The sequence below is a fragment of the Streptomyces sp. P5F9 genome, assembly GCF_057961495.1.
This window is the reverse complement of sequence record NZ_JBXVPZ010000004.1, coordinates 1-54,348: the sequence shown is the minus strand read 5'-3', so window position 1 is coordinate 54,348 and position 54,348 is coordinate 1. Positions and strand designations below refer to the sequence as shown.

Genomic DNA, 54,348 nt, shown 5'->3' with positions numbered 1-54,348 from the left:
GGCATCATGCTCGGCGGCAGCGAGGGCAGCCACCGCCTCCACTTCCTCCTGGAGAACGCCTTCGTCCGCACCCCGAGCGGCCACGAACTCTCCGACGCGTTCCAGGAAGAGGTCCAGAACTCCCTCTCCTACGCCGGCCACCCCCTGTACGCCCTCGTCCACGAGTCGGTCTACGGCCAGGACGACCGGCCCACCGCCTGGTCCGCGGAGCGCGTCCGCGCCGAGTTCCCGCAGTTCGACGCCGCCAAGACCCTTGCGGGCGACAGCCCCCTCCTCTTCACCGGCGAGTCCATCCACCCCTGGATGTTCGACTGCGACCCCGCCCTGCGCCCGCTCCGCGAGACCGCCGAACTCCTCGCCGCCCACCCTGGCTGGCAGCCCCTCTACGACCCCGCGCGCCTCGCCGTCAACGAGGTCCCGGTCGCCGCGGCCGTCTACCACGACGACATGTACGTCGACGCGGCCCACTCGCTCCAGACCGCCCGCACGATCCGCGGCCTGCGCACCTGGGTCACCGACGAGTTCGAGCACGACGGGGTGCGGGCGGGCGGCCCGCGCGTCCTGGACCGGCTGCTCGCCCTCACGCGGGACGAGGCGTAGAGCCCCCCGCTCCGGGAACGCGAGCAGCGGGCCAGTGCGGCGGTCGTGGGCGTGAGCGAGGTGGAGTTCCTCGACCACCGGGACGGCGTCATCGAGTACGGCATCGCCTGGAACACCCCCGACCACGTCGCCGTGGGCCGGGCCACCCTCGACGCGGCCGGCGACGCGGGCAACCGATGGATCTTCCCGGAATTCCGGGACCAGGGCCTGGAGCCGTGGACGCGGCCTCCGGCCTGGAACGCGGGGTGCGCTCCCTGCTCGAACACCGCACGTACATCGAGGCGTTGACGGACGAGGACCCGGAGACGTACGCCCGCGAGCTCCTGACCAAGTGGGCGACGATCACCGGGGAGAGGTCGGCGGAAAGCCGGCGGTGTCGTTCGAGCTGTTCGCGAGGTAACGCCCGCGAGGCAGGCGGGGCGGGCCCGTCACCCGGTGGCCCTCGGTGATGTGCCGCATCGAAAGTTCCGACATAAGGTTCATTTCGATGAATACCAAGCCACTGAACAGCAAGTCGCTCCGCCGGGCCCGCCCGGCCGCCCTGGTCCTCGCCGTCGTCGCGGCGAGCACGGTCGCGCTGGTGTCGTGCGGCGACGACAACGACACCTCCGGCAGCAGCTCGCAGGTATCGACCCCGGACACGGCCTCCTTCTCGGGGATGACACCGTCGCCCCTGAAGTCGGCCGCGTCGTCGGCGGTCGCGTCGGCCCGTGCGGCGGCCTCGGCCGTGGCGTCCTCCGCGTCGGCGGCCGCGTCCTCATTCGAGGCCTCCGTGTCGTCGGAAGTGGCCCGCGCGAGCAAGGACGCCCAGAACGAACTCAAGGACGTCGAGGGCCAGGGCAACGCGATGTCGGACGTGGCCATGACCGGAAAACCGCGCGCTCAGACCAGCGGCCTGCTCGCCGTCGTCGTCACCATCACCAACAAGACCGACAAGAAGGCGTCCTACGCCGTCCAGGTCGACTTCCTCGACTCCTCGGGGAAGGTGGTGGAGACCCGTTACGTCGGCGCCGAGAACCTGGCCCCCGGCGCGAAGGCCCAGCCGGTCGCCATCAGCGCCAAGCCGCCGGAGCCGGTGCTGACCCCCAAGTTGGCGAAGGCGCAACGCTATTGAGCGGCCTGCCGGGCAAGAGGTTGCCCAACGGGCCGCTCAACACCGGGAGTTAGAAGGCCGCTGTCCGGTCCTCGCTGCGCGGGTCGGTCACGTGGTGCTCGGTGTAGACGCCCGCCCGCGCCTCACGACGCCAGGGACGTGCGTAGTTCACCGCGTCGGCGGCGGCCTCCGAACTGTCGTCGAGGTTCACCACGGCCACCGACGGCGAGTCGTCCGAAGGGCACCGCGCGAGCCAGTCGCCGTTGGGGGCGACGATCCCGGACGGCGCGGTGCCGCTGTGCTGCGTGGGCACCGACAGGCTGACCCAGTAGCTGTTGACCGCGGCGTGGCCCTGGGCCTGGGCGGCGGTGTTGCCCGGGGTGCCACTGGTGGAGAACAGGACGCAGTCGACGTCCAGTTTCTCGTACTCCGCGAACAGCTCCGGGTAGTGGATCTCCATGCCGAGCAGGCAGCCGAAGCGCACCCCGTCGACGTCGAAGGTCACCGGTGAGACGCCCGGCGAGTACATGTACGAGACCTTCGTCCTCGACAGCAGGCGCTCGTCGTAGCGTGTGACGACCTCGCCGCGATCGGAGATGACGTAGAGGCTGTTGTGCGGACGGTTCGGGCCCGTCAGACGGTGCGCCGCCGCGACCACCGTCCACAACCGCAGCTCACGGGCCAGCTCGGCGATCGCGGCCAACTCGGCCTGGAGCACCGGCCATTGGCACCGGTCCCAGTCCGCGGGGCCGACCGCGTCCGGGCCGTCGACGGACATGACGTACTTGTTGGGGAAGCAGATCGCGCCTTCCGGGAAGTGCACGATCCGCGCTCCCTGAGCACCGGCCTCGCGCATCAGCGCACGGACCTCACGCCCGCTCTCGCGGAGCGCTTCGACGTCTCGGGGGTCTTCGCGTACGGGGGTCTGCGCCACGGCGAGCCGCACGCGCTTGGGGTTCCTTGCTTCCGGCATGACGTCTCCTGATGGAGTCGGACGGAAGTGCCGGAGGGCGGTCGTGTAGGACTCGCCGGTCTTGGCGGCGCGGGCGCGCACCTGGCGCTTGAAGTTCCTACGGGCTGTCATCGCGGCCTTCCACGCCTTGAGCGACGGCTCCCCGGCAACCTCGCCCGAGGCGATCGGGCTGCGACAACGACCTGAGACACTGGTCCCTTTGCCTCCGCTGGGAGACCGTGCCGGGGACGGTCGTGGGAGGTTCGGCGTAGGCCACGCAGTCGGTCATCATGCCGTCGCGCGCAGGCTCCGTCAATATCCTTCAGTACGTCCAGCGCGCCGTCGAACGACCGGCCGCGGGCGAGAATCGATCACGGGGACGGTATGAACGACGAGGACCTTCTGGCGGACCGCTTCGAGGCACACCGGGGTCGGCTGCGCGCGGTCGCCTACCGCATGCTGGGCTCCGTGCCGGAGGCGGAGGACGCCGTCCAGGAGACGTGGCTGAAGCTCAGCCGGACCGACGCGGACGACATCAGGAACCTCGGCGGCTGGCTGACCACGGTCGTCGGCCGGGTCTGCCTCGACCTGCTGCGCTCCCGTTCGTCACGCCGCGAGGACCCCATGGACGAGACCTTCACCGAGACCTTCGTCCCTGACCCCTTGATCAGACCCCTCACGGAACTCGATCCGGAGGCGGAAGTACTCCACGCCGACTCCGTGGGCCTCGCCCTCCTCGTCGTCCTGGAGACCCTGGAACCCGCCGAACGGCTCGCGTTCGTCCTGCACGACATGTTCGCGGTGCCCTTCGACGACATCGCCCCGATCGTGGAACGCGGCTCGGCCGCGACCCGCCAACTGGTCAGCAGAGCCCGCCGCCGGGTCCAGGGCGCGAGCCCGTCGACCGACCCCGACCTCGCCCGCCAGCGCGAGATCGTCGAGGCATTCCTCGCCGCCGCCCGCGAGGGCGACTTCGACGCCCTCGTCGCCCTCCTCCACCCGGACGTGGCCCTGCGCGCCGACTCCGGAGCCCTCGTACGGGGCGCGGCCGCGTCCAAGGCGATGCGCGGCGCACGCGCGGTCGCCGAACAGGCGCTCCTGTTCGCCCCGTTCGCCCGCCACGCCCGACTCGCCCTGGTCAACGGCTCGGTGGGCGTCGTCAACGCCTCCGAGGGGCAGGTCCTCTCGGTCATGGGCGTCACCGTCGCCGACGGGCGGATCACCGAGATGTACATCCTGTCCGATCCGGATCGGCTGGCCCGCCTCGATGCGACCGGGTCAGTACGCTGAACGGCATGGAAGATCACATAGCGGCCCTCTCCGACCTCCGCGGAGACTGCGAGCGCTGCTTCGGGCTGTGCTGTGTGGCACTGCCCTTCGCCGCCTCGGCCGACTTCGCGCTCGACAAGGCCGCCGGGACGCCGTGCCCGAATCTTCAGGGCGATCACCGCTGCGGTATCCACGCGAAGCTCCGGACCAGCGGCTTCACCGGCTGCACGGTCTACGACTGCTTCGGCGCCGGGCAGCAGGTCTCCCAGGTCACCTTCGGCGGACAGGACTGGCGTACGGCTCCCCGGGAGCAGGCCCGGCGGATGTTCGACGTGTTTCCCGTCGTACGGCAGCTTCATGAACTGCTCCGGTACCTGACCGAGGCGCTGACCCTGCCCGCCGCCGGCCCGGTCCACCCCGACCTGCGCCGGGCCCTCGGCCGTACCGAGGAACTCACGCGCGGGACCCCCGAAGAGCTCGCCGCACTGGACGTGGGCGCGCATCGGCAGGAGGTCAACGTGCTGCTGCTGAGGACCAGTGAGCTGGTGCGGGCCGGGGCGCGGGGCAAGAAGAAGGAGCGGCGGGGTGCCGACCTCATGGGTGCCCGGCTCAGGGGCGCCGATCTGAGCGGGGCCACTCTGCGCGGTGCCTGTCTCATCGCTGCCGATCTCACCGGGGCCGACCTGCGCGGTGCGGATCTGATCGGTGCGGATCTGCGGGACGCCGATCTCACGGACGCGGATCTGACCGGCGCCTTCTTCCTCACCCAGCCTCAGGTCAACGCGGCCCGGGGAAGCGCCGGGACCAGGTTGCCGGAGTCAGTCGTCCGTCCCGTGCACTGGACAGCGGGGCTCTGACCGCACCTCGTCGGGAACCGTGACCGGTGCGGGGGCCGCTGCCGCGTGGCGGCGGTCGAGGTGCAGGCGCAGGCCCTCCGGCATCAGCGTCAGACGCTCGGTCACGCGCAGCCGGTACGCCGGGTCGGGGCGCAGTTCGTAGCGGCGCAGCAGCAGGCCGAGGACCAACGTCGCCTCGTGCAGGGCGAATTGGCGGCCGATGCACGCCCGCGCTCCCGTCCCGAACGGCTTGAAGGTGTGCGGGGCGCGGGAGCGTACGGCCTTGGCGTCGAAGCGGTCCGGGTCGAACTCCTCGGCATCCGCGCCCCACACCTCGGGGTCGCGGTGCAGCATCGGCGTGAGGATCAGCGCCCAGGCGCCTCGGCGCATCGGGTGGACCCCGGTCAGTTCGGTGTCCCGGGTGGCCTCGCGGGCGTACGCGGGCGCCGTCGGCCACAGCCGTAGCGACTCGTCGAGCACCCGGCGGACGTAGCGCAGCTTGGCGACCTGGTCGTAGCCGGGGGCCTCGGTGTCGCCCCACACCTGGTCCACCTCGGCGCGGGCGCGGGCCGCGATCTCCGGGTGACGGGCGAGGTAGTGCAGCGCGAAGGACAGGGAGCCCGAGGTCGTCTCGTGGCCGGCGACGAGGAAGGTGATGACCTGGCGGCGGACGTTCTCGGGGGAGAGGCGCTCGCCGGTCTCCGGGTGGGCCGTGTCGAGCATTCGGTCGAGGAGGTCGCCGTCGCCGGTCCCGCTCGCCTGGCGGCGGGCCTGCACCATCTCGTCCACCGTGCGGTTGAGGTAGGCGATGTCCGCCTCGTTGCGGCGGGTCGCGGTCCGCAGCAGGAGCGGGGCCAGCGGCGACGGTACGGAGTTGAGGCGTTGCGCGTAGCTGAGCGTGCCCACCATCGACGTCACGAAGGGGTGCGGGCGGTCGCGTTCGAAGGAACCGAAGTCGTGGCCGAAGCCGGTGCGCGAGATCGTCTCCAGGGTCAGCTTGGTCATGTCGCCGGGCACGTCCACCGGTCGTCCGGCGGTGAGTTCGCGGTCCCAGTGGTCGGTGAGCCGCTCGGCCACGGACAGCATCATCGGGTGGTAGCCGGCCATCGCCTCGCGGCTGAAGCCGGGGGCCAACACATCATGTGCCAACTGCCAGTTGGGCTCGTGGTTGTACGCCGTGAACAGGCCGTCCCCGGCTACGGGCCGCAGGTTCGCGACCCCCAGGCCGACATGCTTGGCGAACCGTGACTCGTCCGCCATGTCGGCGACCAGGTCGGCGCCCCACACGAACACGAACTCCTTGCCGAAGGCCTTCCGCCGGAAGACCGGGCCCAGTTGGCGGGCGTAGCGGAGCGTGTCCTGGAGGGGAGTGCGGCGGTCGGCGCCCAGGACGTCACCGAGCAGCGGGACCCGGCGCGGGGGATGCGGGATGCGGTCGAGGTGGGGCCAGCCCTGCTCGGCGCTCCGGAATCCCTTCGGCAGCGCGGTCGGCGTCGCCGTGGTCGTCTCCGCCATGACGCGATCTCCCTTGATCCTGCGGCAGATTGAGCCTGTTGTACGTGGGTTCAATAACAGGTTTCAGTTTGATCCCGTTGTTGAACCGACGTCAAGTAAAGTGCGGGAATGGCCGCCAATCAGGGTGAGCGCACGCGCCGCCGGCTGAGCACCGAGGAGCGCCGGGAGCAACTCCTCACGGTGGGCGCGCGGTTGTTCTCCGAGGATCCCTACGACGACGTGTGGATCGAGCAGGTCGCCGAGATCGCCGGCGTCTCCCGCGGGCTGCTTTACCACTACTTCCCGACCAAGCGGGACTTCTTCGCGGCCGTCGTCGAGCGCGAGAGCGAGCGGATGCTGCGGATGACGGCGGCCGTGCCGGGCGTACCGGCCCGTGAGCAACTGGCCGCCGCCCTCGACACGTATCTGGAGTACGTGCACAGCCACGCGCACGGCTATCGCGCCTTCCACCGCGCCGACGCGGCGGGGGACCAGACCGTACGGCGGGTCTATCAGCGGGCGTTGGCGGCGCAGGAGCGGCAGATCCTGGCCGCGCTGGCCGCGGATCCCGAGTTCGGGCCGGCCGTGGCGGAGCGGCCCGACGCGAAGCTCGCGGTGCGCGGCTGGCTGGCCTTCACCACCGCCGTCTGTCTGGAGTGGCTGCGGGGGCCGGAGTTGAGCCGGGAACAGGTGCGCGATCTGTGTGCGCGGGCCCTGTTGGGCGTCATCTCGCCCTGAACGCGTCCTGGAGTCGCTCGGAACTCGTCCTGGACGACTTGGTGGAGAGATTGCGTGGCGTGGTTGGCGTGCGCTCCGATCTTCGATAGGTTAGGCAAGGCTTACCTAAGGAGGTTCAGGGATGGGTGACAGCCAGACGTGGACGGCCGTGCCTGCCGCGGCCGAGCGGGCCCGCTCGGTGCTCGCCGCCGCATGGTCCTGCGCGGTGACCGCGGAGGGCGGTCGTGAGGAGTTCGTCGGTGCGCACAGTGTGGACGACGACGGCCGGGTAGTCCTGCAAGTGCCCGAGGACAGCGCCCTGTTGGCGGCCGCGATCTGCGCGCCCCGCGGAGAGCCGTCCGCCGTCCTGGAGTTCGCGGACGTCGCGCCCGTCCCCGTGCGCAACCGAATCCGGGCCCGGCTGTGGCTGGCCGGGTGGTTCGTGCCCGATGAGGGTCAACTCGCCTTCCGGGCAACGCGCGTGGTGCTGCGCCCGGCGACCGGCGCGGTCGTCATCGACCTCGACGAGTTCGCCGCCGCCGAACCCGACCCGCTGGCCCTGGCCGAGGCTCAGCTGCTGACCCATCTCGCCGACTGCCACTCCGACGCGGTCGAGCGGCTCACCCGGCTCGTCGAACCCGACAGCCTGCACGGCGCGGTTCGCGTCCAGCCCCTCGCCGTCGACCGGCACGGACTGACCCTGCGCATCGAGCGCGCCCGCGCCCACGGCGACGTACGCCTGCCGTTCCACGCGCCCGCCGACACGGTCGCCCACCTCACCGAGCGCATGCATGTGCTGCTCACCCAGGCCAGCGCCGCGTCCTGCCCGCGCCCCCTACAGCGGCAGCGCACAGACGGCGACCGGTGACGCGAACGGCTCGCCCGCGAGCCGCAGTCGACCCGTGCTGTCGTCCACGTGGAACACACTGACCGTGCTCGACTTCTGGTTCGCGGCGAACAGCAGTGTCCCGTCCGGCGAGAGAGCGATCTGCCGCGGGAAGTCACCGGACACCGGCACCGTGCCCAGCAGCCTGAGCCGGGCGCCGTCCGCCTCGACGGCGTACCGGGCCAGGGAGTTGTCACCGCGGTTGGCGAGAAAGGCGTACGCGCCGTTCGACGTCACCAGGATCTGCGCCGGGTAGTTGGTGGCGCTGCCCGTGCTGCCGCTGGACTGCGGGTCGCCGATCGAGAGGGCGCCCGTGGCCGGGTTGTAGGCGCAGACCGCGACGGTGTCGTCGACCTCGTTGGCCAGGTAGGCGTACCGGCCGCCGGGGTGGAACGTGAGGCTGCGTGGGCCCGCGCCCGCGCGGGTGTGCGCCTGCGAGACCTCGGTGAGCGTGCCCTTCGTGGTGTCCAGGCGGTAGGTGTAGACCGTGTCGGTGCCCAGGTCGACGGCGAGGACATGACCGCCGTCGGGACTCGTCACGAACTGGTGCGCGTGAGGGCCGTCCTGCCCCGGACCCGGCTGCGGACTGGAGTGCTTGGCCAGCGCCGTGCGCTCGCCGAGCGCGCCCGAGGCGTCGATCGGGTGCACGGCCACACTGCCGGACGTGTAGTTGGCGCTGAGCAGCCAGCGGCCGGTGGGGTGCACGGACAGATGGCAGGGGCCCGCGCCGCCGGTGTTCCGGGCGCCGAGGATCGTACGGTCCGCCAGGCCTACGGCGGTCACCGCGCCGGCCGTCTGCTCGTCGACCGCGTACAGCGTGCGGCCGTCGGGGTGCACGGTGAGGTACGACGGATCGGAGACCCCGGTGAGGGTGCCCGCGCCGGTGATCTGCCCGGTCGACGTGTCGTAGGTGGCGAGGCCGATGCCTTTGCCGCCGCCGTCGACCGAGGTGTACGTGCCGATGTAGAGGGGGCGGGGGCCGGAGCCCTTGCCCTTACGGCGTGCGTCGGGTGCCGGTGCCTTCGCGGCCGACGGTTCCGGCGTGGTCGTACGGGACGAATCGGGGTCCGCCGGCGCCGCGGCCGGTGCGGGGACCGCGATGACCGCCGCGGTTCCGCCCAGGGCGCCGATGAAACGGCGCCTGCTCCAGCCCTCGCGTGACGCCTCCGCACCACTCGTCATGCCCACACCCTCAGGTCGTCGCTCGCCTCGGTCGTCACAGCAACCTTGGCGTGCGGGGGCCGTTGAGCGCAAGAACGGCAACGGGCGTTGCATCCAGTGCAACGAGCGTCGGGTGGGTGACCTGCCCAGTCGGCTGCCCGGTGATGGACTACCAGTCGCCGTCCTCCACCGGCTTGCCCTGCGCGTCCTTGAGGGGCTGCACCTGGTCGGCCGCGGGCTCCTGCCAGGGTTCGTGGTCGTCGCCCAGCCAGTCGCCGACCGGCTGCACCGCGCCCAGGGTGTCGGCGGGGGCGAGATCCTCGGCGTCCTGGTCGTAGTAGTCGAACCAGGGGAGCCCCGCCCGGGTGTACGCGGCACGGTCCACCGGCGACGGCGGTGGGGCCTCGCCGGTGATGCGGCGCCACTCCGGGGGCGTGACCAGGTGCACGAAGACCCGTCCGGCGGGCTCCTCGGCCCAGGACGTCAGCGGGCGGTCGTCCTCGTAGACCTCCTGGCGCATCGAACCGCCGACTCCGAGTCCCATGGCGGTGGCTCGGGGGCTCGGTGCCGGCGGAGCGCCGGGCGCGGCCATCATCGGCATGGCGGGCACGCTGCCGTAGCCACCGGTCGGCAGGGCCGTCGTACGCGCGCGGGACCGCTGCGACCGGCGTCGCTCCGCCTCGCGCCACGTGGCCAACTCCCGTTCGTCGAGCGGGAAGGCCTGGAGCTGGACGCCGCCCCACACCTCCTCGCCCGTGACCTGCCCCTCGACGGTCGCGCCGAGGCCGAGCGGGACCGCGACGAACTGGCGGACCGTGCCCTTGCCGGAGTTGATGCCGTCGAGCCACGGCTGGCGGGGCAGCACCACGTAGTTCTGCGGGTCCCGGGACAGCCGGTCGCTCCACGGCTCGCCCGACACCGCGCACACCTTGCCGACCCCGACCTGCAGCGCGGCCGGCTCCCGTGTGCCCGCGAAGCTCAGCCACATCGCCTCGCGCAGATACACCGGCAGCATCACCCCGCCCCGCGCCCGCCACTCCGCGGGCACGGTGTCCGGGAAGTCCGCGACCCGCCGGACCGGGAACTCGCCGAGCCCCGGTGGCAACGGATGCGTGCCCGTCTCCGGCAGCCGTAGCGTGCGGACGAACCGCACCGCCACACCACCGGGCAGCCGCAAGGTGTTCCCGTCGATCCGTACGGTGCTGTCGGTCATGCGCCCGCCCCCTGTTCGGTCGCCGAGGTCTCCGGTGACTTCGTCACCTAGAACGATCGGCGCCCTCTCCCCGGTTCCTGCGCAGCCGATCCGGCACGCCCACCCGCTCGCGCAGCCAGGTCAGCCACGGCAGGCGTTCCCGCTGTTCAGCGGCGCATCGGTCGAGTTCCTCAAGGAGCCGGCGCGAGCGGTGCTCGGTGTCCAGCTCGTCCAGCATGCGGTTGACCTCGGTCAGCATGGCACCCAGCAGCTGCCACTGGGCCGCGTCGCGCTGGACCTCCTCCAGGAGCAGCTGGGCCAGCTTGTCGCGGGTCGCGGCGGCCGTGTGCAGCTCGGCGGTGAGCCGTGACTCCGCGGACTCGGCGCTCACCGTCACATCGGTGGTCACCAGCACCGCGAAACTGACCACGGCGTCACCGATCTCGGACAGCAACTGTTCTACGGCGGCGCCCGTCGGCGGTGCGAACAGCGGCTCGGGGTCGCGTTGTTTCGCGAGGTCGGTGAAGGTGCGCGCGAGGACACGGAGCACGACCGTGCAGATCTCCAGGGTGTCCAGGCCGGTCCGCAGCACGACCCGGTGCAGCAGCCCCTCCCGTACGCGCGGATTGAGCCGCAGGCTGTCCTCGGCCTGCCGCAGGGCCGCGTCCACCTCGACGATGTCGTGGTCGAGCCGGCGCGCCTCGTGCAGCCGGGCGGTGGCGTGGTCGACGGGTGTGCGGCCCGCCGCCTCCTCGCCCATGCGCCGCATCAGCCGCCGCAGCCGACGGGCCAGCCCCTCGATCGACTCGCCGGCCTCGTCCACCCACACCGGGGGAGCCAGCAGCAGATTGCAGCCGAGTCCGACGACCGCGCCGATGAGTGTCTCCACCACCCGCGCCCAGGCCGTGTTCCCGACCGTGGTGACCCCGAGGACCAGCATCGCGCTGATCGCCACTTCGGGCACGTACTCGTCGACCCGCACCAGCCGCCCCACCACCAGCGCGGCCACGATCAGCAGGGCCAGGCTCCACCAGGTCAGACCGACCAGCAGGCTGAAGGCGATGGCGACGAGGACGCCCGCGACCACGGCGTTCACGCGGCGGATGCCGTTGGTGAGGGTGGCGTAGAGCGTGACCTGGACGACGAGGAGTGCGGTCAGTGGAGCGGTCAGCGGGGCGGGCTCGGGGCTCAGGCGCAGTGCGACGACGTACGCGACCGTCGCCGCGGCCGCCGACCGCAGCGTCTGGACGGCCACCGGGTCCCGGTGCCGCCCCACGAACCGCACCAGTGGCGCCGACCACTCCCGGACATCTCGCATCCTTGGCCTATTCCCTCTCACCAGATGCGCCGAACGTTTCTCTTGAGGACAGTAACTGTCCGCAAGCCGTCCTGGACTGTCGGCACCGGACAGAGTGACGGGGAGGGGAACGTTCATGACGAACATCCAGGGCATCGAGGTACTGACCCGCTCGCACGACTATCTGCGCGAGGTGGTCGCCGCCGCGCCCGAGGCGGCTTGGTCGGCACCGACGCCGTGCACCGAGTGGACGGTACGGCAGGTCCTGGACGGGGACCAGGTCACCGAACTCGACAAGGTGCTCCGCGCGGTGGCGGACGGCTATGCGCACCTGCTCGCCGGCGCCGACCAGGTGCCGACGCCGTTGGGCCCGCTGCCCCTCCCGCTCGCCGCGGCCACGGCCGCCATGGACGCGGCCGTGCACGCCTGGGACATCGCGGCGGCCACCGGCCGGAACCGGCCGCTGGGCGCGGACCTGGCCGAGGGCATCTGGCCGGCCGCGGACCGGCTTGCCGACCAACTCCAGGACTCCTACCAGGTGTTCGCGCCCGCGCTGGCGGTGACGGACGCGTACGACAGGGCCGAATCACTCCTCGCCTTCCTCGGCTGTGACCCGCACTGGACACCCGCCGGTTCCTGAGGGAATCCCCACCCCGATACGCAGGACCACCGCATGGTGCGACTTCACTCGGTCACGGCGGCCCGACTGCGCGATCGATAGCCCGCGATCTTCGCGAGGTTGCCGCAGCGGTCCATCGAGCACCAACGGCGGCGGCGGGCCTGGGAGTCGTCGAGGAACAGCAGCGAACACTCCGGGTTCTCGCACTCCTTCACCCGCTCCAGCAGCGAACTGCCCACCAGCAGCACGCCGTCCCGGGCCACCGTCGCCAGCGCCGCGCGCGCCGGATGCGCCGACTTCCAGCGCTGGTCGCCCAGTTGGGGCGCGAGATCCGGCCGCGCGGCGGCCTCGTTGACCCGCTCGACATCGGCCGCCGCCGGTTCCCGACCGGCCATCGCGTCCCGTACGACACGGTAGAGCGCCTCGCGCAGGGTGCGGGCGTCCGCCAGCTCCCGGGCCGTGACCCGCACCGGCTCGGCACCCACCGACAGCTCCGCCTCCGTGATCCAGCCGGCCAGGGCCGCCGGGTCGGGAAGCCGCTCCACGGGCGTGCCGTGCCGCTTGCCGAGGGTCGCCACGAAGTTCAGGCACGGGCGTCCGCCGATGAACGGGAAGGTGAGCGGGAGGGTCATGACGGCGAGCTTACCTCGCGTACACCGGTTCATGCGGTGTACGCAAGGGGTGGCTGGTAGCGACCGACGGCACCGGACGCGCCTTGACACCGGTTCGTCCGGTGTCGCATGGTGACACCAGTTCAACTGGTGTCCGTCGGATCGGCCCGAGTTCGGTGGCCGTGACAGGGAGCAGGTGCGGTATGCGTGCGGTACGGATCGACGAGTTCGGCGGGCCCGAGGTGCTGGTACCGGTCGAGGTGCCCGACCCGGTCGCGGGTCCCGGGCAGGTCCTGGTGCGGGTCGCCGCGGCGGGCGTGAACCGAGCGGACGCCCTGATCAGGTCCGGGAACTACCACCGGGCCGGGAAGCCGCCGCTGATCCCCGGAGTGGAGGGAGCCGGGACGGTCGCCGCACTGGGGGAGGGCGTCACCGGCTTCACGGTCGGGCAGCGGGTCGTGGCTCTCGACGGCGTCAACTCTCCGGGTTTCTATGCCGAGTTGGCGGCCGTCCCTGCCACCCGGGTCGCCGCCCTGCCCGACGGAATCGACCTCGCGCACGCGGCCGCGCTGCCCGTCGCCTGGCTGTCGGCCTGGTACTGCCTGCGGCACCTCGCCCGCGTCACCAAGGAGGACACGGTGGTCGTGAAGGCCGCCGCGAGCGGGGTCGGCAGCGCGGCCGTACAGATCGCGGCCGAGACCGGCGCCCGGGTCATCGCTCTCGCCGGATCACCCGAAAAGGCAGCCTGGGCAGAGGAGTTCGGCGCCCACGCCACCCTCGACACGTCCTCCTGCCCCGACGACGCGGAGGTCGACGAGGTGCTGCGGCTCACCGGCGGGCGGGGCGCGGACGTCATCCTCGACACCGTCGGAGGCCCGGCGTTCGGGCGCAGCCTGCGCGAGATCGGGCACGGCGGCCGGGTCGTCGCCCTCGCCAATGTCGCCCTGGAGCCGAGCACTGTCGACACCCGCGACTTCTACCCGAAGAACGCGTCGATCCTCGGCTTCCAGCTCACCAACCTCCAGATCCACGGCGGTTACGATCCCCGAGGGGACCTGCGGGAACTCGCGGAGCGGGTGGCCGCGGGCACCTACCGGGTGCCGATCGAGACCGTCGTACCGCTCGCCGAGGCGCGGGCCGCCCATGAGCGGCTGGAGCGGCGGGACAACCGGGGGAAGATCGTGATCGCCGTAGGGCAGGAGTGATCCCGGGCGGGCGGCGGGGCTGACGTCAGACGTACAGCTTGTCCAGGAACGCGGTCAGATTGCCCACCGTCCGGTCGATCTGCTGCTCCACGGTGAGGCTCTCCTCGATGCGGATGCCCGACTCTGGGATCTTCCTGCCGCGCACATAGAGGGAGCAGGCGAGGTCGGTGCACATGTACAGGCCGACCGAGTTGCCCTCGCGGCCCGCCGGGCCTGCCTTGCGCGCGGTCATCAGGGAGACGCCGCCGCCCGGATGGGTCGTCACGCACAGCGAACACATGCTCCGGTGCAGAAAGCCGCGCCGCGCGGACGGGAAGCGGAGCGTGACGCCGATCAGGTCGTCCGAGCGCTCGGCGACGAGGTAGCTGCGGTCGGGTGCCCCGGGATCTCGCCAGCCCAGGAAGTCCAGGTCGGCCCAGGGGCGGGTGTCGAGATCGCGGGGGATCGTGAGCCGCTTGGCCTCGCCCTTCGAGCAGTTGATGAACGAGTTGCGGATGTCCTGCTCGGTGAGTGATCTCATGGGAGAGTCTCCTGAAGCGGTGCCCGTGGGGGCGATGTCTGCTGGGGTGGTGCCTGTTTCCGAAACCTAGGGGGTCTAGGTTTTGGTCCAGGGTAGTGACGCGAGCGGTGGAGGAGCCAATGGATTTCGGGGGCGTTGGTGCGCGGCAGGAACGGGCACTGCGGCACGTGGCCGAGGGCTCCTCGGGTCCGCCCGTCGACCCGCGCCTCCGCATCACGCTCAACTTCCACCCCGACCGTACGGCGACAGCGACCGGCCGCCCCATCCTCGACGCGCTGGCCCAAGACGGCACGTATCACTCGCAGTTCGTCACCGGCACCAGCAACGGCGGCCTCACCGCCCGCCCAGGCGGGGACCGTTGGCGCTGGGAGAGCCGGATCTTCGCCGGTGCGTACGACGAGGCGCCCGCACCCGAGCGACCGGTGTACGGCGCGCTGAACTTCCGGCGCCAAGTGGTCGGCGCCGCCCCGCGGTTCGGCTCCTCGCACTTCCGGCTGAGCGGTTCGACCCTCGCCCGCGCGACCTTCTGCTACCCGGACAGCGCGGCCGAACCGACCGACTTCGGCGTCGCCTCCGGCATGAACCTGATCGCGCTCGCCGAGGCCGACGAAGACGAACAGGACGCCCTGAACGACTACATCGAGACACAGGTGCACGGCGGTGTCGTCCTCGCCCGGGACATGGAGGCCCTCGTCCTGGACGCGAGCTATCGAGGCACCCCGGTCGAGACCGCCGCCCGGCGCCTGCCGTGCCCCGTCGAATGGCACCCCGGATACCGGCTCACCGTGCGGGAGCTGCACCATCACGCGGACTACCGGGGTCAGGAGTACGCCGATCTAGGTGCCCTCATCGCCGAGCGCGGTGTCATCGACCCGAGGGTCATCGGCGACGCGGCCCGCACCGGTCGCTACGAACTCCAGGACCTGAAGATGGTGTGGCACACCCTCGCCCGCTTCGGTGCGCCGGAGGGAGCGGGGACGGCCTGCCGTTCGTCGGCGTCCGTTACAGGCACCGGCGGCCACACCCCCGGCGTCAGCACCCCAAGTGCGTAGGCGCAGGCGACCAGTTCGGTCCGGTTCGCGGCGTCCCACCGGGCCGACAGGCGCCGTAGATGATAGGTCACGCCGTCCGTCGTGAGGCCAGTCTCGCGGGCCGCGCGGGCGGTGGTGGCGCCGCCGGCGAGCAGCGCCAGGACGCGGGCCTCGATCGGGGTGCCCTGCGGGGGGGGGGCTCGTCGGGGCTGCCGTCGCCGGGTCCGCCCTGGCCCCGCACGCGGAGCATCACCAGCAGCGCGGGTGTCTCCTCGACCGTGTCGCTGACCGGGTCGGCCGTCAACTCCCCATGGCGATCGGTGCCGTTGGGGGCCCGCCACCGTACCGCCACCTGGTAGCGCGACCGGTGCCGCAGCCGCCCCGGCTCGTACCGCACTCCGCCGCCATCGCGGGATTGGCGACCTGCACCGAGCCGTACACGTCTCACACCGCGACCGGCACCGCCACCCGGTCGAAGAGCATGAGGGCACGGTTGCGCCACACCACGCCCTCCCTGCGGGTCCAGTCCACCCGTACCTCCTGCCACGTCCTTGCGCTCTACATCATCATGCGGCTCAGTGACACTTCCCACTGCCGCTGAGACACGGCGTGTAGTGGACGGTCGGGGTGGGCGTGGGGTCTGGATGAGCGCGGTCGTAGTCCTGCTGTGAGCCCGTGAGCAGCGCGCCCAGGAGCAGGGCGAAGAGGAGGTGCGACACCAGCGTCCACGGTGCGCGCGACAGCGCTGCGAGAACTGTCAGAGCGAGCACGACGTAGAGGAATATCTCCATCCGGGCGATTTCCGCGAGCGCCGCGGTGTCGAGCTCGTCCGGGTCCCCCTGCGCGGCCCAACCTTCCATGCCGTAGCTGAAAATGATCCATGCCAGGACGACGGCTTCGCTGATGAACAGGAAAATGGCGGCGACGACGTCCGAAGCGGTGGATGTCCTACTGGACCACGGCCGTCTGCTGCGCAGAGGAGGACGTTCGGGCAGTGCCTGAGTCATGGGCCCACCCTGCCGGGGCGGTCGCGGGGTGCGCATGAGTACGCGCACTCAGTCAGCCGGACCGTGCCGTCCGCGCAAGACGCCATCCGTGGTTTTCGCTACACGATCATGTAGTCGCGCGGCGCGGTCCGCCGAGGTGGGGCGAGCACGCTGGAACGCAGTACTTCCGTACTGCGAAAGGCAGTTGTCGCGCCATACCCCCCACCGCGCCCGTCGTCGACATCACCGCGACCGGTCCCGGTCGTACCCCGATGCAGCGGATCATGGAGCTGATGCGTCGTCACGGACCGTGTTGGTACGGCGATTGCACCGGGCGACACGATCTACGCCCGCGTCCAGCCGTGTCGCGAGGCCTTCCGTCGCCGACCGTACGGCTGTCCTCGCCGCCGGTGCCGAACTCGCCCCGGCCCTGGGCTACTTCGGCTGTGACGCACCCGACGTCGACTATCTCCACGCCGACGAACTCCGCGCCGCTGAGAACGCCGGAGCCGTCTCCCTCCGCCCCGCCTTCAGCGCCGCGCCGGAGGGCGAGGTGACCTTCGTCCAGCACCGCGTCGTCGCCGAGCCGACGAGGTGTGGGCCCTGCTCGACGCTGGCGCCCGGGTGTTCGTCTGCGGCGACGGCTCGCGGATGGCGCCGGGCGTGCGGGAGGCGTTCCGTACCCTGTACCGGGACCGCACGCCCGGCGCCGACGACGAGGCCGCCGAGCGGTGGCTCAACACACTGATGGCGGACGGGCGTTACGTAGAGGACGTGTACGCCGCCGGCTGACCGAGAGGGAGAGGTGGGCGCACGGTGACGGACTCCTCGGAGCGAGCCCGAGAGGTACTCCGTGCGGCGGGCATCCCGCCCGGCGACCTCGCCCACCTCCGCCCCCTCGGCGGCGGCACCTACAACACCGTCGAGGAACTCACCCTCACCGACGGTACTCGCTACGTCCTCAAGACCGCGCCCACCGCCCCCGGCCTGGCACACGAGCGCCAACTCCTCATCTCCGAGGCCGACTTCTACGGCGCCGCCGCCAAGGCAGGGGTGGCGGCGCCGCGCGTCGTGGTCCTCGACGGCGACACCCTCCTGATGACGCTCTGCCCCGGCGACCCCTGGGACGACACCCTGACGGACCCCGAAGTCACCGCCCTGCGCACGGAGTTGGGACGACAGCTCGCTCGCCTGCACGAGATCACCGGCCCCGGCTTCGGCTACCCCTCCGGCGCCCTCGGCCCCCTCGTCCCCGACTGGCGCACCGCGTTCACCACGCTCTACGACGCCGTCCTCGACGACACCCGCCGCTACGGGGCCTGGCTGCCGCTCCCCGCCGCCGACATCGCCCGCACGGCCCGGTCGGCGTACAGCGCCCTGGGCGAGGTCACCGTCCCCTGCGCCGTCCACTTCGACCTGTGGCAGGGCAACATCCTGGTCGACCGCACGACCGGAACGCCCCGTATCGGCGGCCTCATCGACGGCGAGCGCATGTTCTGGGGCGACCCGCTGGCCGACTTCGTCTCCCTGGCGCTGCTCGGGGACATCAGGAAGGACGAGGCGTTCCTCGCGGGCTACCGGGAGGAAGGCGGGCGGGCCGAGTTCGACCGGTCGGCCAGCCTCCGTTACGCCCTCTACCGCAGCTACCTCTACCTGATCATGCTCGCCGAGGCGGTCCCCCGGGAGTTCGGCGACGAAGAGAACCGCTGGCGGCGGGAGAAGGTCGGCCCCGAGCTCCTCGCCGCCCTGGGGGAGATCGACGAGACGGCTTCCACCACGTAGTGTGCATTCCACCGCCCCTTAGTTCAGGGCGTGAATTAAGAGGGTGCAGGGTTCGGAGGGAGCCACATGGCGGGGCGGAACGGGCGCACGGTACGCGACCTCAGGCGGGCCAACCGCACGGCCGTACTGCAACGGCTGTACTTCGACGGACCCCTCAGCCGCTTCGAACTGGGCCCGGTGACCGGGCTCAGCTCCGGCTCGGTCAGCAATGTCGTCGCGGACCTCGTCGCCGACGGTCTGGTCGAGGAGGCCGGCAGCGTCGACTCCGACGGCGGCCGCCCCCGCACCCTGCTCCAAGTCGCCCCGCACAGCGGCCACATGATCGGCGTCGACGTCGGCGAGACCCGCGTCCGCGTCGAGCTGTTCGACCTCACCCTCACCGAACTCGCCCGCGCCGAGCGCCCGTTGGAGCAGCAGCGCTACGAGGTCGAGGTCATCGTCGGCCACATCCGCGACGGCATAGCCGAGGTCCTCGCCGCCGCCGACATCGCACCGGAACAGCTCCTCGGCGTCGGCATCGGCGTCCCCGGCATAGTCGAGCACACCCCGGACCACGGCGCCGTCGTGCACGGTCAGACGATCGGCTGGGACGCGGTCCCCCTCGAAGAACTGCTCCGCTCCACTTCCCAACTCCCAGACGTCGTCCCGTACTTCATCGACAACGGCGCCAAGACCCTCGGTCAGGCGGAGATGTGGTTCGGCGGCGGGCGCGGCGCGCGCAACGCGATCGTCGTCCTCTTCGGCTCCGGCGTCGGCGCCTGCCTCGTCACTCCCGAGGTGGAGCACGGGCGGGCCGTCGAGTGGGGGCATCTGACCGTACGGGTCCGCGGCCGCCGTTGCCGCTGTGGCGCCCTCGGCTGTCTGGAGGCGTACGCGGGCGCCGAGTCGCTGCTCGACCGCTGGCGCGAGCAGGGCGGACGCCCGCCCGAGGGCACCGACGAGGAGACCGCGATGACCGCGCTGCTGGTCGCCGCCTACCCGCCCGAAGGCACCGAGGCCGACCCCGTCGCGCTCGCGGTCCTGGAGGAGACCGCCGAATATCTCGGCGCCGGCCTGTCCGACCTGATCAACCTCTTCCAGCCCGAGCGCATCCTCATCGGAGGCTGGGCCGGACTCCAGCTCGGCTCCCGCTTCCTGCCCGCCGTACGCCACCACGCCACCGCCTACGCGCTGCGCCACCCCGCCGGACGCGTCACCATCGAGCTGGGCCGCCTCGGCCCCGACGCGGTCACCGTCGGCGCCGCGATCCTCCCCCTCGCCGACTTCTTCGCCCGCGGCGGCCGCCGTGCCGAACCCGAACCCGAAGGCCCGCCGCCCGCCTGGCGCACGGCGCTGGAGGAACGCGCCCCGCACTGAGCGGACGGGCGGTTGGGGGATGATCAACCCATGAGCGAGATCATCCTGATGTCCGACGCCCGGGTCGCCGCCATCCCCGTCGACGAGTGCGGGGAGCCCCTCGTCGACGTGAGCGACGTACTGCTGGTCGACGACCGCAAGAACGACAGCGGCGCGGAACTCCACCTGCGCCAGGGCGTGTTGGACCGGCTCCTGGAAGCGGAGGCCCTGCTCCCCGACGGCCTGCGCCTGCTGTTCGTCGAGGGATACCGGCCGCCGGCCCTCCAACGCCGCTACTTCGAGGGCTACGGCGACGAGCTGCGCGCAGCCAACCCGGACTGGTCCGCCGACCGGATCCGGTCCGCCGCCAGCCGCTATGTGTCGCCGCCCGAGATCGCCCCGCACTCCGCCGGCGCGGCCGTCGACCTGACCCTCGCCGACGCCGACGGCCGCGAACTCGACCTGGGTACGCCGATGAACGCCAACCCCGAGCAGAGCGACGGGGCCTGCTACACCGGCGCCGGCAACATCACCGCCGAGGCCAGGGCCAACCGCGCCGTGCTGGGCGGGGCGCTCGGTGCGGCCGGCCTGGTCAACTACCCGACGGAGTGGTGGCATTGGTCGTACGGAGACCGCTACTGGGCGCTGATGACCGGCGCGCCCGCCGCCCTCTACGGGCCGAAGGACCTCGACCCCTCGTGAGGCTGTACTCGGTTCTATCCGGCGAACGCGTCCACACCGGTTAGATCGGCGGACAGCTTCCACAGACGGGCCGCCTGCTCGGGGTCGGTCGCCCAGGACTTGACGCGGGTGCGGTCCTCGTCGTCGTCGGCGGCGGGCTCGGCGATGTCGCAGTCCACCAGGTAGACACCGCCCATGCCGTCCAGCTGGGGCGAGGTCGCCGCCCACACCTCGGTGGCCGCGCCCTGCTCCGGGGTCTTGAAGCCCTCGGGGTTGAGCGCGTTGCCCTGCTCGTCCACCCAGCCGCGCTCGACCATCTCCGCCCGGGGGATGTGGCGTTGCAGCGGCGTCAGGATGCCGCCCGGGTGGAGGGCGAAGGCGCGGACGCCCCGGTCGGCGGCGAGCTTGTCGAGGTGGACGGCGAACAGGACGTTCGCGGTCTTCGCTTGGCCGTACGCCTCCCACTTGTCGTAGCCCCGGCTCCACTGGACGTCGTCCCAGCGCATCCCGGAGAAGTGGTGGGCGCTCGACGACACCGAGACCACACGGGCGCCGCCCGGCTCGATGGCGGGCCAGAGGCGGTTGACGAGGGCGAAGTGGCCGAGGTGGTTGGTGGCGAACTGCGCCTCCCAGCCGGGCCCGACGCGGGTCTCCGGGCAGGCCATGATCCCGGCGTTGTCGATCATGAAGTCGACGGTGCGGCCGGAGGCGAGGAACCGCTCGGCGAAGCCGCGCACGCTCTCCAGGTCGCCGAGGTCCAGCTCGTCCACCTCGACGCCGGACAGGCCGGCCACGGCCTCCCGGGCGACGTCGGGCCGGCGGGCGGGGACGACCACCCGGGCGCCCGCCTTGGTGAGCGCGCGGGTGGCCTCCAGACCGAGGCCGGAGTAGCCGCCGGTGACGATCGCGAGCTTGCCGCCGAGGTCGAGGCCTTCCAGGACGTCGTCGACGGTGCTCTTCGCGTCGAATCCCGAACCGATCTTGTGCTGTGCAGTGGTCATGAAAGGAACGCTACGAATTGAAGTGCGCTCGAAGTCAAGCGAAGGGAAGTGGGCGCCCGAGCCCGGACAGGGGGAAGCCCCGACCGCGACGGGGGAATCACGGCCGGGGCGGCCAAAGTGGTGGGCACGGAAGGCGGTCGCCTCGCGGCGAAAGGCTCCACAGGGCTTCAGCCGAACGATCTTCCCTGTGGGCGGAGGTTGAGGCCCGGGGACACTGTTCCCTCCGCACCCACGGTCTGTTCAACGGGGAACTACCTGCGAGTGTTCCTGCGTACGCCCCCGCGACCGGTGATGTGCATCACGTGCCATTGGTCCAGTCCAGTAGCGCGTCCGCCGACCAGGTCGTCACCACCCGTTCGGCGGGCACCCCGCACTCCTCCGCCCGCGCACAGCCGTTGATCTGCCAGTCGAGCTGCCCGGGCGCGTGCGCGTCCGTGTCGACCGAGAACAGCACCCCGGCGTCGACGGCCTTCCGCAACAGCCGCCTCGGCGGGTCCAGCCGCTCCGGACGGCTGTTGATCTCCACGGCCGTGCCCGACTCGGCACACGCGGTGAACACCTCGTCCGCGTCGAAGATGGACTCGGGCCGCGCGGCACCCCCGTTCCGCCCGATCAGCAGCCGCCCGGTGCAGTGCCCGAGGATGTCCGCGTGCGGATTCCGTACGGCGGCCACCATGCGGCGGGTCATGGCGCGGGCGTCCACGCGCAGCTTGGAGTGCACGGAGACCACGACGACGTCGAGCCGCTCCAGCAGATCCGGTTCCTGGTCCAGCGAGCCGTCGTCGAGGATGTCGCACTCGATGCCGGTCAGCAGCCGGAAGGGCGCCCAGGTCTCGTTCAGCGCCGCCACCACGTCCAGCTGCTCGCGCAGCCGCTCCGGGGAGAGTCCGCGCGCCACGGTCAGCCGGGGGGAGTGGTCGGTCAGGACCGCCCACTCGTGGCCGAGCCGGGCCGCCGTACGGCCCATCTCCTCGATCGGGCTGCCGCCGTCCGACCAGTCGGAGTGGAGGTGGCAGTCGCCGCGCAGCAGCGCCCGCAGTTTCTCGCCGCCGGGGCCGGACGGGGCGGGGGCCTCGGCCTCCAGCTGCTCCAGATAGGCGGGGACCCGCCCGTCCAGGGCCTCGCGGGCCACCTGCGCGGTCTTCGGGCCGATGCCCTTGAGGGACTCCAGCGTCCCGGCCGCCGCGCGTTCGGCGACCTCGCCCTCGGGCAGCGCCGTCAGAACCCTGGCCGCCGTACGGAAGGCCCGGACGCGGTAGGTCGGGGCCAGGGAGCGTTCCAGCAGGAAGGCGATCCGGTCCAGTGCCTGCACGGGATCCATCGAGCCTCCTCCCGCGAGCGGTCCCCGGCCGGGGGCCGTGGACCACTCGCGTCCGCCTGATGCGTTCTAGGCTCTATTGCATGACCGAAATCGCCAGCCCGCACATCTCCAGCCCGCGGATCATGGTGCTCAAGGTGCAGCCCGGCACCCCGCCGTTCCGCATCGTGGAGATCGACGGGGAGATGGTCGCCGAGGCCACCGGGATCACGGACGTCCTGCAGGTCGCGGCCGTGTGCGGCATCACGGTCCGCGACCTGGACGACCCGGACGTGGTCCGCTGGGTCGGCGGGGACAAGTTCACCTGGTTGCCGCACTAGGCCTTACGGATTCAGCCGACGGTCCACTTCTGGTTGGCGCCGCCCGAGCAGGTCCAGATCTGGAGCGGTGTGCTGTTGGCGGAGTTGTTGCCGGTGACGTCCAGGCATTTGTTGGCCTGTGGGTTGACGATGTCGTTCGCCGAGCTGACGGCCCACTGCTGGGCGGCGGAGCCGTTGCAGTCGTAGAGCTGGACCTTGGTGCCGTCCGCGGTGCCGCCACTGGCCACGTCCAGGCACTTGCCGAGCGCGCGGATCGTGCCGTCCGAGCCGACGGTCCACTGCTGGGCGGCGCTGCCGTTGCAGTCGTAGAGCTGGACGGCGGTCCCGTTGGCGGAGCTGGCTCCGTTGACGTCGACGCACTTGCCGGCCAGGCCCTTGATGGCCACCCCGGTGGCCGTGTCGCTCGTGGTCACCGAGACCGAGTCCACGACGAGCTGGGCCGGGAAGGCGGTGGAGCTGTCGGGGTCGCCGGGCCAGTAGCCGCCGACCGCGAGGTTGAGGATCAGGAAGAACGGCTTGTTGAAGGCCCAGGTGTTGCCGCCCACGTCGGCGGGGGTGCGGGTCTGGTAGACGACACCGTCGACCGACCACTTGACGGAGTTGGGCGCCCAGTCGACGGCGAAGGTGTGGAACGCGTCCGCGAAGGCCTGGCCGTTGGAGAGCGAGTACGCGGCGCCGATGCCGGCCGAGCCGGAGTAGCCGGGGCCGTGGATGGTGCCGTGGATCGTGGAGGGCTCGAAGCCGACGTTCTCCATGACGTCGATCTCACCGGAGTTGGGCCAGCCGACCGACCCGATGTCGGTGCCGAGCATCCAGAACGCGGGCCACATGCCCTGCCCGCGCGGGATCTTCATCCGGGCCTCGACATGCCCGTACTGCGCGCTGAACTTCCCGGAGGTGTTCATCCGGGCCGAGGTGTACTGGCACGTGCCGTACCAGCACTGGTAGTTGGCCGGGTTCTCCTTCTTGGCCGTGATCACCAGATGGCCCTGGCCGTCCAGGGCCGCGTTGTTGGTGCCGGACGTGTAGTACTCGCGCTCGTGGTTGTTGACGTTGTCGCCGGTCTCCTGCGTCCACTTCGAGGAGTTGACCGCCGAACCTGCGGCCCCGTCGAAGGTGTCGGAGAACGTGACGGCGTCGGCCTGGTCGGCCGACGTGGAAGCCGCCCGCGCCGGACCGATCGCGGCGGACGCGACCAGTGCGGCGGACAGGGCGGCGAAGAGACATCTGCGGAGCATGCGTGGGGAGGCCACGGCATTCCCTTCTGTACGGCGGACGTGGGGACCGACACGCCGACTGAGGTGGGGGGTGAAAGCGTCGCCTCTTGATTTAAGGAGTGAGATAAGGACAGCGTCAATACCTTGGTACGGACCAGTAGTTGAAAGTTACGGACCGGTAGTCGAGTGTCAGGAAGCGGCCTTCGGCGCTTTGGACGCCTTCGATGCCTTTGGTGTCCTTGCCGCCTTCACGACGGGCTTCCGTGCGTGCACCGCCCGGCCCAGCCGGCGCCCGAGCAGGACCCAGCCGATCAGCGCGCCCGAGGTGTTGAGGATGACGTCGTCGATGTCGAAGGCCCGCCCGGTGATCAACGCGCCCTGCGCGAACTCCACCAGGAGCATGACGGCCGCCGTCAGCAGCAGCACCTTCAGGATGCCGCGTGCCCGTGGCGCGAACACGGGCACCAGCACGCCGAAGGGGATACCGAGGACCACGTTCCCGCCGATCTGCCTGATGGCGTCCCGCATGGCCGGCTGGTCGAGATAGGCCTTCAGGGACCGGCCCGGGTGCAGATTGGTGTGCACGAGGGCCTTGGACGCGGGGGACGGCTCCAGCGTGAGCTTGGCCAGTACGACGGCGAACGCCACCATGAGGGCGAACCCGATCAGCATCGACAGCAGCCGCACGGGGAGGGGCAGTTGGTGGCGTCCGCGATCGGGCCGGGCCGGCTTCGGCTCGGGCTCCGTCTTCTTGGTCGTGCGCAGGCGCGGGACGGTACGGGCCATGCGGTGGGCCTCCAGCTCTCCATGGTTCAGCAGCGCCCGGTCAGGCGCTGTACGAGATGTTCACGGTGGTGAAGCCGAGCGAGCCGAGGAGACCCTTGAGCATGCTGGTGGTGTTCGTCTCGGCACGCGTGGTCAGCCCGCTGGTCTTCGCCGCCTCGGCGATGTGCTTGGAGGCGAGTTTCTGTACGGCCTGCTCGCTGTTGGGGTTGTCGGAGAAGACGTCGCCCAGGCGGTCCAGCAGGCCCCGCTGCTTGGAGACCGTGTAGGAGTGGTCCGGGTCCAGCGCCGGCTTGCCCAGGGTCGCCTTCGGCAGCTTGATGCTGGCCGACGTGCGATCGGCGTTGACCGTCACGTCCTGCTTCCCGAGCTTGCCGAGATCGACATAGCCCTCCACGGTGCCCGCGCCGACGTACAGCGTGCGGGTGCCGCGGATCGCGTCGGGCAGGTACTTGGCGTTCTTCTCCAGGTCCACGACGACCTGGAAGTTGCCGGAGGCCGCGTCGTAACGGCTCATGTCCTGAATGGACTTGAGCAGCGCAGGGCCCGAGCGGTCGGTGGTCTCGGTGCCGAAGATGTCCCGCAGGCCCGGGAGCACGGCGAGCCGGAGGCCGGCGAACAGCACGGCGATCACAACGACGACGGCGGTGAGCACCTTCGCCCAGCCCGGCATGCGCCGGGGTATACGGCTGATGGAAGTCGTCATGGGGACGGCCCTCCCTTCCTCGGTATCCGCATGCCCCCCAAATGCCTTGTCAGACCGACCTGTTGGTCGAATGAGCCATCTGACGGGGGCACGGAGGGCGCACAGGGGTGAAAAGTCACAGTTCCGGCCCGCCAGGAGTCCGGGCCGGCCGCAGACAGCATTTCCCGGCCGCGTCACCCCATGCGTCCCGTGACCTTTCCGGAGCACGGTCCGTTCCGTGTCGTGACACTGGCCACGGGTGACCCGGCCGCGCCGTCCGCCTCCCGCCCCCGCGCTGGTGAACACCCGTCAGTGCGGCCGCAGTTCACGGTCCCCGGACGGCCGCGACCACCACATCCCCTCCCCGTGCGTGAGCCCCGGCAGGGCCAGTTCCACGTCCCGCACCTGGCGGGCCGGAAGCTCTCCGGTGATCAGCCAGGTGCCGACGCCGCCCGTCGTCCCCGCGAACTCGGCACGGCAGGACGCGAGATGAGCGGTCACCGGCGCGAGCGCGTCCAGCGGGACCTCCGTCTCGAAGGTGACGTACGGCTCGTACAGCCGCGTCCGCGCGAGCCCCAGCGCCCGGCGCAGCACGATCGGGGTGAGCCCGCGGAAGTCGGCCGCCGTGCTGAGCGGGGCGGCGTAACCGGAACGGGTCAGGGTGACCCGGTAGTCCGTCACGGGCGCGCCCCGCAGCCCGCTGAGCAGGCTCGCGTGGACCGTGTCCTCGATGGCCTGGTGGAACGCGCGGGGGAGTGCGCCGAGTTCGGTCTCGTAGCCGAAGACCCCGCCGGAACCGCGCTCCGCCGGTTCGACGCGCAGCCCGATCGTCGCCCAGTAGTGGGTGTGGTCGTGCCACGGAAACTCGTCGCAGGCCTCGCCGGTCCCGGCCGGGCGTTCCAGGAACCGCACTCGGCTCGGCTCGAAGTCGGCTTCAATTCCGAAGTCCTGCACCAGAGTTGCCGCGAGGACCTCCTTCTGGACCTCCCCGTACAGGAGCAGCACGGTCGCCCCGGACGCGGCCGGCCGCGCGTGCAGCAGCGGGTCCTGGTCGGCCAGCGCGAGCAGCGCCGAGCGCAGCGCCGCCGCCTGCTCGGGCCGCCGCGCCCGTACGACCGTCTCCAGCGTCGGCGGCGCGAACTGCGGTGCCCGCTCGGTGAGTTCGCCGAGACGGTCGCCCACCCGGATGTCCTTCGGGCCGGTCAGCGCCCCGATGTTCCCGGCTGTGAGCGGGCCGGGGCGGCCGATGACCTGAAGCCGCGTGACGCGTCCGGAGACCTCGACGGTCCGGCCGTCCGCCCCGTGACGGCGGAACGTGAGCCGCTGCTGCGGGGTCACCTCACCGTCGTAGAGCCGCAGATACGCCGTCCGTTCGCGGCCCGGGCCGGGGCGTACGGCGAACACCGTGCCCCTCGGGGTGCCTGAGCCGGTGGCCGAGGGCGGGATCAACCGGACGAGCCGGTCGACGAGTTCGGTGATTCCCTGGCCGCCTAGGGCCGAGCCGTGGAGGAGGGGGTGGATCGAGCCGTCGGCGGTGCGGGTGGCCAGGGACTTGAGCAGGTCGTCCGGGGTGGGGCGGGGGCCGTCGACGACGGCCGCGAGGATGTCCGGGTCGACCTCGGCGAGAGCCTCGGCCAGGTCCGGGTCGGCGGGTGGGCGGCGGCGTACGCGCGCCGCGGGTGTGCCGAGGGCCGTCACGTCCGTCAGCGGTACGACGTGCGGGGTCAGCCGGCGGCGGATGTCCGCGAGGAGGTCCTCGGCGCGGGCGCCCGCCCGGTCGATCTTGTTGACGAAGACGAGCGTGGGCAGCCGTAGCCGGCGCAGGGTCCGCATCAGGACGCGGGTCTGCGCCTGGACGCCCTCCACGGCGGAGAGCAGCAGGACCGCGCCGTCGAGCACCTCCAGGGCGCGCTCGACCTCCGCGATGAAGTCCGAGTGGCCCGGGGTGTCGATCAGGTTGATCTGGGTGTCCCCGGCCGTGAACGCGGCGACGGCCGAGCGGATGGTGATCCCGCGCTGCCGCTCGATCGCGCCGTCGTCCGTACGGGTGTCACCCGCGTCGACGCTGCCGAGCCGGTCGATCGCGCCGTGGTCGAACAGCAGCCGCTCGGTGAGGCTGGTCTTACCGGCGTCGACGTGGGCCAGAATTCCGATGTTCAGAGTGCGCATGCGTGGTCGAGTCCTCAAGAACCGTCGTCCAGTGGGAAGGGCGGTGGATTCCGAGGAGTCGGCGCATGCGAGGGTTCCTGACGTGAGAGGGCACGGACGCGGCCATCATGGCGTGCCGCGCTGGGCGGTCCGCAACAGGTTTTCCTGGTCAGTAGCATGAGGCACGGCCGGGAATGATCATGCGAGGAGCAGATCGTGCGAGACATCGCCGTGTTCAGCGGGAGCGCCCACCCCGAGTTGGCGAAGGAGGTCTGCGCACATCTCGGTGTTCCGCTCAGCCCCACCCGGGTCAGCCGGTTCGCCAACGACTGCCTGGAGGTACAGCTCCAGGCCAACTGCCGGGAACGGGACGTCTTCCTGATCCAGCCGCTGGTCAAGCCGGTTCAGGAGAACCTCGTCGAGCTCCTGCTGATGTGCGACGCGGCCCGCGGTGCCTCCGCCGGGCGGATCACCGTCGTCATGCCGCACTACTCCTACGCCCGCTCCGACAAGAAGGACGCCCCGCGCATCTCCCTGGGCGGACGGCTGGTCGCCGACCTGATGGTGGCGGCGGGCGCGAGCCGCGTCCTGGCCATGACCCTGCACTCGCCGCAGGTACACGGGTTCTTCTCGGTGCCGGTCGATCATCTGCACGCCCTGCGTGAACTGGCCGCGCATTTCCGGCAGTACGACCTCTCCCGCACCACCGTCGTCTCCCCGGACCTCGGCAACGCCAAGGAGGCCGCCGCGTTCGCCCGGCTGATCGGCGCGCAGGTCGCCGCCGGCGCCAAACAGCGGTACGCGGACGACCGGGTCGTCATCAGCTCCGTGATCGGTGACATCGCCGGCCGGGACGTCATCGTCCTGGACGACGAGATCGCCAAGGGCAGCACCGTGCTCGAACTCCTCGACCGGCTGCGGGAGTTGGGGCCGCGCTCGATCCGAGTGGCGTGCACGCACGGTCTGTTCGCGTCGGGCGCGCTGAAGCGGATCGGGGAGCAGCCCGACGTACTGGAGATCGTCTGCACCAACACGGTGCCGGTGCCCGAGGAGGAGCGCACCGAGAAGCTGCGCATCCTCTCCATCGCCCCGGCGCTCGCCGAGGCCGTACGCCGCATCCACAACGGTGAGTCCGTCAGCGCCCTGTTCGACGCGCCGCCGAACGAATAGACATGAGGGGACGGAGCAACGCTCGGCAGCACCGAGGTGATCAGGAGGACTCGCCGTGGCGAAGGCGAAGTTCGAGCGGACCAAACCCCATGTGAACGTCGGCACCATCGGTCACATCGACCACGGCAAGACCACCCTCACAGCGGCCATCACGAAGGTGCTGCACGACCGGTTCCCCGACCTCAACCCCTTCACGCCGTTCGACCAGATCGACAAGGCGCCCGAGGAACGGCAGCGCGGCATCACCATCTCGATCGCCCATGTCGAGTACCAGACCGAACACCGGCACTACGCGCACGTCGACTGCCCCGGGCACGCCGACTACATCAAGAACATGATCACCGGCGCCGCCCAGATGGACGGCGCGATCCTGGTCGTCGCGGCCACCGACGGACCCATGCCGCAGACCAAGGAACATGTGCTGCTGGCCCGGCAGGTCGGCGTGCCGTACATCGTCGTCGCCCTCAACAAGACGGACATGGTCGACGACGAGGAGATCCTGGAACTGGTCGAGCTGGAGGTGCGGGAGCTGCTCACCGAGTACGAGTTCCCCGGCGACGATCTCCCGGTGGTCAAGGTGTCCGCGCTGAAGGCCCTCGAAGGTGACCCCGAGTGGACCGCCTCGGTGCTCGAACTCCTCGCCGCCGTCGACGAGTTCGTGCCCCAGCCGGTACGGGACGTCGACCGGCCGTTCCTGTTGCCGATCGAGGACGTCTTCACCATCACCGGGCGCGGCACGGTCGTCACCGGCCGGATCGAGCGCGGGGTGCTGAAGGTCAACAACGAGGTGGAGATCATCGGCATCCACCCGCAGAAGACCAGGACGACCGTCACCGGCATCGAGATGTTCCGCAAACTCCTCGACGAGGGCCGGGCCGGCGAGAACGTCGGACTGCTGCTGCGCGGGGTCAAGCGCGAGGACGTGGAGCGCGGCCAGGTCGTCATCAAGCCCGGATCGGTCACCCCGCACACGGAGTTCGAGGCCCGCGCCTACATCCTGTCCAAGGACGAGGGCGGCCGGCACACGCCCTTCTTCCACAACTACCGCCCGCAGTTCTACTTCCGCACGACGGACGTGACCGGAGTGGTGACCCTGCCGAAGGGCACCGAGATGGTCATGCCGGGCGACAACACGACCATGCATGTCGAACTGATCCAACCCATCGCCATGGAGGAGGGGTTGAAGTTCGCGATCCGTGAGGGCGGGCGGACGGTGGGGGCCGGTCAGGTCACCAAGATCCTCAAATGACCAGTGTGATCACAACGTGCCGGACGTGGTCTCGGGCTGCCCCAGGGCCGCGTCCAGCGTCGGCATCGGCGGCAGCAGCCGGCTCAGGCCGGTGACCCGCAGGATGCGCAGGGTCAGCGGGTGGACGCAGACGAGACGCAGTCTGCCGTCCCGCTCCAGCACTCGCTGCCGGGCCCGGTACAGCAGGCGCAGCCCCGAGCAGTCGAAGAACTCGATCTGCCTGAGGTCGATCACGATCAGTGCGCCCGGCCGCCCCGTCACCCGGTCCAGGGACGGGAGGATCTCCATCGCCGCGACGATGTCGATCTCCCCGCGGAACTCCAGGACCGTGAACCCACGGTCCTGGTGGATACGCAGATGCCGGGTGAGCGGCGCGGGTTCCTGCTGCACGACCACATCCCCTCCAACCGGCCCTCGGTGAAGCGGGGTTGAGCACAAAACCGTTCCCCGCCCTGCAAGTTACCCTCGATGGAGTGAATTTGAGCATGTTCGATTGACATATGTCTTCGAATCTAGCCAGAGCTTTCTGTGATGTGCGCGGCAGATGCGGACCGGCGCACGCCCGGGCTCACGACAGTGCGTGCCAGGCCTTGGACAGCGCCTGCCGGAACTGCTCGCCCTGATGTGCCGTGAGCTGCGCGACCATCCGCTCCTCCAGCTCCCGCACCGGCCCGGCGCACCCCGTCAGCAGCTCGCGCCCCTCCTCGGTCAGCAGGATCAGCAGCTCGCGGCGATTCCGCGGATTGCGCTCCCGGCGGATCAGCCCGCGCCCCTCCAGGGAGCGCACGAGGTCGGCGATGGACTGCGCCGTGACGAAGGAGTCCCGGGCGAGCTGCGCCGCGGACAGGCCGTCGTGTCGCTCCAGGACCGTGAGCGCGGTGTACTGGAGTGCGGTGATCCCGTACGGCTTGACCAGCTCGTCCAGGCGTGAGCGGACGACCAGCTCCACCTGCTTGACCATGTACAGCAGGGACGGGGGTGCCTTTGTCGCTGGGGTGCCGACCATGGATTCAGCCATGGATTCACCCTAGAGCATTGACAGGAAACCTGTCTGTAACGAGACTGCGGACCAGACGAGAAACCAACAGGAATCCTGTTGGTTGAAATCTTGGCAACGATGCTGAGGAGTGGCGATGACCGCCTTCGAGATCGAACCCGGCCGCCTGTTCGTCGGGGGCCGGTGGCGCGAGGCCGCAGACGGAGCGCGCACCGAGGTGGTCGACCCGTCCCGGGGCCGGGTCGTCACCACGGTCGCGGAGGCGGGCCCCGCCGACGTGGACGCCGCCGTCCGCGCCGCCCGCGAGGCATTCGACAGCGGCCACTGGTCCGGGCTCAGCGGCCGCGAACGCGGCCGGATCCTGCACCGCGTCGCCGAACTGATCCGCGAGAACGCCGACGAACTCGCCCAGTTGGAGAGCCTCGACGTAGGCAAACCCATCACCCTGTGCCACGCCGTCGACGTGACCAACGCGGCCAACGACTACGAGCACTACGCCGCCCTCGCCCACTCCCTGGACGGCTCGACCCGCGACACCCCGCTCAACGCGCTCGCCTACACCAAGCGCGAGCCGCTCGGCGTGGTCGCCGCGATCACCCCCTTCAACTTCCCGCTGATTCTGGCCGGTTCGAAACTCGCCCCCGCCCTCGCGGCCGGCAACACCGTGGTCCACAAGCCCGCGGACGAGACCCCGCTCAGCGCCCTCTACATGGCCGGACTGCTCCAGCGGGCCGGCGTCCCGGACGGCGTCGTCAACGTCGTCACCGGCACGGGCCCGGTCGCCGGCGAGGCCCTGCTGCGGCACGCGGGCGTCGACAAGATCGCCTTCACCGGCTCCACCGCCGTCGGCCGGCACGCCGCGAGCGTCGCCGGCGAGAACCTCAAGCCCGTGACCATGGAACTCGGCGGCAACGCGGCCCACCTCGTCTTCGAGGACGCCGACCTGGAGAAGGCCGTCGGCGCGGTCATCAAGGCGTTCGTCTTCAACACCGGCCAGTTCTGCATGGGCGGCCCCCGCCTGCTGGTCGCGCGCCCCGTCTACAGCACCCTCCTCAACATCCTCGCCGACGCCGTCCCCGGCGTACCGCTCGGCGACCCCCGGCTGCCCGAGACCGTCGTCGGACCGATGGCGGGGGAGAGGCACCTGCGGAAGGTCGAGGAGTACGTCGACCTCGCCCGCAAGGAGGGCGCCCGCATCGTCTGCGGCGGCGAACGCCTCGACCTGGACGGCGGCTACTACTACAAGCCCACCGTCATCGCCGACCTCGCGAACGACTCCCGGGTGATCCAGGAGGAGATCTTCGGCCCGGTCCTCACCGTCCAGCCCTTCGACACCGAGGACGAGGCCGTCGAACTCGCCAACTCCACGCCCTACGGCCTGGCTTCGGGCATCCAGACCGGCAACCTCGCCCGCGCCCACCGCATCGCCGACCGGCTCCAGGCAGGCATCGTCTGGATCAACGACTGGGCGATGCTCGACCCCAACGTCCCCTTCGGCGGCGTCAAGGACTCCGGCTTCGGCCGTGAATACGGCCCCGAGGGCCTCGCCGCCTACACCCGGACCAAGTCCGTCGTCGTCTCCCTCGACTGACCACGCCCGTCAACTCGACTGATCCCGCCCGTCAACTCAACTGATCACGTCCACCAAGGAGTTCGTACGATGTCCACCACCACGCGCGCGGCCGTCGTCGAGTCGGGCGGCGCACCCTTCACCCTCACCGCCGTCGAGCTGGCCGAGCCGGGACCGCACGAGGCGCTGGTCCGGGTCGTCGCAACCGGCCTGTGTCACACGGACCTCGGCGCGGCGAGCGGCGGACTGCCCTTTCCGCTCCCCGGAGTTCTCGGTCACGAGGGCGCCGGTGTCGTCGAGGAGGTCGGCTCGGCCGTCACCGGTGTCGTACCCGGCGACCATGTCGTGCTGTCCTTCACGTCCTGCGGCGACTGCCGCAACTGTCAGGGCGGACACCCCGCTTACTGTGCGACCTGGCTGGCGCTGAACCTCATCGGTGGTCGCCGCGCCGACGGCAGCAGCACCATCAGCCGCGACGGGGAGCCCCTCGGCGGGCACTTCTTCGGTCAGTCCTCGTTCGCCGAACGGGCGTTGGTCGACGAGCGCAGCCTGGTGAGGGTCGACCCGGACGTGCCGCTGGAGTCGATCGCCCCGCTGGGCTGCGGAGTTCAGACCGGCGTCGGCGCCGTGTGGAACGTCTTGAAGCCCCGGCTCGGCGACACGATCGTGGTGCTCGGCGCCGGAGCGGTGGGCCTGTCCGCGGTGATGGCCGCCGCGCTCACCCCGGCCACCCGGATCATCGCCGTCGACCGCGTCGGCGAACGCCTGTCGCTGGCAAAGGAGTTGGGGGCGACCCACACCGTCAACGCGGGCGAGGCCGACCTCGGCGAGACCCTCGCGGTACTGACCGACGGCCAGGGAGCCGACGGCATCGTCGAGACGACCGGCAACGTCGGCGTCCTCCGCCAGGGCGCCGACGCGCTCGCCGCCCGGGGCACGCTGGTCGTCGTAGGGGCACCGCCGTTCGGCAGTGAAGTCGCCCTGGACGTCAACGGGTTGCTCCCCGGGAAGCGGATCGTGGGTCTCACCCTCGGCGACAGCGAGACGCAGAGTTTCATCCCGGCCCTGGTGCGACTGGTCAAGGAGGGGCGGCTGCCGCTGCACCGCCTGATCACCACATATCCGTTCGCGGACATCGACCAGGCGGTGCGGGACATGAGCGCGGGCAAGGCCATCAAGCCGGTACTCACCTTCTGACCAGCCCGCGTTGACCCTCGGACTCAGTCGACCGTCAGCACCAGCTTGCCCGCGGTGCGGCCGGTGGCGCCGAGCGCGTGTGCCTCGGCGGCATCGGCCAGCGGGAACGTCCCGGCGATCGTCGCGCGCAGCTTCCCCGCCTCGACGAGTTCCGCGATCGACTGCATGTCCGCGCGGTCGGCGTCGACGAGCATCCGGACCGCCCGGACACCGAGCCGCTCGGCCTCCTCGTAGAAGTCCGGCTTGCCCATCGGCACGATGGAGACCACGATCCCGCCCGGACGCAGTACCCGCAGCGACTTGAGCGCGGTCTCGCCGCCGAGCATGTCCAGGACGACGTCGACGTCCTTCACGGCCTCGGCGAAGTCGGTCTCCCGGTAGTCGATCGCCTCGTCGACGCCGAGTTCACGCAGGAAGTCGTGCTTGGCCGCGCTCGCCGTGCCGGTCACGTGGGCGCCGCGCGCCTTCGCGATCTGCACGGCCACGTGCCCGACCCCGCCGGCCGCCGCGTGGATCAACACCCGCTGGCCGGGCTGGACTTGGGCGTTCTCCACCAGCGCCTGCCACGCGGTCAGCGAGACCAGGGGCAGTGCGCCCGCCTGGATGTGGTCGATCCCGGCCGGCTTGTGGACGAAGGCGCGGGCCGGGGCGGCGACGTACTCGGCGTGCGAGCCGTGGCCCCACGGGTAGGACAGCATCCCGAAGACCTCGTCGCCGGGTGCGAAACGGGCGACACCGACGCCGACGGCCTCGACGACGCCGGAGGCGTCCCAGCCGAGGGTGAACGGCGGTTCGCCGAGGAAGCCGCCGGTGGCCCGGTGCTTCCAGTCGGTGGGGTTGAGCCCGGCGGCGCGGACCCGGACCAGGATCTCGTTGGCGCGCGGCGCGGGGCGTTCGACCTCGGCGACTTCGAGGACCTCGGGACCGCCGAGGGCGTGCTGGGTGATGACGCGCATGGTGTTCACAGTGCTCATGGTCAGTCAGCCTGCCGGGTCCCGCACGACAAGGAAATGGCACGATGGCCAACCTTCGATAGGATCGTGCCATGCAGCATGTGGAACGGGTCGTGGTCCTGGCGCTCGACGGCGTCTACCCCTTCGAGCTGGGCATCCCCAGCCGGATCCTCGGCGCGGCCGACGGCCACTACGAGGTGCTGACCTGCACGGTCGACGGCCGCCCGGTCCGCACGAACGCCGACTTCTCGGTCGCGGTGGAGCACGGCCCCGAGATCCTCGAAACGGCGGACACGGTCGTGGTCGCCTCCATGGCGACCCCGAGCATCCCCACCGGTCTGCCCACCGAGATCGCCGACGCTCTCGCCCGGATCCGGCCGGACGCACGGATCGTCTCGATCTGCACGGCCGCCTTCGTGCTCGCCGCCGCCGGTCTGCTCGACGGCCGCCGCGCCACCACCCACTGGCAGGTCGTCGACCGCTTCCGGGCCCTGTATCCGCAGGTCGACCTGGACCCGGACGTGCTCTTCGTCCAGGACGGCCGGATCCTCACCTCCGCCGGCGCGGCCTCCGGAGTCGACATCTGCCTGCACATCGTGCGCACGGACCACGGCAGCGAACTCGCCAACAAGGTCGCCCGCAGCTGCGTCGTCCCGCCGTTCCGCGACGGCGGCCAGGCCCAGTACATCCAGCAGCCGGTGCCGGACTGCGGGGTCACCAGCACGGCCGCCACCCGCGACTGGGCCCTCACCCGCCTCGACGAGCCCCTCGCCCTGACCGACCTCGCCCGGCACGCCGGCATGAGCCTGCGCACCTTCGCCCGCCGCTTCAACGACGAGGTGGGCCTCAGCCCCGGCCGCTGGCTGATCCAGCAGCGGGTCGCCCGCGCCCGCGACCTCCTGGAGGCGAGCGACCTGTCGGTCGACCAGATCGCGGGCCGCGTCGGCTTCGCGACGGGCGCGTCCCTGCGGCAGCACCTGCACGCGGCGATCGGGGTCTCTCCGCAGGCGTACCGGCGTACGTTCCAGGAAACCCGCTGAACCCCAACGTTTCGGCCCGCCCGTGCGTCGTAGGAACACGACACGAGGGGGCAGGGCATGCGCAGAGGGCTTGCGGGGGTCGCCGTACTGGTGGCCGTGACGGCGGTGGGATGCGGCACGGAGGACGGGAAAGACGTCGTGGTCGCGGGCACACCGCCGGCCACGCCCTACGCCGGGCCCCTGTACGTACCGGCCACCGGCTCCGACAAGTCGGGTGCCGCGGGCCGGGCGCTGGAGTGCGACGGCGCGATGTACGAGGGCGGCGGCGCCGGGACATGGAGCAAGGGCGACGGCGGCAAGACCCCCGAGGGCGGCCTGCGGGCCTACTTCGACATGGAGCAGCCGGACGTGCCGCGCACGGGCTACCGCGTCGAGCGCGAGGCGGACGGCCGCGTCCTGTTCTCGTACGACGTCGGCGGTCGTACGAAAGTCGCAGTCGTCGTCGCCAAGGACCGTAAGAACAGGCCGGGTTGGGGCCCGGAGACCAGCGCCTCCTGCGACCCGGCCGAACTCCCGGCGAGCTTCGCCAAGGCGCACGGCTACGAGATCTGGGCCGACAGGGACGGGAAGCGGGTGCCGACCACGGTGGTGAGCAGTTCGGGCGGCGCCGCGCACTGCGACTGGCAGAAGGCGCACTTCCTGCAGACCGGCGCAGGCGAGAAGAGCAGGCTGTACGCCCGCGACCCGGACAAGGTGCTCCCGTCCGGGATGCTCACCGCGCCCTACGACGGTGACGTCCGGATGCCCGCGAGCGCCCGTGACACCGGATACCGGTACCAGGACTGGCAGTTGTGGCTCACGGCCGACGCGTCGAAGGCGTACGTCCGCACCGCCGACGGCGTGGAGGCATGGCCGTCGGTCAAGGACGGCCAGGCCTGTCAGTGAGCCGTCGTCACCGGCTCATGTGCAGGGCGACCAGCAACTGCCATACCTGGTCGGCGATTTCCTCCGCCGTGCCCTCCAACAGCCCGTGCAGCCAGTCGGCGAGGACCCCGCCGAAGGTCCCGGCGACGGCCGAGGCGACCAGCGGGGCGTCCGCCGCGCCCGCGAGTTCACGCTCGCGGAGGCTGTAGGCGCGCAGGTCCCGGTGCAGGACCCGGCCGAGCGGGCCGCCGCCGCCCGGGCTCAACAGGGCGCGGTACAGGGCCGCGTGGGGGAGCAGGCCGGCGAAGAACTCCGGCAGCGCGGGCGGCGCGTGCACCGGGTCGGGCCGGCCGCGCCACGCGTGCAGTGCCTCCACGGCCTCCCGTACGACGTCCGCGCAGGCGTCGACGGCAAGCGCTTCCAGGCCGTCGTAGTGGACGTAGAAGGTGGCCCGGCCGACCCCGGCCCGGCGTGCGAGGGCGGCCACGCCGACCTCCTCCAGGGGGTGTTCGGCGCACTCGTCGAGGAGGGCCTGGCGCAGCCGTGCCCGGGTGCGGGCGGCCCGCCGGTCCTCGGGCTCGGCGCGGCTCACCGGGCGATCAGGACGGCGGCCAGGGCCACCGCGCCGGGCAGCGCCTGGGCGAACAGGATGCGCCGGTTCGCCGTCACGGTGCCGTAGACGCCCGCGATCACGACGCAGCTCAGGAAGAAGACCTGGGCGCGGAAGCCGGTCGGGTCGGCGGCGATCAGGCCCCAGATCAGACCCGCGGCGAGGAAGCCGTTGTACAGCCCCTGGTTGGCCGCCAGCGGTGCGGTGGCTCTCGCCATCTCGGGGTCGAAGCCGTGCAGACCGCGCCCCGGCTTCTTCTCCCACAGGAACATTTCCAGCACCAGGATGTACAGGTGCAGCGCGGCCACCAGTCCGACCAGCACGTTCGCGAGCGTTTCCATGATCGATCGACTCCTCGTCAACTTGGACAGGTGTCTACTGTAGCTGGACACATGTCCATGTTCAGACTTCTCGGAGAGTGACGGAACCCTCACTTCCGCATCGCCTTGAGGTTGATCTTTTACCGTTCAAACCCGATAAGCTCCCCTGCGGCGCAGCGAGTTGACGTGATCGTGACCGGTCGGCTCGTGGTGCGTCCTCCTGAGTGCGGTCTGTCCTCGCACACCCCCCTTGTACGTTCGTGTCGCTTCGAAGGATGCAGATGGAACTCGCCACTCCGCCACCGGCGGCGCGGGCCCCTGTCGCCTGGTACAGCTGGTGGCTGATGCCGCTGGCCTTAGGAGGCGGCACCGTCGCCGCCACGTTCATGAGCTCGGAGCGAATAGCCGCGACCGCGGCCGGAGCGGCGGCCACGGTGGCCAGTGCCGTGTGCGTGCGACTGCTCGTCCGTACCCAGGCTCGACTGCGCCGTTCCGAAAGCGGTTTCCGCGCTGCGCAGGCCGAGCACTCCCAGCAGTGGCAGCAGCATGTGGCGGGCCTGGAGCGGAAGTTCAGCGCGGAGCGCGCCACGCTGGAGGCGCAGCTGACCGAGCACGCCGGTGCCTACGAGACCCGGCTCGCCGACAGCTCCGGCGCCTACGAGGTCCAACTCGCCGAGCAGGCGCGGGCGTTCGAGGAGCGGCTGACCCAGCAGGCCACGTCCTACGAGGCGCAGCTCGCCGACAAGGCCGAGGTCTGGCAGGAACAGCTGGCCCACCAGCTCGCCGCCGTGGCCCGCCTCGCCGACGAGCAACTCCCCGAGGCGCTCAAGCAGTTGCGCGCGGGTGACGCCATCGACGACCTGCTGCCGGCCGCGAGCCAGTGCGCGAAGGTCAGCGCCGAGCTCCAGGCCGAACTGCGCAAGGTGCTGCGGATCTCGCTCATCGGCGTCGAGGAGGAGTTCAACCGCTCCACCGCCGCCGAGCAGGCCGTCATCAGCATCGGCAACCGCATCCACGTACTGACCAGCAAGCTCCGCGGACGACTGCACGAACTGCAGGGCGAGCACGGGCGGTTGCCCGCCGTCGCCCGCGGTCTGATGGAGCTGGACCAGGAGATCGGCCCCGCGGACTGTCTCGCCGCGAGCGTCGGTGTGCTCGGCGGCTCCGACCGGCCCGGCCGGCAGTGGCAGGAACCCCAGCGCCTGCTCAGCGTGGTCCGCGGCGGCATCGGCCGGATCAAGGACTTCCAGCGCGTCGACGTACGCCAGCTGCCCGAACTCGGCGTCGACGGCGGTCTGGTGGACCACCTCACGCTGATCTTCGCCCACCTCCTGGACAACGCGGCCCGCTACTCGCCGCCCACCGAGCCGGTGATCGTCTCCGGCAAGGAGGTGCCGAACGGTGTCGGCATCGAGATCCAGGACTCCGGCAAGGGCCTGAGCGAGGAGTCCAAGCGCGAGGCCGAACACGCCCTCGCCGGCACCGGCGCGGGCCCCGGACTCGGCGGTGTCTCCGAGGACGCCAGTATCGGCCTGCGCGTCGTCGGCGCCCTCGCCCGCCGCTACGGCATCCGCGTCACCTTCGCGGACTCGCCCTGGCTCGGCACCTCGGTGGTCGTCGTGGTCCCGCACAAGTACTTCAGCCGGCTGCCCGCGGCCGCCGTCACCGGCACCCCCTCGTTCCAGGCCGCCGCGACGGCCGCGACCGCGGCGGCGAGCCGCGGCACCGCTGTCGCCGAGACCCCGGCGGAGACCGCCGAGGCGGAGGACACCACACCCGGCGGGCTGCCCAGGCGCCGTAGCAAGCGTGGCGAGACGGCTCGGCCCCAACCGGCCGGGCGGACCGGGGAGATGGCCGTCTCCGCCGTACCGCCCGACGCCTCCTTCACCGGTCTGGCGGCCTTCGCCACGGCCGGACGGGAGACCCCGGGGGAGGAACCGGCGTCCGCGGGCCGCGAGTTCACCGAGCACAGCACTGAAGAGAGCGACAAGTCCACATGACGCAACAGGGAACCGACGTGAGCTGGGCGCTCCGCGATCTGGTGGAGAGCATCCCGGAGATCCGCTTCGCCCTCGTGGCCTCCAGCGACGGCAAGGCGATCACCTCCTTCGGCGCGGAGGACCCCGACGACGTGGACCGCTTCGCGGCCGTGGTGGCCGGCCTGCAGGCGCTGGCCCAGCCGGTCGCCGAGCAATTCCCCAAGTACGCGGGGCAGTTGCGGCTGGCGATGATCGAGGTCGACGGCGGCCACCTCTTCGTGGTCCGCGCCGGTGTGGAGACGTATCTCGGCGTGCTGGCCCGGGAGGGCCTCGACCAGGGCCTGCTCGGACACCAGATGCGGGACCTGGCCCGCAGGATGGGTGAACTCCTCGGCACCACCGCGCGCCTGGAGGAGCACTCTGGATGAGTGCTCCCCGCCGGCCGATCGACCCCTCCGGTCTGGAGCGTTACTACGTCCTCACCGGAGGGCGCAGCGGACCGGACGGTTCGGCGTCGAGCCTCGACGTGGCGACCCTCATCGTCTCCCGCACCGTGCCCGTACCGGGCATGCAGCACGAGCACGAAGAGATCCTCCGGCGCTGCCGCGAGCCACTGTCGGTGGCCGAACTCGGCGCCCACCTCGGACTGCCCTTCAACATTCTCGCGGTGCTGCTGGCGGATCTGCTGGAGGCAGACCGCGTCGAAGCCCGTGACCCCATCCCGGCGCACGACGCCGGGCGCGGGCCCGACCTCGCGCTCCTTGAGGAGGTACTCAGTGGACTTCAAAGGCTTTGACCATCCCGGCGACCCCGGCTTCGGCGCCCTGGACGCAAGCGTCGAAAAAGGTGTCACCCGCTCGGTGAAGGTGATGATCGCCGGCGGATTCGGCACCGGGAAGACCACGATGGTCCGCTCGGTCAGTGACATCAAGCCGCTCACCACCGAGGAGACCCTCACCCAGGCGAGCGCCGGCGTCGACCACCTCATCGGGGTGACCGACAAGACGGAGACCACCGTCAGCCTCGACTTCGGCAAGATCGGCATCAACGACGAACTGGTCCTCTACCTGTTCGGGACCCCGGGCCAGGAGCGGTTCTGGTTCCTGTGGAACGGCCTGTTCAAGGGCGCGCTCGGCGCGGTGGTCCTCGTCGACACGCGCCGCCTCGCCTCCAGTTTCCGGGCGATCGAGGAGATGGAACGGCAGGACGTTCCGTTCGTCATCGCGCTGAACGTCTTCCCCGACTCCCCGGAGCACCCGGTCGACGAGATCCGGGACGCCCTCGACATCTCCCCGGACATCCCCGTCGTGGCCTGCGACGCCCGCGACCGCTCCTCCAGCCGTGACGTACTGGTCGCCCTGATACGGCACTTGAAGGAACGCTCGGCCGTCGTCGCACTGGAGCCCCGATGACCGACCAGACCTTAAACGGCCCCGAAGCTCCCAGGGGTTGCCCTGTCGCCCATGGCCCGGGTGACGACCTCACCCGGCTGTACGGGCCGGACGCGGCGACCGATCCGCGCGGCATCTACGAGCGGCTGCGCGAGCAACACGGGTCCGTGGCACCGGTGTTGCTCGAAGGGGACGTGCCGGCCTGGCTGGTGCTCGGGTACCGCGACAACCGGCGGGTGCTGGACAGTCCCCGGCAGTTCTCCCGGGACGCGCGGATCTGGCGGGACTGGCGGGAGGGGCGGGTCGCGGAGACCTCGCCGATCATGCCGATGGTGGGGTGGCGGCCGGACTGTGTCTCGCAGGACGGCGAACCGCACCGTCGGCTGCGGGGTGCGGTGACCGACGGGCTGTTGGCGGCGGCCGGGCGGGGGGTTCGGCGGCACGCGACTTACTTCGCCAACAAGCAGATTGACGCCTTCGCGGACGCCGGGCGGGCTGATCTGGTGGCGGACTATGCCGAGTATCTGCCGATGCTTGTGCTGACCCGGATCTTGGGGCTTCCTGCCGGGGACGGGAATCGGCTGGTCGAGTCCAGTGCGCAGGTTCTCAAGGGTGGGGAAGACGCCCTGCTGCACAACGACCGCATCATCGAGATTCTCGCTGAACTCGCCGAGCGTAAGCGGGCCGAGCCTGGTTCCGACTTCACCACCGCGTTGATCGAGCATCCGGCCGGGCTCGACGCGGAAGAGGTCGTCATGCATCTGCGGCTTGTGCTGATCGCCGCGCACACCACTACCAGCAACTTGTTGGCTCGGGTGTTGCAGCGGATTCTCACGGATGCGTCTCGGCTGTCCGGGCTGGTCAGTGGGCAGTTGACTGTCTCGGCCGTTGTCGAGGAAGTCATGTGGGACACACCGCCGTTGGCCGTTCTGCCGGGGCGGTTCGCTACGGCGGATCTTGAGCTCGGGGGGCATCGGATCGAGGAGGGTGACCTGCTCGTCCTTGGGCTGACCGCGGGCAATGTCGATCCTGAGGTTCGGCCTGATGCGGGGGTTTCCGTGCAGGGGAACCAGTCGCATCTGGCGTTCAGTTCGGGGCCGCACGAGTGTCCGGGGCAGAGCATTGGGCAGGCGATTCTTGAGGTGGGGGTTGATGTGCTGCTGCATCGGCTGCCGGGGTTGCGGTTGGGGGTGGCTGCGGAGGAGCTGACTTCTACGGCGTCTACGTGGGAGTCTCGATTGGACTGCCTGCCGGTTGAGTTCGCCGTGTGAGTCGGTTGTTCTTTGTCTGCGGGCAGGTGGGGGCTGGTCGCGCAGTTCCCCGCGCCCCTAAAAGACAGGCGCGCTGCCCAAGCCCTTGGCCAGGCAGCGCTCCCCTCGGATCAGACGGCCAACAAGTCGTCCACTGAACCCTTGCCCGCCAGTTCCGCCGTTGCCGCTGGGCCCTCTTTCCCTGCCGTGTACCTGCCCGAGACCAGCGCCCACTCGTAGTTTCCGTTGATCCAGTGCTGGATGGCTTCCACGCCCTGGCGGACCCGTTGGCGTTCGTCCTCGTCAAGGGCCAACTCGTCGCACATCTGCGGGACTTGGGCCTCCAGTTCGAGGTACTCGGTGAGGCGGGCGTTCGTCATGCGGTAGGCCTCTTCGGCTGCAGCTTCCCAGGGCAGGCCGCGGTCCCGGTGGAGGACGGCTATCAGGTTGTGGCCGTCGCCCCGGCGGCGTTCGCGTTCGAAGGAGTGGATGTCGTTCATGAAGCCGATGGTGTCGGCGGCGAGGTCACGCATGCGTTCCATCAGCGGGTGGGCCTGCACCTGGGCCGGGACCTCGAAGCCCCGGCTGCGTTCGCCGGCGTCGATGCTGTGGTGGATGCCGACCGTACGGCGCCGGAACTCCGTGTACTCGTCGAGGTCCAGGGTGCCCGCGATGCCCCGGGCCGCCAGGTCGACCTCCTCGCAGTGCGCCACCAGGAACCGGCCCCAGGACGCGGCGAACCGGGTCCGCCAGGTCAGGGACATGCCATCCGAAAGGTGGTCCCAGACCTGCGCCCAGGCCACGGTGATCGGGCAGACCACCCGGGGCCTGCTGCCCGCCGGACGCAGCGGCGTGACGATCAACTCCCGTGCCACTTCCAGTATTCGGTCGGCCCGGTCGGGCCGGCTCGCGTCGAACTGGTCGTCGAAGAGGAACGCCAGTGAGAACCAGTTCATCAGGACGACCATGTCCGCGGCCGACGCGTGCGGATAGGTGCGGGCCGCGGCCTGCGGGAGATCCCACGACCGGTACTCCTCGAACCCGGCCTGGCTGCGCACCAGGCCCATGTCCCAGATCCAGCGCAGATGGCGGGCCCGGGCGTATTCCAGATGGTCGCTGACGGGGGTGTCGAAGGGGAGGTCGAAGGTGACGTCCTGAGGCATGCGCTTCCTTTCGGGAGACGGAACACTGAGTCCCCCCACTGCGAGCGGGCGGTCCGTTCGACCGCCCGCGCCCTCGAACTGCGCTTCGTGGTACGCAAGTTGGTCCCACAAGCGGTTACGAGGCTGCCCAGAGCCTAGATGATCTACACCGCGCCCCGATCGTGATCCCTGTTACTGCTCACGCCTCCTGAGCTGCGTACACTCCCGTTCCTCCCACATAAGTAAGCGCTACCCGCGTCTCCGCGATCTCCTCCGGCGGAGCGGCGAACGGGTCGCGGTCCAGGACCACCAGATCCGCCAACGCCCCTGCCGCGATTCGGCCTGTGTCGTCCAAGTGGTTCGCGTACGCCGAACCCGCCGTGTACGCCGTGATCGCCGCCGCGAGGTCGAGGCGCTCGCCCGGCAGGAACACCGGTCCCGCGCCCCCGGGTTCGACGCGGTTGACGGCGACATGGATGCCCTGCAACGGATCGGGGCTGCTCACCGGCCAGTCGCTGCCCGCGGCGAGGGTGGCCCCGGCGCGCAGCAGCGCCCCGAACGGGTACTGCCACAAGGCCCGTTCGGGCCCGAGGAAGGGAATCGTCAGCTCGTCCATCTGTGGTTCGTGTGCGGCCCACAGCGGCTGGATGTTCGCCACCGCGCCGAGGTGAGCGAAGCGCGCCACGTCGTCCGGGTGCACCACCTGAAGATGCGCGAGGTGTGGTCGGGTGTCACTCGGCCCGTTCGCGGCCCGCGCCGCCTCTACGGCGTCCAGCGCGTCCCTTACGGCCCTGTCACCCAGCGCGTGGAAGTGGCACTGGAAGCCGAGCGCGTCCAACTCGGTGACGTACTTGGGCAGTTGCTCCGGGTCGATGAAGCTGGTGCCCCGATTGGCCGTCGCGCAGCCGCACGTGTCGAGGTACGGGTCGAGCAGGGCGGCCGTGCCGGTCTCGGCGACCCCGTCCAGCATCAGCTTCACGCTGCTCGCGCGGAATCGGCCGTGGCTCAACTCGGCCCGGCGCTCGACCAGTTCGGGGATCTGCTCGGCCCCGCGCTCCCGGTCCCACCACAGTGCGCCCACGACCCGCGCGGTGAGCGAGCCGTCCCGGGCGGCGGCGAGATACGCGTCCGACGGGTCGTCCATCCCCAGGAACTCGCCGACCAGCGCGTCCTGCCAGGCCGTGATGCCGAGCGCGTGCAGATGCCGCTGGGCGTGCAGGAGCGCGGCGAGCCGGTCGGCCTGTGCGGCCGGTGGTGTGAGGCGGCCGACCAGCTGCATCGCGCCCTCCTGGAGCGTCCCGGCCGGTTCGCCCGACGCGTTCCGCTCGATCCGTCCGTCCACCGGGTCGGGCATGTCCCGTGTGATGCCCGCGAGTTGGAGGGCCCGGCTGTTGACCCAGGCGCCGTGATGGTCCCGGTTGGGCAGATACACCGGCCGGTCCGGCACGACCGAGTCCAGCAGCTCCTTCGTCGGCGTACCGCCCTCGAACGCCTCCATCGACCACCCGCCCCCGGTGATCCACTCCCGCTCGGGGTGCGCGTCCGCGTAGGCCCGCACGGCGGCGATCGTGTCCTCCGCCGTCCTGGCCCGCGTCAGATCGCACTGGGTCAGCTCAAGCCCCGCCGGCACCGGATGCACATGCGCGTCCTGGAACCCGGGCGACAGCAACCGCCCCGCCAGATCGACGACTTGAGTGCGCGGCCCGGCGAGCTCGTGCACCTCGCCATGTCCTACGGCGGTGATCCGGTCGCCGGTGACGGCCACGGCGGTCGCGGTGCGGCCGGCCGGGGTGAGGACCGGCCCGTTGGTGAAGAGGAGGTCTGCGTGCATGGTTCGTATCCTTGCGGGGTTATCGAGAGGTGGCGAGAAGCTGCGGCGCGTCGGCGTCGGTGCCTCGGCCCGAGTGGAAGTACGGCGATCTGCGCACCCACTTCGCCCACGCGGCGGCCAGGAAGCCCGACGCGATCATCGCCAGCGGAGTCAGCAGCAGGAACCAGCCGTTGTCCGCGCTGACTTCGAGGTGATCGGTGGACGTGTAGAAGGACCAGCCGAGGTAACCGCCCAGCGCCAGAAGGGAGATGGCGCTCAGCGTGGGCAGTACGACCGCGCGCACGCCCTGCCGCCAGTCCTCCCGGAGGAGCGAACGGAAGCGTACGGCGGCGGCCAGGGCGGTGAGCGCGTAGGAGAGCGCGACGACGATCCCCACGGCGTTCACCGTGGCCATGATCATGTCGGCCAGGCGGGGTATCACGAGTGACAGTGCCGCGACTGCCGTTGCCAGCGCGCCGATCAGCAAGGTGCCGAGGGCCGGAGTGCCGTAGCGGGCGCTGACCTTTCCCCAGACCGGGCCGAGGGTGCGGTCGCGGCTCATCGCGAACATGCCTCGGGCGGTGGGGATCACGCCGGCCTGGAGGGATGCGACCGCCGAGAACATCAGGGCGACCAGGGGGAGTGCGGCCAGGGGCTGGGAAGCCAGGCGGTCGCCGAAGTACGCCAGGCCCTGGGCGCCGTGGCCCGCCAACTCGTCCTCGGACAGCACCCGTTGGAAGGCGATCGAGCCGAGCAGGAACAGGCCCAGCATCGTCACCAGGGTGATGAGCCCGGCCCGGGACGCGTCGCGGGGGTCGCGTACCTCCTCGTTCACGGTGAACGCGGCCTCGAAGCCCCAGTAGCAGAACACCGACAGCAGCAGGCCCTGCGCGAGCGCCGACGCCGAGGGGATCGCGAACGGGTCGAACCAGCTCAGGCTGAAGGCGTGCGGGCCGGTGACGATGCCGTAGCCGCAGAAGCCGAGGAGGACGACGTACTCGAAGATCAGTAGTCCCGTCTGGAGGCGGGCGGCGGTGCGGACGCCGGTGACCGCGGTGAGGGTGACGGCGACGAGGATCAGGATGCCTACGGCTGTTGTCTGGGCCGTCGAGCCCGGGTCGAGGGTGAGGCCGCCCACCTCGTGCATTCCTGCCTCACCGGCCAGCTGGATCATCGCCGAGCCCGTGACCGCCGTGGTGTACGCGAGGAACGCGATCGTGGCGACGATGTTCACCCAGCCGACCAGGAAGCCCAGCCACGGAGTGAGTGAACGGCCCACCCATACATAGCCGTTGCCCGCGTTCGGCTCGACCTTGTTGAGCCGGGAGTAGGCACCCGCGATGCCCAGGATGGGCAGGAACGCGAGCAGCATGATGGCCGGCAGACGCAGCCCGACCACCCCGGCGGTCACGCCCAGACCGATGCCGATGCTGGTGGTCGCGGCCGTGCTGGACGCGGCGATGGCGACGCCGTCCAGCAGACCGAGGGACTTGCGCAGTGCGGGCCCCGACGGGGGTGGCGTGTCGTTCATGGCGTGCTCTCCGCTCGCACCGGGGGGCCCGAACGGCCCCGGTGAACGCACATGAAACTGCCCGCGCACTTAACAGGTCAACGGTGTTGTCGTAAGGTGCGGGCACCCGGACGAGACCATCGAGGAGGTGCCGTATGAGCGAGCGTGTCGTCCCGGCCGCCGCCCGGCAGCGCAGGCGCCCCACCAAGCAGGGCGTCGTCCTGTCCGAGGAACTGATCGTCGAGACCGCGCTGAGGCTGATCGAGGAGCATGGGGCCGATGCCCTGTCCGTGCGCCGGCTCGGGCGTGCCCTCGGCGCCGATCCCAGTTCCCTGTACCGGTACTTCCGGCACACCGACGACCTGATGCTCGCCGTCGCGGACGAGCTGATCGGCCGGACGCTGCGCACCTGGCGGCCCAGCGGCGACTGGCGCGCCGACCTGCGGGAACTGGGGCTGCGCGTGCACGCCGGGGCGCTCGCGCATCCGCGGGCGGCGGTGCTCAGCTCGTACCGGGTGACCGGGCGGGTGTACGAGATCCAGGCCGTGGAGGCGATCCTCGGGGTGCTGCGCGGGGCCGGGTTCCCCGACGCCGAGGCGGTGCGGATCTACCACGCCTACGTCGACCAGGCCCTCGCCTTCGGTGCCCTCGACTCCGCGAACACGGCGTTGCCGAAGGCGGCCCGCTCGGCGGAGGCGGCCGTATGGCAGGCGACGTACGCGCGGCTGCCCGCCGACACGTACCCGCACATCGCGGCGACGGCCCGGCATCTTGTGGCCACCATGCGGCACAGTTCCTACCCGGCCGCCCTGGATCTGCTGCTCGGCGCGGCGGCGGCACGCCTCGCCGAGATCCGTGCGGCGGCGGAGGGCTGAGCGGCAGACTGGGGTCATGACTCACGAACCCGCACGCACCGCGAAGCAGCGCAAGCAGGACACGCTCCGTCGGCTGGAGGACGACGAGGACGCCTGGGTCGCCACGGCCGGCGAGGACGGGGGAGTGCCCTATCTCGTGCCGCTGTCGTTCGTGTGGGACGGCACGACCCTGCTGTTCGCCACCCCGGCCGCGAGCCCCACCGGCCGCAACCTTGTCTCCACCGGTGTCGCCCGCCTCGCCGTCGGGCCGACCCGGGACGTCGTGCTGATCGAGGGCACCGTCGTGACGCTGACGGCGGCCGATCTGCCCGAGGAGGACGCCGAGATCTTCGCCTCGAAGACCGGCTTCGACCCGCGCCGACTGACCACGCCCTACCTGTACTTCAGGATCCGGCCGCAGCGGGTGCAGGCCTGGCGGGAGGCCAACGAGCTGAAGGGGCGGGACCTGATGCGCGACGGGGAGTGGCTGGTGGCCGACTGAGCCCCTTCCCTACGAGGTGGTCGGGGCTTGCGAGGAGCGCGGGGCGAAGGCCGTCGTCGTGAACGTCGCCTTGTTCGCGGTCGTCGTACCGTCGGTGATCCACCAGCGTGTGGGGTCGTCGCCGTAGATGCCGAATTTCGCGTCCGCGCCCCAGTTCAGGACCAGTTCGTCCTTGCCGTCACCGTCGAAGTCGGCGGCCCCCGCGGGCCGGGCGTGCCGCCACTTCGCCGGGATCTTCCTGCCGTCCTCCGCGGCGGGCCCGTCGCGGAGGACCGCGGTCCGCCGGGTGCCGTCGATGAGCGTCGCGCCCTCGTACGTGGCGACGAGGATGCCGTCACGGCCATCGCCGTCCGGGTCGGCGGACACGTAACCACCGGGCCCGAACTGGGTGCGCGCGGACTGCGGCGCCTCGGGGAGCCGGTACGTCACCGGTGCGCCGCCGGTGCCGGGATACACGGCGAGCGAACCGTCGACGTCGGCCGGCTCGGTCTCGTAGCCGGGCTCGTCGTTACGGCTGCCGTCGTCGCCGACCGCCACATCGCGCTGCCCGTCGCCGTCGAAGTCACCGAACGCGTGGGCGTTGCCGCTCCTCAACTCTCTTCCGGCAGCTGATAGTTGGGAACCTCGGTGGGCGGTGTAGAGCGTGTTGTCGGACTGCTCGCCGTCGCTGACCGCGTGCATCAGGAGCGAGGTCGCGCGGGGCGTGCCGGACGGGGCGACGGCGTCGGCGGTGAGATCGCCGTCCGCCCAGGGGAGGCTCGTGTCGGTACGGGCGGGTGCGCCCGAGCGCGTGAACGGGCCGTACATCACCACCATGGACGAGTGGTTGTACGCGAACCCGGCGAGGTCATGGTGCCCGTCGCCGTCGAAGTCGCCGCGCACCACGGACTGGACGCCCAACTTCGCCGCGCTCTGCGGGAGTTGGACCGGAGCGGCGGAGGTCTTCCCCGTCGGTCCGCCGGGGCCGCCCCACGCTATGTACGGGAGGGTGCGTGGGGCGGTGACGTTGCTGTCCGACGTCATCGCGCCCTGGACGGTGGTGACGAAGTCCGGGAAGCCGTCGCCGTCCAGGTCGGCGGTGGTGAGATCGGCCGCGGACAACGAGCCCTTCGGGGCGAGGAGTTGCCTGCCGGGTTCGGGCAGGCCCAGGTCGGCGCGGCCGTAGACCGTGCGCGTCGACGGGTCGAGGCCCTTGGCCGATCCGTAGATCACACCGACCCGTTCGTCGGTGGCGCCCTCGCCGCCGCCGACGACGATCGGCACCACGAGGTCGCGGTGACCGTCGCCGTTGATGTCGTCGGGGTCCTTGGAACCCTTGCCCGGAGCGGGAGTTCGGCTCGCGGCGGCCGTCGTCGGTTCTCCTGAGGACGGGGTCGGTCCATGGGCGCCGGTGCCGCTCCCGCATCCGCTGAGCGGAGCGAGCGCGGTGCAGACGGCGAGGGTCACTACGGCGATGCGGGGCTTCACCCGTCTCACTCTCGCATCCCGCGTCCCACCCGAACCAGGGGAGCCGTGCGGTTGTTGCGCGTTCGTTGATCGACGCCGGCCGTCGGCATCAACTGGCCGAACGGGGATATCCGTTGGGTGCGTGGCAACCGGACTCGACCCTTGCGCGCCCCGATCTTCGGAGGAACACATGGCACTGGTGAATGCGAGCTTCGTGGTGCTCGACGCGGCCGAGCCGGAGAAACTCGCCGTGTTCTACACGGAGTTGCTGGACGGCGAGCAGACGGACATCACCCTCGACCAGGTGGAGATCAGGGGCGCCGACGGGACCCGGCTGGCGTTCCGCCGGGACCTCGGTGCCACCCCGCCGAGCTGGCCCCGCGCCGAGAACAACCAACAGGTCCACCTCGACTTCCTGGTGGAGGACCTGGACGAGGCGGAGCGCAGGATCGTCGGACTCGGCGGACGCCCGCTGGAGACCAAGGACATGCCGGGCCCGTACGAGGAGCGCGTGTACGCGGACCCGGCCGGCCACTCCTTCACCCTCCGCCCGGTACCGCCGACGTCCACCGACCAGGTCTGAGCGACCTCGCTTTCGGCTGCCCGGTCCCAACTGCCTTACTCCCAGCCGCCCTTGTCCTTCGCCGGCCAGATCCCGGTCGAGCGTTCGATGGCCTTCGCGCCGGTGCGGTCCGCCGCGCTGCGCGCCACGGCGAAGAGGGCGCCCTGGAGCGCGGCGGCGAGCAGGATCTCGGCCCAGCCGCGCTCCCGGTCCAGCGGATCGGGTGCGTTGTCCTCGTGCCGTATCGCCTTCCACGTGGCGCGGAAGGCACGGCCGGCGAGGGCACCGCTCACCAGGCCCAGGACGAGGCCGACGGGCTGGTAGACGAGGGGGAGCTTCTTCTTCTTGATCTTGGCCATGCGGATCTCCTTCTGCGGACGAACGGGCGGGTCGGCACGGTCGCCGTCCCGACGGTGTCACCGAAACCGGTCCTCCGGTAGAGGGTGTGAGCAGCACCTTCAGGGGCAGTCGGGGTAGATGAGCGACACACCAGCCGACCCGACGAAGGATCACCCGCCCGACCGTACGACGGACCCCGGATCCGACCGTGCGCCGGGCCAGGAATCCGATGGCGCGACGGACCGGAAGACCCGCGTCACCGTCCTCGTGGCCCTCGCCGCCAACCTGGTGATCGCGGCCGCCAAGGCCGTCGGGGGTCTGGTCGCGGGGTCGCCCGCGCTGCTCTCGGAGGCCGCGCACTCCGTGGCCGACAGCCTCAACGAGGTCTTCCTCCTCGCGGCCCTGCGCCGCAGCCGCCGCCCCGCCGACCGCCGGCACCCCTTCGGCTACGGCAAGGAGCGGTTCTTCTGGTCGCTGCTCGCGGCCGTCGGGATCTTCGTGATGGGCGCCTGCTTCTCCGTGTTCCAGGGGATCGAGGCCCTGCGCAACGGCGCCGAGGAGTCGTCCACCGGCTATGTGGCGGGCCTGATCGTGCTCGCCGTCGCGCTGGTCGCGGAGGGGATCTCCCTGCTGCGGGCCCTGCACCAGGTACGCGCCCAGGGCGGCCGCATGGACGCGCTGCGCGATCCCGCGCTGCGGACCGTCGTGGCGGAGGACGGCACGGCCGTGCTCGGCGTGACCCTCGCCATCGTCGGCATGGCGCTGCACATGATCACCGGACAGGTGGCGTGGGAGGCGGCCGCGTCGATCGCGATCGGATTGCTGCTCGGCTACGTCGCCTACCGCCTCGGCCGCGACGCGCGCGACCAGCTCATCGGCGAGGCCGTCGACCCCGAACTGAGCGACAGGATCCGCGAGTTGCTGGCGGCCGAGCCCGAGATCGACAGCGTGGAGGCGCTGTTCACGATGCGGATGGGACTCGACTCGACGATGGTCGCCGCCCGGATCGACCTGGTCCCCGGCATGGACAGCGAGCGGGTCGAGGAGGTCTCGGTGCGCATCAAGCGGTCGCTCGGCGAGGCGGTGTCCGAGGCCGGCGAGATCTTCCTGGACATCACCGACCGGCCGGTGGGGGAGGCACGGAAAAGCCCCGCCGCGACGGGGGAGCGCGGCGGGGCCTGAACGTCGGATGCCCGACGGTCACCGGTTCATGCGCCCCGGAAACAAGAAAATTTCTCCGGGCCGGTCAGTCCCCGGTACTCAGCTTCCGGCGGCCGGTTCGAGGACGAATACGGGGATCTGCCGGTCCGTCTTCGTCTGGTACTCGGCGTACGGGGGATACGCGGCGACCGCCCGCTCCCACCACACCGCCTTCTCGTCACCGGTGACCTCGCGGGCCGTCAGGTCCCACTTCCGCGGTCCGTCCTGAAGCTCGACGCGCGGATCGGCCTTGACGTTGAAGTACCACACCGGATGCGTGGGCGCGCCGCCCTGCGAGGCGACGACGGCGTAGGTGCCGTCGTGCTCGACACGCATCAGCGGGGTCTTACGGAGCTTCCCGCTCTTGGCACCCACGGTCGTCAGCAGGATCACGGGCAGCCCCGTGTCCATCAACGTCGTCCCCTTGGTGCCGCCGGAGCTCTCGTACAGCTCGACCTGGTCGCGTACCCACTGCGCCGGGCTGGGTTCGTACTCGCCCTCAAGAGGCATGGCAATCGTCCCATCTCGCGTTCTACGGCTGTCTCGCACCGAGATTCAACACCAGCCGGTGCGTGATTCATCCATACCGCACCTCTCTTCGGCCACGCCCCCTCCACCGGGTGACCTCGGAGGTAATCGCACCGCAAGGACCTCTCCGGCACAGTCGGCACCCCGCACGATCACCGGCCGAGGGAGATCGCCCGATGTCCACGACCCCGACCACCCGCACCGTCGTAGCGGACCTGCGGACGCCGAAGGCCCGGCGTGCTCGGCGAGATCCGGCTGACCGCCAGGCCCACCGGACGGTCGTATCGCGCCAGGTTCGCCCTTCATCTCACCGTCAGGGACGGACTGATCGTCCGCCACCATGTGTACGAGGACAGCCTCGCCGTGTCCCTGGCCTTCGCCCCGGCGGACGGCGGGACTCCGGTCGCGGGCGGGTGACGTTCGCCCGGCCTCGCGACCTTGGTCGTCGGGCGGGCCGGGGCCATCAGGTTCGGCCAGATTGTAGGGACCACCGATCTGGCCGAACTTCAGGTGGCCCTATAGGTGCCTCGGGCATCTAATGAAGATCGGCAAGACGCACTCTTCGTCTGCGAGGTCTTCCATGACGGATCTGACGGAACTGACGGATCTCACCGACCAGCCCGAACCCGTCTCCTTCCCGCAGGACCGCACCTGCCCCTACCACCCGCCCGCCGGCTACGACTCCCTCCGCAGCGCCCGCCCCCTGACCCGCATCACGCTGTACGACGGCCGCACGGCATGGCTCGTCACCGGGCACACCGCCGCCCGCGCACTGCTGGCCGACCAGCGGCTGTCGACCGACCGCAGCCGGCCCGGTTTCCCCGCGATCAACGAACGGTTCGCGGCGGTCCGGAACCGGAAGGTCGCCCTGCTCGGTGAGAACGACCCCAAGCACCGCACCCAGCGGCGGATGATGATCCCCTCCTTCACCGTCAAACGCGCCGCGGCGATGCGGCCCGACATCCAGCGGATCGTCGACGAACGGCTCGACGCGATGATCGCCCAGGGCCCGACCGCCGACCTGGTGCCCGCCTTCGCGCTGCCCGTTCCCTCGATGGTGATCTGCGCGCTGCTCGGCGTCCCGTACTCCGACCACGAGTTCTTCGAGGCCCAGTCCCGGCGTCTGCTGCGCGGTCCGAAGCCCGAGGACAGCCAGGACGCCCGCGATCAACTGGAGGCGTATCTGGGCGAGTTGATCGACCGCAAGCAGCGCAGTCCGGGCGAGGGGCTGCTGGACGAACTCGTCCGGGACCAGCTGAGCGAAGGGGCGCTGGACCGCACGGAGTTGATCTCCCTCGCGATCATCCTCCTCGTCGCGGGCCACGAGACGACCGCCAACATGATCTCCCTGGGCACCTACACGCTGCTGCTCCACCCGGAGCGGCTCGCCGAACTCCGGGACGATCCAGGGCTGTTGCCCGACGCGGTCGAGGAGCTGATGCGGTCGCTGTCCATCGTGGACGGGCTGATGCGGCAGGCTCTTGAGGACATCGAGGTGGACGGCACGACGATCCGGGCCGGCGAGGGTGTGATCTTCTCGGCCGCGGTCATCAACCGCGACGAGGACGTCTACACCGCCCCGGACACCCTGGACTGGCACCGGCCCACCCGCCATCACGTCTCGTTCGGCTTCGGCATCCACCAGTGCCTCGGCCAGAACCTCGCCCGCGCCGAACTGGAGATCGCCCTGCGCAGCCTCTTCGAGCGGCTGCCCACGCTGAGCCTGGCCGTGCCGGCGGAGGAGATCCCCTTCAAACCCGGCGACACGATCCAGGGGATGCTGGAACTCCCCGTGACCTGGTAAGAGGCTGCGTTCCATGCACACGGAAATCCACATCGACAAGGACATCTGCATCGGGGCGGGCCAGTGCGCCCTCGCCGCCCCGAGCGTCTTCACCCAGGACGACGACGGCTACAGCACGGTGCTGCCGGGCAAGGAGGACACCGACGACCCGATGCTCAGGGAGGCGGCACGGGCCTGCCCGGTGAGCGCGATCACGGTGTCGGACAGGGCGGTGGGCTGAGCGGTGGGCTGAGCGGGTACTTCTCGGAGGGCGGCGGGCTCGTCGGGCTGTGCGGTTCCTGAGCGGGAGGCGGCCGGCCCGCCGAGCCACCCCCTCCTGCCG

General features: G+C 70.8%; 55 protein-coding genes and 4 pseudogenes (1 of these 59 only partly in view). 33 read left to right on the top strand and 26 right to left on the bottom strand.

All coding sequences use genetic code 11. From position 1 onward, the window contains the following. The 3 genes and pseudogenes from AC31A1_RS01640 to AC31A1_RS01630 all read left to right on the top strand — a co-directional run. On the top strand, positions 1–600 hold the end of the coding sequence (locus AC31A1_RS01640) for an alpha/beta fold hydrolase (RefSeq protein WP_489651431.1). It extends 705 nt beyond the left edge of the window; only the last 600 of its 1,305 coding nucleotides appear in the window; its start codon lies off the left edge, out of view; it ends in the stop codon at positions 598–600. 6 nt (positions 601–606) lie between these two features. Next, a pseudogene (locus AC31A1_RS01635) lies at positions 607–1,000 on the top strand (PIG-L deacetylase family protein); the annotation flags it as partial. Positions 1,001–1,087: 87 nt separating this feature from the next. Next, the gene (locus tag AC31A1_RS01630) at positions 1,088–1,714 is read left to right on the top strand and encodes an FxLYD domain-containing protein (RefSeq protein ID WP_489651430.1); all 627 of its coding nucleotides are present in this window, start codon (positions 1,088–1,090) and stop codon (positions 1,712–1,714) included. Positions 1,715–1,763: 49 nt separating this feature from the next. On the opposite strand, the gene AC31A1_RS01625 is transcribed toward AC31A1_RS01630, so the two are convergent. After that, positions 1,764–2,777 carry a carbon-nitrogen hydrolase family protein gene (locus AC31A1_RS01625; protein ID WP_489651429.1) on the bottom strand — a complete coding sequence of 338 codons (1,014 nt, stop codon included), beginning with the start codon at positions 2,775–2,777 and terminating at the stop codon, positions 1,764–1,766. 252 nt (positions 2,778–3,029) lie between these two features. On the opposite strand from AC31A1_RS01625, the gene sigJ reads away from it, so the two are divergent. Beyond that, positions 3,030–3,935, top strand: coding sequence for an RNA polymerase sigma factor SigJ (gene sigJ / locus AC31A1_RS01620; protein WP_489651428.1), 906 nt, complete (start codon positions 3,030–3,032; stop codon positions 3,933–3,935). A gap of 5 nt (positions 3,936–3,940) precedes the next feature. Next, positions 3,941–4,771, top strand: a complete 831-nt coding sequence (locus AC31A1_RS01615; protein WP_489651427.1) for a pentapeptide repeat-containing protein — start codon at positions 3,941–3,943, stop codon at positions 4,769–4,771. On the opposite strand, the gene AC31A1_RS01610 is transcribed toward AC31A1_RS01615, so the two are convergent. Further along, positions 4,733–6,265: a cytochrome P450 gene (locus AC31A1_RS01610; RefSeq protein WP_489651426.1), complete on the bottom strand. Its 1,533-nt coding sequence runs from the start codon at positions 6,263–6,265 to the stop codon at positions 4,733–4,735. The genes AC31A1_RS01615 and AC31A1_RS01610 overlap by 39 nt on opposite strands. A 108-nt stretch (positions 6,266–6,373) precedes the next feature. On the opposite strand from AC31A1_RS01610, the gene AC31A1_RS01605 reads away from it, so the two are divergent. Further along, on the top strand, positions 6,374–6,982 hold the full coding sequence (locus tag AC31A1_RS01605) for a TetR/AcrR family transcriptional regulator (RefSeq protein ID WP_489651425.1): 609 nt from the start codon (positions 6,374–6,376) through the stop codon (positions 6,980–6,982). A gap of 121 nt (positions 6,983–7,103) precedes the next feature. Then, entirely contained in the window at positions 7,104–7,829 is a 726-nt protein-coding gene (locus AC31A1_RS01600) for a DUF2470 domain-containing protein (RefSeq protein WP_489651424.1), read from the top strand. On the opposite strand, the gene AC31A1_RS01595 is transcribed toward AC31A1_RS01600, so the two are convergent. The 3 genes from AC31A1_RS01595 to AC31A1_RS01585 all read right to left on the bottom strand — a co-directional run bounded on the left by AC31A1_RS01595 (position 7,797) and on the right by AC31A1_RS01585 (position 11,518). Then, complete coding sequence (locus AC31A1_RS01595) at positions 7,797–9,029, bottom strand: lactonase family protein (protein WP_489651423.1); 1,233 nt, start codon at positions 9,027–9,029, stop codon at positions 7,797–7,799. The two genes, AC31A1_RS01600 and AC31A1_RS01595, sit on opposite strands and share 33 nt — an antisense overlap. Before the next feature lie 148 nt (positions 9,030–9,177). Beyond that, positions 9,178–10,221 (bottom strand): hypothetical protein, encoded by a 1,044-nt coding sequence (locus tag AC31A1_RS01590; RefSeq protein ID WP_489651422.1) that lies wholly within the window; start codon positions 10,219–10,221, stop codon positions 9,178–9,180. Between the two features lie 43 nt (positions 10,222–10,264). Continuing rightward, on the bottom strand, positions 10,265–11,518 hold the full coding sequence (locus tag AC31A1_RS01585) for an FUSC family protein (RefSeq protein WP_489651421.1): 1,254 nt from the start codon (positions 11,516–11,518) through the stop codon (positions 10,265–10,267). Between the two features lie 115 nt (positions 11,519–11,633). Between AC31A1_RS01585 and AC31A1_RS01580 the strand changes: the two genes are divergently transcribed. Beyond that, entirely contained in the window at positions 11,634–12,137 is a 504-nt protein-coding gene (locus AC31A1_RS01580; RefSeq protein WP_489651420.1) for a maleylpyruvate isomerase N-terminal domain-containing protein, read from the top strand. Positions 12,138–12,181: 44 nt separating this feature from the next. Here AC31A1_RS01580 and AC31A1_RS01575 read toward each other — a convergent pair whose 3' ends face one another. Further along, entirely contained in the window at positions 12,182–12,748 is a 567-nt protein-coding gene (locus AC31A1_RS01575) for a CGNR zinc finger domain-containing protein (protein ID WP_489651419.1), read from the bottom strand. 182 nt (positions 12,749–12,930) lie between these two features. Here AC31A1_RS01575 and AC31A1_RS01570 point away from each other — a divergent pair, with 182 nt between their 5' ends. Further along, positions 12,931–13,932 carry a quinone oxidoreductase family protein gene (locus AC31A1_RS01570; protein WP_489651418.1) on the top strand — a complete coding sequence of 334 codons (1,002 nt, stop codon included), beginning with the start codon at positions 12,931–12,933 and terminating at the stop codon, positions 13,930–13,932. A 25-nt stretch (positions 13,933–13,957) separates the two neighbouring features. Here the strand turns inward: AC31A1_RS01570 and AC31A1_RS01565 are convergent, their stop codons facing one another. Further along, complete coding sequence (locus AC31A1_RS01565) at positions 13,958–14,452, bottom strand: FBP domain-containing protein (RefSeq protein WP_489651417.1); 495 nt, start codon at positions 14,450–14,452, stop codon at positions 13,958–13,960. A gap of 119 nt (positions 14,453–14,571) precedes the next feature. On the opposite strand from AC31A1_RS01565, the gene AC31A1_RS01560 reads away from it, so the two are divergent. After that, complete coding sequence (locus AC31A1_RS01560; RefSeq protein ID WP_489651416.1) at positions 14,572–15,504, top strand: DUF3626 domain-containing protein; 933 nt, start codon at positions 14,572–14,574, stop codon at positions 15,502–15,504. Here the strand turns inward: AC31A1_RS01560 and AC31A1_RS01555 are convergent. Together AC31A1_RS01555 and AC31A1_RS01550 are read right to left on the bottom strand one after the other, a co-directional pair. Beyond that, positions 15,444–15,966 (bottom strand): annotated as a pseudogene (locus AC31A1_RS01555) (helix-turn-helix transcriptional regulator); the annotation flags it as partial. The gene AC31A1_RS01560 and the pseudogene AC31A1_RS01555 sit on opposite strands and share 61 nt — an antisense overlap. A 92-nt stretch (positions 15,967–16,058) precedes the next feature. Continuing rightward, entirely contained in the window at positions 16,059–16,490 is a 432-nt protein-coding gene (locus AC31A1_RS01550) for a DUF6234 family protein (RefSeq protein ID WP_489651415.1), read from the bottom strand. A gap of 303 nt (positions 16,491–16,793) precedes the next feature. Here AC31A1_RS01550 and AC31A1_RS01545 point away from each other — a divergent pair. From AC31A1_RS01545 to AC31A1_RS01530, 4 genes and pseudogenes are all read left to right on the top strand, one after another. Beyond that, positions 16,794–17,261 (top strand): annotated as a pseudogene (locus AC31A1_RS01545) (ferredoxin reductase domain-containing protein); the annotation flags it as partial. Between the two features lie 24 nt (positions 17,262–17,285). After that, positions 17,286–18,251 (top strand): phosphotransferase family protein, encoded by a 966-nt coding sequence (locus tag AC31A1_RS01540; RefSeq protein WP_489651414.1) that lies wholly within the window; start codon positions 17,286–17,288, stop codon positions 18,249–18,251. A 66-nt stretch (positions 18,252–18,317) separates the two neighbouring features. Then, positions 18,318–19,607: an ROK family protein gene (locus AC31A1_RS01535; RefSeq protein ID WP_489651413.1), complete on the top strand. Its 1,290-nt coding sequence runs from the start codon at positions 18,318–18,320 to the stop codon at positions 19,605–19,607. 30 nt (positions 19,608–19,637) lie between these two features. Next, on the top strand, positions 19,638–20,288 hold the full coding sequence (locus tag AC31A1_RS01530) for a M15 family metallopeptidase (protein WP_489651412.1): 651 nt from the start codon (positions 19,638–19,640) through the stop codon (positions 20,286–20,288). 14 nt (positions 20,289–20,302) lie between these two features. Here the strand turns inward: AC31A1_RS01530 and AC31A1_RS01525 are convergent, their stop codons facing one another. Next, positions 20,303–21,268 carry an SDR family NAD(P)-dependent oxidoreductase gene (locus AC31A1_RS01525; protein WP_489651411.1) on the bottom strand — a complete coding sequence of 322 codons (966 nt, stop codon included), beginning with the start codon at positions 21,266–21,268 and terminating at the stop codon, positions 20,303–20,305. 298 nt (positions 21,269–21,566) lie between these two features. Further along, complete coding sequence (locus tag AC31A1_RS01520) at positions 21,567–22,589, bottom strand: PHP domain-containing protein (RefSeq protein WP_489651410.1); 1,023 nt, start codon at positions 22,587–22,589, stop codon at positions 21,567–21,569. Between the two features lie 80 nt (positions 22,590–22,669). Between AC31A1_RS01520 and AC31A1_RS01515 the strand changes: the two genes are divergently transcribed. Beyond that, complete coding sequence (locus tag AC31A1_RS01515; protein ID WP_393756337.1) at positions 22,670–22,906, top strand: hypothetical protein; 237 nt, start codon at positions 22,670–22,672, stop codon at positions 22,904–22,906. An 11-nt stretch (positions 22,907–22,917) separates the two neighbouring features. Here the strand turns inward: AC31A1_RS01515 and AC31A1_RS01510 are convergent, their stop codons facing one another. From AC31A1_RS01510 to otr(A), 4 genes are all read right to left on the bottom strand, one after another. Continuing rightward, a complete protein-coding gene (locus tag AC31A1_RS01510; RefSeq protein ID WP_393756339.1) occupies positions 22,918–24,159 on the bottom strand; it encodes a ricin-type beta-trefoil lectin domain protein in 1,242 nt (413 codons plus the stop codon). Positions 24,160–24,312: 153 nt separating this feature from the next. After that, entirely contained in the window at positions 24,313–24,909 is a 597-nt protein-coding gene (locus AC31A1_RS01505) for a VanZ family protein (protein WP_489651409.1), read from the bottom strand. Between the two features lie 40 nt (positions 24,910–24,949). Then, positions 24,950–25,612, bottom strand: a complete 663-nt coding sequence (locus AC31A1_RS01500) for a DUF4230 domain-containing protein (protein WP_399389971.1) — start codon at positions 25,610–25,612, stop codon at positions 24,950–24,952. A 288-nt stretch (positions 25,613–25,900) separates the two neighbouring features. Continuing rightward, positions 25,901–27,760, bottom strand: coding sequence for a tetracycline resistance ribosomal protection protein Otr(A) (gene otr(A), locus AC31A1_RS01495; protein WP_489651408.1), 1,860 nt, complete (start codon positions 27,758–27,760; stop codon positions 25,901–25,903). Positions 27,761–27,955: 195 nt separating this feature from the next. Between otr(A) and AC31A1_RS01490 the strand changes: the two genes are divergently transcribed. Beyond that, positions 27,956–28,909 (top strand): ribose-phosphate diphosphokinase, encoded by a 954-nt coding sequence (locus tag AC31A1_RS01490; protein ID WP_489651407.1) that lies wholly within the window; start codon positions 27,956–27,958, stop codon positions 28,907–28,909. Positions 28,910–28,964: 55 nt separating this feature from the next. Then, positions 28,965–30,158, top strand: a complete 1,194-nt coding sequence (tuf, locus tag AC31A1_RS01485; protein ID WP_489651406.1) for an elongation factor Tu — start codon at positions 28,965–28,967, stop codon at positions 30,156–30,158. Between the two features lie 9 nt (positions 30,159–30,167). Here tuf and AC31A1_RS01480 read toward each other — a convergent pair whose 3' ends face one another. Further along, the gene (locus AC31A1_RS01480; RefSeq protein ID WP_489651405.1) at positions 30,168–30,548 is read right to left on the bottom strand and encodes an anti-sigma factor antagonist; all 381 of its coding nucleotides are present in this window, start codon (positions 30,546–30,548) and stop codon (positions 30,168–30,170) included. A 178-nt stretch (positions 30,549–30,726) separates the two neighbouring features. Next, entirely contained in the window at positions 30,727–31,164 is a 438-nt protein-coding gene (locus AC31A1_RS01475; RefSeq protein ID WP_489651446.1) for a MarR family winged helix-turn-helix transcriptional regulator, read from the bottom strand. 127 nt (positions 31,165–31,291) lie between these two features. Between AC31A1_RS01475 and AC31A1_RS01470 the strand changes: the two genes are divergently transcribed. After that, positions 31,292–32,746, top strand: a complete 1,455-nt coding sequence (locus AC31A1_RS01470) for an aldehyde dehydrogenase family protein (RefSeq protein WP_489651404.1) — start codon at positions 31,292–31,294, stop codon at positions 32,744–32,746. A gap of 69 nt (positions 32,747–32,815) precedes the next feature. Beyond that, a complete protein-coding gene (locus AC31A1_RS01465) occupies positions 32,816–33,922 on the top strand; it encodes an NAD(P)-dependent alcohol dehydrogenase (RefSeq protein ID WP_489651403.1) in 1,107 nt (368 codons plus the stop codon). Between the two features lie 23 nt (positions 33,923–33,945). Here AC31A1_RS01465 and AC31A1_RS01460 read toward each other — a convergent pair whose 3' ends face one another. Continuing rightward, the gene (locus tag AC31A1_RS01460; protein WP_489651402.1) at positions 33,946–34,896 is read right to left on the bottom strand and encodes an NADP-dependent oxidoreductase; all 951 of its coding nucleotides are present in this window, start codon (positions 34,894–34,896) and stop codon (positions 33,946–33,948) included. Positions 34,897–34,967: 71 nt separating this feature from the next. On the opposite strand from AC31A1_RS01460, the gene AC31A1_RS01455 reads away from it, so the two are divergent. Together AC31A1_RS01455 and AC31A1_RS01450 are read left to right on the top strand one after the other, a co-directional pair. After that, entirely contained in the window at positions 34,968–35,915 is a 948-nt protein-coding gene (locus AC31A1_RS01455; RefSeq protein WP_489651401.1) for a GlxA family transcriptional regulator, read from the top strand. A 57-nt stretch (positions 35,916–35,972) separates the two neighbouring features. Then, on the top strand, positions 35,973–36,800 hold the full coding sequence (locus AC31A1_RS01450; RefSeq protein ID WP_489651400.1) for a hypothetical protein: 828 nt from the start codon (positions 35,973–35,975) through the stop codon (positions 36,798–36,800). Between the two features lie 7 nt (positions 36,801–36,807). Here AC31A1_RS01450 and AC31A1_RS01445 read toward each other — a convergent pair whose 3' ends face one another. Beyond that, positions 36,808–37,371: a TetR/AcrR family transcriptional regulator gene (locus tag AC31A1_RS01445; protein WP_317771495.1), complete on the bottom strand. Its 564-nt coding sequence runs from the start codon at positions 37,369–37,371 to the stop codon at positions 36,808–36,810. Further along, positions 37,368–37,730, bottom strand: a complete 363-nt coding sequence (locus AC31A1_RS01440; RefSeq protein WP_266865717.1) for a DUF1304 domain-containing protein — start codon at positions 37,728–37,730, stop codon at positions 37,368–37,370. The genes AC31A1_RS01445 and AC31A1_RS01440 overlap by 4 nt, the downstream gene beginning before the upstream one ends. 260 nt (positions 37,731–37,990) lie before the next feature. On the opposite strand from AC31A1_RS01440, the gene AC31A1_RS01435 reads away from it, so the two are divergent. From AC31A1_RS01435 to AC31A1_RS01415, 5 genes are read left to right on the top strand one after another with little or no spacing between them, the layout of a single operon-like run. Next, a complete protein-coding gene (locus AC31A1_RS01435; RefSeq protein ID WP_489651399.1) occupies positions 37,991–39,709 on the top strand; it encodes an ATP-binding protein in 1,719 nt (572 codons plus the stop codon). After that, positions 39,706–40,116, top strand: coding sequence for a roadblock/LC7 domain-containing protein (locus AC31A1_RS01430; protein ID WP_019057749.1), 411 nt, complete (start codon positions 39,706–39,708; stop codon positions 40,114–40,116). Before AC31A1_RS01435 ends, AC31A1_RS01430 begins: the two co-directional genes overlap by 4 nt. Further along, positions 40,113–40,484, top strand: coding sequence for a DUF742 domain-containing protein (locus AC31A1_RS01425; RefSeq protein ID WP_489651398.1), 372 nt, complete (start codon positions 40,113–40,115; stop codon positions 40,482–40,484). Before AC31A1_RS01430 ends, AC31A1_RS01425 begins: the two co-directional genes overlap by 4 nt. Then, on the top strand, positions 40,465–41,100 hold the full coding sequence (locus AC31A1_RS01420) for a GTP-binding protein (protein ID WP_489651397.1): 636 nt from the start codon (positions 40,465–40,467) through the stop codon (positions 41,098–41,100). The genes AC31A1_RS01425 and AC31A1_RS01420 overlap by 20 nt, the downstream gene beginning before the upstream one ends. Continuing rightward, the gene (locus AC31A1_RS01415) at positions 41,097–42,350 is read left to right on the top strand and encodes a cytochrome P450 (protein ID WP_489651396.1); all 1,254 of its coding nucleotides are present in this window, start codon (positions 41,097–41,099) and stop codon (positions 42,348–42,350) included. Before AC31A1_RS01420 ends, AC31A1_RS01415 begins: the two co-directional genes overlap by 4 nt. Positions 42,351–42,460: 110 nt before the next feature. Here AC31A1_RS01415 and AC31A1_RS01410 read toward each other — a convergent pair whose 3' ends face one another. The 3 genes from AC31A1_RS01410 to AC31A1_RS01400 all read right to left on the bottom strand — a co-directional run bounded on the left by AC31A1_RS01410 (position 42,461) and on the right by AC31A1_RS01400 (position 46,812). Next, positions 42,461–43,492: a 7-epi-alpha-eudesmol synthase gene (locus AC31A1_RS01410; RefSeq protein ID WP_489651395.1), complete on the bottom strand. Its 1,032-nt coding sequence runs from the start codon at positions 43,490–43,492 to the stop codon at positions 42,461–42,463. Between the two features lie 178 nt (positions 43,493–43,670). Further along, positions 43,671–45,302 carry an amidohydrolase gene (locus AC31A1_RS01405; RefSeq protein WP_489651394.1) on the bottom strand — a complete coding sequence of 544 codons (1,632 nt, stop codon included), beginning with the start codon at positions 45,300–45,302 and terminating at the stop codon, positions 43,671–43,673. A 19-nt stretch (positions 45,303–45,321) separates the two neighbouring features. Then, entirely contained in the window at positions 45,322–46,812 is a 1,491-nt protein-coding gene (locus tag AC31A1_RS01400) for an APC family permease (RefSeq protein WP_489651393.1), read from the bottom strand. Between the two features lie 134 nt (positions 46,813–46,946). Here AC31A1_RS01400 and AC31A1_RS01395 point away from each other — a divergent pair, with 134 nt between their 5' ends. Both AC31A1_RS01395 and AC31A1_RS01390 read left to right on the top strand, forming a co-directional pair. Then, entirely contained in the window at positions 46,947–47,666 is a 720-nt protein-coding gene (locus AC31A1_RS01395; RefSeq protein WP_489651392.1) for a TetR/AcrR family transcriptional regulator, read from the top strand. 16 nt (positions 47,667–47,682) lie between these two features. Next, positions 47,683–48,147, top strand: coding sequence for a pyridoxamine 5'-phosphate oxidase family protein (locus tag AC31A1_RS01390; RefSeq protein WP_489651391.1), 465 nt, complete (start codon positions 47,683–47,685; stop codon positions 48,145–48,147). A 9-nt stretch (positions 48,148–48,156) separates the two neighbouring features. On the opposite strand, the gene AC31A1_RS01385 is transcribed toward AC31A1_RS01390, so the two are convergent. Continuing rightward, entirely contained in the window at positions 48,157–49,614 is a 1,458-nt protein-coding gene (locus AC31A1_RS01385) for an FG-GAP repeat domain-containing protein (RefSeq protein WP_489651390.1), read from the bottom strand. A gap of 169 nt (positions 49,615–49,783) precedes the next feature. Here AC31A1_RS01385 and AC31A1_RS01380 point away from each other — a divergent pair, with 169 nt between their 5' ends. Further along, a complete protein-coding gene (locus tag AC31A1_RS01380) occupies positions 49,784–50,176 on the top strand; it encodes a VOC family protein (RefSeq protein ID WP_489651389.1) in 393 nt (130 codons plus the stop codon). 35 nt (positions 50,177–50,211) lie between these two features. On the opposite strand, the gene AC31A1_RS01375 is transcribed toward AC31A1_RS01380, so the two are convergent. Continuing rightward, entirely contained in the window at positions 50,212–50,514 is a 303-nt protein-coding gene (locus AC31A1_RS01375) for a DUF4235 domain-containing protein (protein ID WP_489651388.1), read from the bottom strand. Positions 50,515–50,632: 118 nt separating this feature from the next. On the opposite strand from AC31A1_RS01375, the gene AC31A1_RS01370 reads away from it, so the two are divergent. Beyond that, positions 50,633–51,676: a cation diffusion facilitator family transporter gene (locus tag AC31A1_RS01370; protein ID WP_489651387.1), complete on the top strand. Its 1,044-nt coding sequence runs from the start codon at positions 50,633–50,635 to the stop codon at positions 51,674–51,676. 78 nt (positions 51,677–51,754) lie between these two features. Here AC31A1_RS01370 and AC31A1_RS01365 read toward each other — a convergent pair whose 3' ends face one another. Continuing rightward, positions 51,755–52,204, bottom strand: a complete 450-nt coding sequence (locus AC31A1_RS01365; RefSeq protein WP_489651386.1) for a nitroreductase family deazaflavin-dependent oxidoreductase — start codon at positions 52,202–52,204, stop codon at positions 51,755–51,757. A 255-nt stretch (positions 52,205–52,459) separates the two neighbouring features. Here AC31A1_RS01365 and AC31A1_RS01360 point away from each other — a divergent pair. The 3 genes and pseudogenes from AC31A1_RS01360 to AC31A1_RS01350 form a co-directional block, all read left to right on the top strand. Then, a pseudogene (locus AC31A1_RS01360) lies at positions 52,460–52,639 on the top strand (nuclear transport factor 2 family protein); the annotation flags it as partial. Positions 52,640–52,802: 163 nt separating this feature from the next. Next, positions 52,803–54,026, top strand: coding sequence for a cytochrome P450 (locus AC31A1_RS01355; RefSeq protein WP_489651385.1), 1,224 nt, complete (start codon positions 52,803–52,805; stop codon positions 54,024–54,026). Positions 54,027–54,039: 13 nt separating this feature from the next. After that, on the top strand, positions 54,040–54,246 hold the full coding sequence (locus AC31A1_RS01350; RefSeq protein WP_266865761.1) for a ferredoxin: 207 nt from the start codon (positions 54,040–54,042) through the stop codon (positions 54,244–54,246). Positions 54,247–54,348: the final 102 nt, after the last annotated feature.

Excerpts from the sequence above, each read along its gene's own strand:
- AC31A1_RS01390 (WP_489651391.1), top strand. The coding sequence starts at position 47,683 with ATGACTCACGAACCCGCACGCACCGCGAAGCAGCGCAAGCAGGACACG.
- AC31A1_RS01570 (WP_489651418.1), top strand. The coding sequence starts at position 12,931 with ATGCGTGCGGTACGGATCGACGAGTTCGGCGGGCCCGAGGTGCTGGTA.
- AC31A1_RS01585 (WP_489651421.1), bottom strand. The coding sequence starts at position 11,518 with ATGCGAGATGTCCGGGAGTGGTCGGCGCCACTGGTGCGGTTCGTGGGG.
- AC31A1_RS01625 (WP_489651429.1), bottom strand. The coding sequence starts at position 2,777 with ATGACAGCCCGTAGGAACTTCAAGCGCCAGGTGCGCGCCCGCGCCGCC.
- AC31A1_RS01525 (WP_489651411.1), bottom strand. The coding sequence starts at position 21,268 with ATGACCACTGCACAGCACAAGATCGGTTCGGGATTCGACGCGAAGAGC.
- AC31A1_RS01370 (WP_489651387.1), top strand. The coding sequence starts at position 50,633 with ATGAGCGACACACCAGCCGACCCGACGAAGGATCACCCGCCCGACCGT.
- AC31A1_RS01375 (WP_489651388.1), bottom strand. The coding sequence starts at position 50,514 with ATGGCCAAGATCAAGAAGAAGAAGCTCCCCCTCGTCTACCAGCCCGTC.
- AC31A1_RS01400 (WP_489651393.1), bottom strand. The coding sequence starts at position 46,812 with ATGAACGACACGCCACCCCCGTCGGGGCCCGCACTGCGCAAGTCCCTC.
- AC31A1_RS01430 (WP_019057749.1), top strand. The coding sequence starts at position 39,706 with ATGACGCAACAGGGAACCGACGTGAGCTGGGCGCTCCGCGATCTGGTG.
- AC31A1_RS01520 (WP_489651410.1), bottom strand. The coding sequence starts at position 22,589 with ATGGATCCCGTGCAGGCACTGGACCGGATCGCCTTCCTGCTGGAACGC.
- AC31A1_RS01530 (WP_489651412.1), top strand. The coding sequence starts at position 19,638 with ATGAGCGAGATCATCCTGATGTCCGACGCCCGGGTCGCCGCCATCCCC.
- AC31A1_RS01590 (WP_489651422.1), bottom strand. The coding sequence starts at position 10,221 with ATGACCGACAGCACCGTACGGATCGACGGGAACACCTTGCGGCTGCCC.
- AC31A1_RS01355 (WP_489651385.1), top strand. The coding sequence starts at position 52,803 with ATGACGGATCTGACGGAACTGACGGATCTCACCGACCAGCCCGAACCC.
- AC31A1_RS01460 (WP_489651402.1), bottom strand. The coding sequence starts at position 34,896 with ATGAGCACTGTGAACACCATGCGCGTCATCACCCAGCACGCCCTCGGC.
- AC31A1_RS01365 (WP_489651386.1), bottom strand. The coding sequence starts at position 52,204 with ATGCCTCTTGAGGGCGAGTACGAACCCAGCCCGGCGCAGTGGGTACGC.
- sigJ (WP_489651428.1), top strand. The coding sequence starts at position 3,030 with ATGAACGACGAGGACCTTCTGGCGGACCGCTTCGAGGCACACCGGGGT.
- AC31A1_RS01350 (WP_266865761.1), top strand. The coding sequence starts at position 54,040 with ATGCACACGGAAATCCACATCGACAAGGACATCTGCATCGGGGCGGGC.
- AC31A1_RS01425 (WP_489651398.1), top strand. The coding sequence starts at position 40,113 with ATGAGTGCTCCCCGCCGGCCGATCGACCCCTCCGGTCTGGAGCGTTAC.
- AC31A1_RS01605 (WP_489651425.1), top strand. The coding sequence starts at position 6,374 with ATGGCCGCCAATCAGGGTGAGCGCACGCGCCGCCGGCTGAGCACCGAG.
- AC31A1_RS01395 (WP_489651392.1), top strand. The coding sequence starts at position 46,947 with ATGAGCGAGCGTGTCGTCCCGGCCGCCGCCCGGCAGCGCAGGCGCCCC.
- AC31A1_RS01440 (WP_266865717.1), bottom strand. The coding sequence starts at position 37,730 with ATGGAAACGCTCGCGAACGTGCTGGTCGGACTGGTGGCCGCGCTGCAC.
- AC31A1_RS01505 (WP_489651409.1), bottom strand. The coding sequence starts at position 24,909 with ATGGCCCGTACCGTCCCGCGCCTGCGCACGACCAAGAAGACGGAGCCC.
- AC31A1_RS01465 (WP_489651403.1), top strand. The coding sequence starts at position 32,816 with ATGTCCACCACCACGCGCGCGGCCGTCGTCGAGTCGGGCGGCGCACCC.
- AC31A1_RS01515 (WP_393756337.1), top strand. The coding sequence starts at position 22,670 with ATGACCGAAATCGCCAGCCCGCACATCTCCAGCCCGCGGATCATGGTG.
- AC31A1_RS01405 (WP_489651394.1), bottom strand. The coding sequence starts at position 45,302 with ATGCACGCAGACCTCCTCTTCACCAACGGGCCGGTCCTCACCCCGGCC.
- AC31A1_RS01415 (WP_489651396.1), top strand. The coding sequence starts at position 41,097 with ATGACCGACCAGACCTTAAACGGCCCCGAAGCTCCCAGGGGTTGCCCT.
- AC31A1_RS01450 (WP_489651400.1), top strand. The coding sequence starts at position 35,973 with ATGCGCAGAGGGCTTGCGGGGGTCGCCGTACTGGTGGCCGTGACGGCG.
- AC31A1_RS01380 (WP_489651389.1), top strand. The coding sequence starts at position 49,784 with ATGGCACTGGTGAATGCGAGCTTCGTGGTGCTCGACGCGGCCGAGCCG.
- AC31A1_RS01550 (WP_489651415.1), bottom strand. The coding sequence starts at position 16,490 with ATGACTCAGGCACTGCCCGAACGTCCTCCTCTGCGCAGCAGACGGCCG.
- AC31A1_RS01410 (WP_489651395.1), bottom strand. The coding sequence starts at position 43,492 with ATGCCTCAGGACGTCACCTTCGACCTCCCCTTCGACACCCCCGTCAGC.
- AC31A1_RS01560 (WP_489651416.1), top strand. The coding sequence starts at position 14,572 with ATGGATTTCGGGGGCGTTGGTGCGCGGCAGGAACGGGCACTGCGGCAC.
- AC31A1_RS01535 (WP_489651413.1), top strand. The coding sequence starts at position 18,318 with ATGGCGGGGCGGAACGGGCGCACGGTACGCGACCTCAGGCGGGCCAAC.
- AC31A1_RS01610 (WP_489651426.1), bottom strand. The coding sequence starts at position 6,265 with ATGGCGGAGACGACCACGGCGACGCCGACCGCGCTGCCGAAGGGATTC.
- AC31A1_RS01565 (WP_489651417.1), bottom strand. The coding sequence starts at position 14,452 with ATGAGATCACTCACCGAGCAGGACATCCGCAACTCGTTCATCAACTGC.
- AC31A1_RS01470 (WP_489651404.1), top strand. The coding sequence starts at position 31,292 with ATGACCGCCTTCGAGATCGAACCCGGCCGCCTGTTCGTCGGGGGCCGG.
- AC31A1_RS01595 (WP_489651423.1), bottom strand. The coding sequence starts at position 9,029 with ATGACGAGTGGTGCGGAGGCGTCACGCGAGGGCTGGAGCAGGCGCCGT.
- AC31A1_RS01630 (WP_489651430.1), top strand. The coding sequence starts at position 1,088 with ATGAATACCAAGCCACTGAACAGCAAGTCGCTCCGCCGGGCCCGCCCG.
- AC31A1_RS01500 (WP_399389971.1), bottom strand. The coding sequence starts at position 25,612 with ATGACGACTTCCATCAGCCGTATACCCCGGCGCATGCCGGGCTGGGCG.
- AC31A1_RS01475 (WP_489651446.1), bottom strand. The coding sequence starts at position 31,164 with ATGGTCGGCACCCCAGCGACAAAGGCACCCCCGTCCCTGCTGTACATG.
- AC31A1_RS01455 (WP_489651401.1), top strand. The coding sequence starts at position 34,968 with ATGCAGCATGTGGAACGGGTCGTGGTCCTGGCGCTCGACGGCGTCTAC.
- AC31A1_RS01575 (WP_489651419.1), bottom strand. The coding sequence starts at position 12,748 with ATGACCCTCCCGCTCACCTTCCCGTTCATCGGCGGACGCCCGTGCCTG.
- AC31A1_RS01580 (WP_489651420.1), top strand. The coding sequence starts at position 11,634 with ATGACGAACATCCAGGGCATCGAGGTACTGACCCGCTCGCACGACTAT.
- AC31A1_RS01615 (WP_489651427.1), top strand. The coding sequence starts at position 3,941 with ATGGAAGATCACATAGCGGCCCTCTCCGACCTCCGCGGAGACTGCGAG.
- AC31A1_RS01435 (WP_489651399.1), top strand. The coding sequence starts at position 37,991 with ATGGAACTCGCCACTCCGCCACCGGCGGCGCGGGCCCCTGTCGCCTGG.
- AC31A1_RS01600 (WP_489651424.1), top strand. The coding sequence starts at position 7,104 with ATGGGTGACAGCCAGACGTGGACGGCCGTGCCTGCCGCGGCCGAGCGG.